A 40,930-nucleotide genomic window follows, 5' to 3' on the forward strand; every position below is an offset into this window, starting at 1 on the left:
TGGACATCGCCGACCGGGCCGCCCGGGCCGGCGGTGGCGGGTTGGAGCTGGACACCGGCCCGGACGGCGGGGCGGTCGTGGTGCTCCGGCTCGGGCCGCCGCGGTCTTAACCTGGCCTTGGCGCTCGGGTAGCGCGTCGCTATCCGTCGCCGGCCGATCCTCGACACAACCGAGGAAAGGTGGAGATGATGCGACGGACTTCCCTGGTTCTGGCGGCGGTCGGCGCGATCGCCGCGCTGGCGGTCACCGGCGCGACGCTCGGCGCGACCGGGGCCGACCGGTCCGCCCCGGACACCGCGGCCGTGGCGATGACGGCCGGCGACGACAACCCGAAGCCGGACGACGACGCGATGTCGGCCGGGGCGACGCCGGGCGGTACCGCGTCCGTGCCCGCCGACGACACGGTGAGCCGCCGGCGGGCCGGCGAGATCGCGCTCGCCCGCACCGGCGGCGGCCGGATCGTCGAGATCGAGGCCGAGGTGGAGCACGGCCGTCCGGTGTGGAGCGTCAAGGTCGTGGTGAACGGCGTCCGGTACGAGGTCGAGGTCGACCGGACCGACGGCACGGTGGTCGGGACGGAGCGGAAGCGGACCGACGATCGCGGCGGCGACCGCACCCGCGCCCGGACCGACGACCGGACCGACGATCACGGCGGCACCCGTACCGGCAGCGACGACCGGTACGACGACCACGGCGGCGACCGCGTCGGCGACGACGACCGGCACCACGACGACCACGGCGGCGACCGGTCGGGCAGCGACGACTGAACAGGAATGCCGTGGGGCCCGGGCGGCGCGCGGCCGGCCGGCACCGGGGGCCCGGCCCCGTTGACGCCGCCCGGGCCCCGACGTGCTCGGCGCAGGAGCCGCGCGGCGGGTCATGGCATGCTGGCCCGGACGCGACCCGGGGCCGCGCCGGCCGGTCGCCGCGCGGCGGCGAGCACCGCCGCGCCGGGTGAACCCCCAGCCGTCACTCCTTCTCGGTGAAGCCGAACTGGACGATCCCCTCGTCGTCGACCGTCGCGTCGACGGAGCTGTCGTTGAGCAACTGCGCGGCGTCGGCGTCGAGGAAAATCCGGGCCCCCTGGTTGTCGACCACCTGGTCGCCCTGCGTGGGCTGCTCCACCAGCTCGATGGAGAGCGAGCCGGCGTCGGTGTCGGCGGCGATCCGCAGGCCACCGGCCTCGGCGACGTCCTGCTGGGAGGCGAGGTCACGGATCACCAGCACGGCGTTGTCGGTCATGGTCAGCATGGGGAACTCCTCATGGCTGGTTCGGATTCGGAGCGGGTCCGCGCGGCCCTCATGGCCCGGTATGCCCCGAAACGGCGAATCGGTCGTCGCCGGACAGAACTGCGCAGCTCGAATGCGCCTCTCCGCCTACGGTCCCCCCTGGCCGGCCATCCGTCAAATAGAGCCAGGTCAGTGGCCGGCCTGGCCGCGTACCCGCACCACGCACGGGTGACCAGCGGTTTCCCGCGCCCGGAACCGGGTAACCGGAAGGGTTTCGGAAATTTCTTTCGCCGTGGAGTCTTCACCGGAGGAAAGCTCCATGACAGCATCGACGCATGCATCGTCGTCTCTTCCCTCGGGCGCTCGCCGTGCTGGCGCTGGTCGCCACCGCGGCCACCGCCGGCGCGCCCACCGCCACGGCCGACGCGCCCACTCCGGCGCAGCTTCGACTGAACGCGACCATCGACGCGATCCTGGCCGACTCCCGGCTGGACGGGGCGCAGGCGGGGGTGGTCGTGGTGGACACCACCACGGGCCGGACCCTCTACGACCGGAACGGGGAGCGGCGGCTGGTGCCGGCCTCCAACACCAAGCTGCTCACCTCGACGGCGGCGATGGAACTGCTCGGCCCCGGCCACCGCTTCACCACCGACGTGGCCAGTGACGGCGTACGCCGGGCCGGGCTGCTCTCCGGCAACCTCTACCTGCGGGGCGGGGGCGACCCGACCATGCTGGCGGCGGACTACGACCGGCTGGCCGCGCAGGTGGCCGCCGAGGGCGTCCGGGTGGTGGCGGGCAACCTGGTCGCCGACGACACCCGCTACGACCGGACCCGGCTGGGCCCGGACTGGACGTGGGACGACGAGTCCTACTACTACGCGGCCCAGGTGTCGGCGCTGACCGTAGCCCCGGACACCGACTACGACGCCGGCACGGTGATCGTGCACGCCGCCCCGGCGGGCGAGGCCGGCGCGCGGCCGGTGGTCACCATGACCCCGCCCAACGGCTGGCTGCGGATCGAGAACCGGGCCGAGACGGTCGCCAGCGGCGAGACGAGCATCTCCTTCGAACGCGAGCACGGCGGCAACACCATCGTGGTGACCGGGCAGATCGCCGTCGGCCAGGCCCCGGAGAGCGACTGGATGACGGTCTGGGAGCCGACCGGGTACGCCGCCGACATCTTCCGCTCGGCGCTGCAGCGCCACGGGGTGCGGGTCCTCGGCCGGACCGTACTCGGCCAGCCGACCCCGAGCGACGCGGCGGCCCTCACCCGACACGACTCGATGCCGCTGTCCGAGCTGATGGTGCCGTTCCTCAAGCTCTCCAACAACGGTCACGCGGAGGTGCTCACCAAGGAACTGGGCCGCGTGCTCTCCGGCTCGGGCACGTGGGACGCCGGGCTGGCCGCGATCAGCGAGTACATCGGGGACTCCGGCATCAACACCGGCACGCTGCGCCAGCGCGACGGCTCCGGACTGTCCCGGCGCAACCTGATCCCGCCGGCCCAGTTCGTCTCGCTGCTGTCCACCGTGCGTGCCGAACCCTGGTTCGACACCTGGTACGCGGCCCTGCCGGTGGCCGGCAACGCCGAGCGCTTCGTCGGCGGTACGCTGCGCAGCCGGATGCGGGGCACCCCCGCGGCGAACAACGTGCACGCCAAGACCGGCAGCCTGACCGGTGTGTCCGGCCTCTCCGGCTACGCCACCGACGCCGACGGGCACCTGCTGGCCTTCTCCGTCGTGCTCAACAACTACCTGACCTCGTCGGTGAAGGGGCTGGAGGACCAGATCGCGATCGCCCTGGCGTCGTACACGGAGAAGGGGGTGACCACCGCGCGGCTGGCGGTGCCGACGGTGCCGGAGGCGCCCCGGGTGCCCGAGGGCGTGGAGTGCTCCTGGGTGAAGCCCATCGTGTGCTGAGCGGGGTGCCCCTGCCCGGGTACCGGGCAGGGGCACCCCGGGCTCAGGCGCCCGGGCGATACGGGTGCGGGACGGCGCTCGGGTCACCCTGTTCGACCAGGGCGTCGATCTCGGCCGGCGGCAGTCCGTGCAGCGCGAGCATCCGGCGACCCCAGCGGTGCAGCCGGCACGGGTGCGGGCTGGCGTCGTTGCGGCAGATCACTCCCCCGGACCAGCGCCGTGGCGCGTGCACCACCACCGCCCGCACCGCGAACTGGGCGTCCTCACCGGTCACGTACGGCGGCAGCGGGATCTCCCGCAGCACCTCGCCGGACGGGTCGACGGGACGGACGACGGGAGCACCGCTGCTCATCGGTCAGCCCTCCACAGAGGATGGTCGGACGGAATATCGGGAACGTACGACGCCCCGCGCCGCCCGCGACGGACAAACTGTCCCCCGCGTCACCGGCCGCAGCGCAGGCACGGTCGGCGGGTCCGCCGGTGGTGACTCAGCGCGGCGGCCACCAGCCCCCATCCCCACATCCAGTAGCCGGACTCGGCCACCCAGAAGAAGGCGAGCGGATAGCGCCCGTCCCCCGGGTCGAAGGTGGCGGTGGCCGTCTCGACGGTGAGCTGGGCAAGGCCGATGCCGAAGTAGCCGACCAGCCCGACCCCGAAGACGGCCGCCGGCACCAACAGCAGCTTCCGGGGCACGAGCCGGCCGGCGAGCAGCGGCACCCACCCCGGCCAGACCGTCCCCCACGGGTACACCAGCGACAGCGGCAGCAGCACCCCGGCGAGCAGGAAACCCACCTCGAAGAGCGCCAGCGAGAAGCCCTGGGTCAGCGGCACGGCCTCGAAGCCCACCGCCACCTGGGCGGCCAGCCGGACCAGGCAGCCGGCCACGGCACTCCACGCCGCCACCCGGGCCCAGCGCGGCACCGGGCCACCCGACCGCCGGGTCCGGCCGCAACCGCCGCATTCGCCCCGGAAGCGGCGCACGTGGGCCAGTGCCGCCGAGTGCAGCAGCAGCGCGCCGGTGGCCGCGCCGAGCCGACTGAGGAAGCCGGCCGCCGTGAACGCCGCGCCGAGGCGGAAGATCAGGAAACCGACCACGTCGAGCAGCAGCAGCGCGCAGGCGAGCAGCTGCGCGGCGCCGACCGCCCAGGCCGCCCCGGGCAGGACCGGCCGCCAGGTGCGCGCCCGGGCCAGCCCGACGCCGATCACCCCCGCGGCGGCGCAGAGCGCCACCGACCACCAGCCGGTGACCACCACCAGGTCGGTGCCGAGCGGCCCGAACGACGGTGCCCCGGCCAGCAGCCAGCCGGCCCGCAGGGCGCCGTAGCCGACCGCCCAGGCCACGACGGTGTACGCGGGCCAGGCGACACGGCGCGGGGCCGGGCGGGAAACGGCCGGCGGCAGGGTCTGGGTCATAGCGTCAGCCTGCCGCCGCCGGATGCGCGGTCACTCCCGACCGGGAGTGGACCCGCCTCCCCCGCGCGGGGGACCGGCTCGCCGACGCGCTCGCGCATCCGCCCGGCGGTACGGCGCCGGTCATAGTCCGGGCCGACGCCTCAGCGCAGGGCCACCGCCTGGCGACGTCAACCACCGTGACGGCCTCCATGGTCACGCCGTCGTTCCCGCCACCCACGACGGCCAGCGCCCGCCAGGTGATGGCGAAGGCGGAGACGCTGGCCGCGTGCTCCAGCCGCACCCCGCCCGGGTCGGTGATCTCTCCGGTGCCGACCTGTTTGCGCTGCACGCTGCCGCTGCCGAGGCCGCCCCAGTGGACCCAGTCCCGGACCCCGAGCGCGGTCAGGTCCACCAGCGCCGGAACCGGCTGCTGATCGACGCTGAGCAGCGGCCCGCCCGGCAAGGCCGGATTGCCGGTGACCGGCACGACCGTCGGCGACGGCGCCGGAGCCGGCGGGGCGGCGGCAGCCGTCGGCAGCGCCGCCGGCGGGGCCGGGCCACCGGGGCGCGCACCCCGATCGGCGTACGCCAGCGCCACCACCAGCGCGGCCAGCGCCGCTGCGGCCACCACCACCCGGCGGCGACGCCGGCGGGCCCGGGCCGCCCCGACCCGGGTGACCGGCCCGTCGGGGGCGGCACCGACGGCGACCCGCAGCTTGGCGGCAGCCGGACCGACCAACCCGGCGAGCCGCTGGGCCATGCTCTCCGGGGCGGAGTGCCGCGCCGGGCCGGTGTCGACGGGCGACGCGGGCACCTGCTGCGGCCCGCCGGCGTCGGCACCCGGGTCGGCTCCTCCACCGGGCGTCGCCTCGTCCGTCGAGGCGGTCAGGTCGTCCGGTGGCGCGGCCACGGGCGACTGCGCAGGGAACGGGTGGTCGGCCGCCGGGCCGGCCGGCTCGGGGTCGACCGGCGTCGGCGGGACCGGGGCCTGCGGGTTGGCGGGCAGCCGACGCGGCACGGCGGGCGGTCCTGGCTCCCGGCCCGGCTCGCCCGGCACGGCGGGCAGCCATCCCCCGACCCGGATACCGGTCTGCGTGAGTTCCTCCTCAGCCACCGACCCTCCCTCGGCCACCGGCACCGCCGGTCGCCCCCGTGGGCCGCCGCAGGGAGGATGACACATCTCTCGATCACCGAGAAGCCGTCGCCACGAGGCATCTTTTCGACAGTGGGACGTGTCCTCAACGCCGCTCGCGCCGCTCCAGCCCCCGGTCGGGATGCCAGCTCTCGATCACGAGGTGGTCCGGGGGGTCGCCGACCCGGGTGAGCACCACCTCGGTCAACTCGATCCGGAACCGGTGCGAACCGTCCTCTCCCGGCGGCTCCTCGTGCGCCCGTCCGGCGATCTTCGCGTCCCCGCCCCAGGACGCCGGGTCGTCCTCCGGCGCGTCCTCGGTCGGGCAGTGCAGCGCCACCCGGGGATCTCGGCGCAGGTCGAGAGCCTTGCGCGCGCCGGCCATGCTGCCCAACCGGAGCTGGCCGTCGTCGCCGAAGTCGAACTCGGTACCACTGATGCGTGGGGAGCCGTCCCGCCGCAGGGTCGCCATCGTGCCGTGCTTGCGGACCGCGAAGCGGGCGCGCACGCGCGCGGCGAAGTCGGGTTCGGACGCCACCAGATCGGACCACCAAGCCATGGTCGTCAGCCTGGCAGGAAAACCTGACAGCGTACGGCGTCTTTCCCGCCGAGGGTCAGCGGATCTCGAAGCCCAGCGCCTGGGCCAGCACCACCGCCTGCTCCGCATCAACGATCGCGCCGGCCCGCTCGACCGCGGTCGGGTCCAGCGCGGTCAGATCGCTGCCGCGCAGGTCGGCCCGGACCAGCTTGGCGGCATGCAGCTGGGCGCCGGAGAGATCCACGCCGGTGACGGTGGCGCCGGTCAGGTCCGCGCCGGTCAGGTCGACCTCGCGCATCCGGGCGTCGGTGATCCGCACCCCGCGCAGGTCGGCGCCGGGCAGGGCGACGAACGACCAGTCGCCGCCGTCGATCCGCAGCGGGCGCAGGTCGCACTGGTCGAAGCTGCTGCCCACCAGCTTGCAGCCGGTGAACTCGGCCTCGAAGAGGTTGCACCGCTTGAACGTGCAGCGGGTGAACGCGGAGTCGGTGTGCCGGGAGGCGTTGAGGGCGACGTTGCCGAAGACGCACTCGGTGAAGCTCGCCCCCCGGCTCAGCGCCTCGGTGAGGTCGACGTGGAAGAACTCGCAGCGGACGAAGTGCCGGTCGACCAGTTCCTCGGCGTACCAGTCCTGGTGGCGGTAGGTGGCGTCCTCGACGGTCTCCAGCATGCCGCCGAGATTAGTGGGGTTCCCCGACACTTCCCGGTACGTGTACCGGGCGGTAGCGTCGGCGCCGTGAGCCTCGCAGTGAGCACCGACCCCGCAGACATCGGTTTCGACCCCGCCCGCCTGGCCCGGATCGACCAGCACTTCGCCAGGTACGTCGACGACGGCCGGCTCGCCGGCTGGCAGATCGTGGTGACCCGCCGGGGCGAGGTCGCCCACTCCTCGACCTACGGGCTGCGGGACCGGGAGGCCGGCACGCCGGTCGAGGCGGACACCCTGTGGCGCATCTACTCGATGACCAAGCCGATCACCTCGGTCGCCGCGATGATGCTCTGGGAGGAGGGCCGGCTCGAGCTGAACGACCCGATCAGCCGCTGGCTGCCGGAGTTCGCCGACGTCCGGGTCTACGACAAGGGCTCGGTGCTCAAGCCGTACACGGTGCCGGCGGTCGAGCCGATCCGGGTCTGGCACCTGCTCACCCACACCGCGGGCCTGACGTACGGCTTCGCCCAGACCACGGTGGTCGACGGCCTGTACCGGAAGGCGGGCTTCGACCTGGGCGTGCCGCCGGGCGCGGACCTGGCCGCGGCCTCGGCCGGGCTGGCGCAGCTGCCGCTGCTCTTCCAGCCGGGCACGAGTTGGAACTACGGCGTCTCCACCGACGTGCTGGGCCGGCTGGTCGAGGTGGTCTCCGGGCAGAGCCTGGACGTCTTCTTCACCGAGCGGATCCTGCGTCCGCTCGGCATGACCGACACCCGGTGGTGGGTCGACGAGCCGGACGCCAAGCGGCTGGCCGCCCTCTACACCCCGCACCCGGCCACCGGTGCGGCGGTCCGCGCCGACGGCGTCGGCCGGGCCGCGCTGGCCGAGCCGAGCTGGTTCTCCGGCGGCGGCGGGCTGGTCTCCACGGCGGCCGACTACCACCGGTTCACCCAGTTCCTGCTGCGCGGCGGCGAGCTGGACGGGGTACGCCTGCTGGGGCCCCGGACGGTGCGTTTCATGACCCGCAACCACCTGCCGGGCAACCGGGACCTGGCCTCGTTCTCCCCGGAGGGGTTCGCCGAGACGATCCTCGACGGCATCGGCTTCGGGCTGGGCTTCGCCGTGCTGCTGGACCCGGTGCCGTCCCGGGTGCCGAGCAGCGTGGGCGAGTACTACTGGGGCGGCCTGGCCAGCACCGCGTTCTGGGTGGATCCGGCGGAGGAGGTCACCGCCCTGCTGTTCACCCAGCTGATGCCGTCGAGCACGCACCCGCTGCGCCCGCAGCTGCGCCAGCTGGTCTATTCCGCACTGGTCGACTGACCAGGACGCGGGCGTGCCGTCGGCCGGCGGCGCGCCGGTAGTCGATGTGGGCAACCGGCACCGGCCCGTTTTCCGCCCGGGCACCGGCCCGAATCCCTAGCCTGGGGGCATGGCCAACATCGTCGTGTTCGGTGCGGGCGGCACCGCGGGGTCGCGGATCTCGGCCGAGGCGGTCGAGCGGGGGCACCGGGTCACCGCGGCGGTACGCCGCCCGGAGGCGACCAGCTACCTGCCGGCCGGGGTGCGTACGGTCACCGGCGACGCCACCTCCGCGCGCAGCGTCCGGGAGCTGGCCGAGGACGCCGACGTGTTCGTGGTGGCGATCGGCGGCGGCGAGCGGGAGCTGTGGCGCGACGCCGCCCGCACGCTGGTGAACACGTTGCGGGAGCTGCCCGACCCGCCCCGGGTGATCCATGTCGGTGGTGGGGCGACCCTGCTGACCCCGAAGGGCACTCCGTACCTGGACGAGCCGGACTTCCCCGAGGAGTACCGGGACTCGGCCGAGGGCCAGGCCGACGCGTTGGCGGTCTACCGTTCCTCGGCCGACGGGGTGACCTGGACGTACGTCTCCCCGCCGCCGCTGGAGTTCCACCCGGGTGAGCGCACCGGCCACTACCGGACCGGCACCGACCAGCCGGTGACCGACGCGCAGGGCCGGTCGGTGCTCACCTACGAGGACCTGGCGGTGGCGATCGTCGACGAGGTCGAGAACCCGCGCTTCCGCAACGCACGCTTCACCGCGGCGTACTGATCGATCAGTCGGCCAGCCGGGCGGGGAAGCCGCCGGTGGCGATCGGGCCCCAGCTCTCGACGGTGATCCGGATCAGGGACTTGCCCTGCTTCACCATGGCCGCGCGGTACTCGTCCCAGTCCGGGTGTTCGCCCGAGATGCTGCGGAAGTACTCCACCAGCGGTTCGAGCGCCTCGGGCAGGTCGAGCACCTCGGCGGTGCCGTCCACCTGCACCCAGGGCCCGTTCCAGTCGTCGGAGAGCACGCAGGCGGAGACCCGGGGGTCGCGCCGGATGTTGGCCACCTTGGCCCGCTCCGGGTAGGTGGAGATCACCAGCCGGCCCTCGGCATCGACTCCGCAGGAGACCGGCGAGGACTGCGGCCGGCCGTCGGAGCGGGTGGTGATCAGCAGGACCTTGTGCCGCGGGCGGAGGAACTCGATCAGGGCGTCCCGGTCGACCCGGGTGTTGGTCGCGATGGTGCGTGCCATGTCTCGGTTCTACCAGGCCGCCCGACCAGCGGTCGGTCAGCGGGGGCGGTTGGCGTCGCGGCGCGGGGTGACCTGTGCCGGCACCCGGGGTCGCGAGGTCGGCCGCCAGGCCCGGCCGTTCGCGTAGATCACCCGGAAGCCCAGGTACGACGCCAGGGGCGCCCAGTGCGCCGAGCCCATCCGCAGCTCGGCGGCGTTGTGCCGCTGGCCGTTGGCCAGCACGTCCAGCAGGACGGTCTCGAACGCCGCCGACTCGACCCAGTCGACCTCGCGGGTGAAGCCGCAGATCAGCGCCGCGCCGGTCACGTCGAGGAAGTCCCGCAGCGCGGCGTCGGAGGCACGCAGCACCGAGCAGCTGCCGAAGTAGAGCCGGCGCCCCTCGCAGCGGCCGGCCATCCGTTCGGCGACGTCCGCCAGTTCCACCGAGTCCCAGTCGGTGAGGCAGAGTCGGCTCGGTTCGCCGTGCATGGCGAAGAAGCCGACCCGGTGGTCCGCGTACTGCTTGAGCAGCCAGCGGTCGAGAAAGTAGAAGAGTTCGTCGCGGGTGGCGGCGTCCTTGTGGATGAAGCGGATCTTGCCCAGCCGTTCGAGCAGTTCGAGGGTGGGCAGGACGGAACCGCGCTCGTTGAGGTCCCGGTGCCACTGACCCTCGACGCAGAAGATGCCCCCACGCGCCAACGCCCACCTCCCCCGCACGGGAGCCGTACGCGGCCCCGGCGGAGACGTTACCGGGCCACCCGGGCCGAGCGACATCACCATCGGTGTCGTCGAAACGCCATTTCCGTCACGACTGTCCTTTCTCGCGAAGGAACGTCCGCCTGTGTCGGCCTGGGCGTTTCGCAGATTTGCCCCATCCACAGCCGGTGCCCAGGAACAAGCAATTATGAGGACAACTCCGGTTATCAGCCACGAATATCCCTCATCACTGTCAAGGTGGACGAGACAGGGACGCCTCGGTCGATCCCTTGCTCACACCTCATTCGATCTCTTATCGGGAGGACTTTCGTGCGCGTCAACACCCTCAAGCGGGCTGCCATCGCGTTCGCGCTGGCACTGCCCGGGGCCGCGATCGCCACGGTGGTCGCCGCGCCGGCGGCGCACGCCGACGGCTGTTACACCTGGAAGCGGACCCTGTCCCAGGGGCGCTCCGGCGACGACGTCCGGCAGTTGCAGATCCGGGTGGCCGGCTGGGCCGCCTACCGGGACATCGTCCGGGTCGACGGGATCTACGGCCCCGAGACGGCGGCGGCGGTCCGCAGGTTCCAGACCGCGTACGGGCTGCGGGCCGACGGCATCGCCGGACCGCAGACGTTCGCCAAGATCTACGACCTGCAGGACAACGACTGCACGCCGAAGCACTTCAGCTACACCGAACTCGACAACGGTTGCGGCAAGGGTGGCTGGAGCGGGGGGCCACTCTCGGCGAGCGCCACCCGGGAGACGGCCGTACGCACCATGTGGAAGCTGGAAGCGCTGCGGCGCAGCCTCGGCGACCAGCCCCTCTACGTGAACAGCGGCTTCCGCAGCATCGCCTGCAACAAGCAGGTCGGCGGCGCGTCGGACAGCCAGCACCTCTACGGCAACGCGGCCGACGTGCACTCCGGCACCTCGTCGCTGTGCCAGCTGGCCCGCACGGCCCGCTACCACGGCTTCAGCGGCATCTACGGGCCCGGCTACCCCGACCACAACGACCACGTCCACGTCGACTCGCGCCGGGAGAACAACAACGACCGGAGCAGCAACACGACCAGCTGGTCCGCGCCCAACTGCGGAATCGGCTGAGCGACGGCGGACGACGGCGGCCCGACGCGGGGGTGGGGTCCCCGCGCCGCTCACCAACTCGCACGGCAGGTCTCCCGCAAGCGGTGCGGGAGACCTGCCGCACCTCGCCCACTGGTACGGCCTTAGGCCGGCAGGAGTTCAGTCCCGCCAGGCGGTCAGCAGGTCCTCCGGGGTGAGCACGGTGACTCCGTCGACCGAGCGTCCGCTGCGGGAGACCGCGACAAGCGGGGTCGCCTCGTCCGCTCCGGGCAACTGGGCGCGGTGTCGCAGGAGTCGCCCGAGGTCGTGGGCATCGAACGGGCCGTTCTCCAGCCACTTGATCGAGCCGACGAAGGTGACGAGCTTCGCCACCGGTGCCCGATCAGCGCCGACGAGGTCGATCTCGGGGTCGTTGGTCCGGGTCCAGTACCCGCCCACCACTGCCGTCTCGGGCGGCAGGCGACCGGGGGGCAACCGCCGCAGTGCCTCGCGGACCACCGGTTCGATCGCTCGTCCTCGCCAGGACGTCCACGAGGAGGTGATCCGGGCAAGGGTCAGGTCGCCCCGCCCCCGCTCGATCTCCGGCAGGTACGGGCCGAGAAACGACAACCAGAAACGCAGGTACGGATCGGAAACCAGGTACCGGGTCTCGCGGGACGGTTGCATCGACAGCGGGAGGGCGACGTCGACGATCCGCTTCTCGGCGAGCAGCCGCAGTGCTCGGGTGAGCGAAGCCTGCGCCATGCCACCCGTGGCCCGGGCGATCGACGAGAAGGTACGCTCCCCGGACCCGATCGCGCGGAGCACGACGCCCGCCTGGGACTGGGGCGGAAATTCGGCGGCGAGCGCGCGTTCGCCGCTGACGAGCAGCGCGGAAGTGGGGTCGGTGACCGCCTCGGCGAGGTAGTCGCGCAGAGTGCCGCCCAGCGACCACTCGTCGAGGATCAACGGCAGGCCGCCGGAGACGAGATACGCGTCGAAGGCCTCCGCCGGAGACAGGTCGAGCATCTCCCGGACGTCGTTCGGGCTCAGTGGCGGCACGACCATCTCGGTGGCCCGCTGATGGAACGGCCGACCGTAGTCGTTCAGCGCCTCCATCATCGCCAGATCCGAGCCGATGCAGATCAGCAGGACCGGGCGACGGGACAGTTCGCGGTCGAAGACCTTCTGCAGCGTGCCCTCGAAGCCGGGATCGGTGGCGATCAGGTACGGCATCTCGTCCAGCACGACGACACTCGGCCGGTCGGTGGGAAGGGCCGCGGCGAGCAGCGTGAGTGCGGCATCCCAGGTGCCCGGTGACTGCGCCGCGAACAGACCGGCGCCGGGCAGCGTCGAGCCGGCCGCCGCCGAGACGAAGAGGGCCAGGTCAGCCGCGACCGTGGGCTGCGCCGAGGCGGTGAAGAACAGATGCGGCACGGCGGCGCGCTCCACGAACTCCTCCACCAGGCGGGACTTGCCGACCCGGCGGCGCCCGCGCATCAACAGCGCCCGTCCCGGCCGTCCGGCTCGCCCGCCCTTGGCGACGCGACCCAGCATCCCGTCCAGCAGGGCCAGTTCTCTCACCCGCCCGACGAAACCGTCCATGCACTCACCCCTGATACAACCAAAATTGAAACTATCAGAGATGAGCGTATTCGGAGCCCGGCGGCCTACAAGAAGCCCTGACCCCGGGTACGGCTACCGGCGGCGGCGAGGAGCAGGCCGGCGACGTACCGCGGGTTCACGCGCATGGGCAGGAACGGTAGCGGCTGCCCACGTCGCGGGCGACCTGGTCGGGACGGCGCCGGGCCCGCGCCGACGTGCGGCGCGGGCCCGAAGGGGTGACGGTCTACTTGACGGTGCCGGTGTTGTTCACCCGGAAGGTGTAGTCCGCGTCCAGGTAGGTGAGGTCACCGGTCGGCAGGTTGGAGATCAGGACGGCGAAGTCGTCCTGGTTGCCGTTGGCGCACTTGGTCTGGAGGCCGCTGGCGGTGAACTGGTCGCCGGTGGTCCGGTAGACCCAGTTGCCCACGCCGTCGGTGGTCTCACCCGGCGAGGTGACGCCCGGGGTGAGGTCGCAGTGGCTGACCACCTGGACCGTCCAGTTGTTGTTCTGCACGCCGCTGGTGGCGAACCAGTTGCCCGCCGCCGAGGTGAGGTTCGCGTCGGCGCCGTTGACCTTCACGTCGTCGACGAACCAGCCGGTGTCCATGTACGCGGCGTCGGTGGAGTACCGGAACCGCACGTCCGTCGTGCCGGCCGGCAGGTCGGCGGTGAGGTGCAGGTACTTCGGGTCGTCGACGAAGTACCGGCCGCCGGAGGTGCCGGTCAGGCCGTTGCCCTCCTCGTTGTTGCCGTGCGGGTCGTCGTTGGTGGTGACCACCTGGCCGGCGTCGTCGCGCACCGGCACCGTCACCCAGTTGCCGTTGACCAGGGCCTCGACGAAGCCGTAATCCCAGCCCTCCTCGATGAAGTACCAGCTCCAGAAGTCCAGCGAGGTGACCGCGCCGGAGGTGCCGACGTCGAGGATGTTGTCGTCCTGGCTCTCGTAGCCGGCGTACCAGTGGGTCGTGCCGGTGTGCGGCGCGATCACCGTCTCGTCGTCGCCGTCGAAGGCCAGCGCCACCGTCGGGCCGGGGTTGCGGAACCGCTCGACCGACATGCCGAACGGCACGGCGGTGGTGTCGGGGCGGTTCTTCAGCCGCGCCCACTTGGCCTCCGGCGTGGCGCCCCGGTAGCTGCCCCGGCCGCCCCAGAAGACGTCGTCGGCGATGTCGATGGTCCAGGAGGTGTCGGCGGGGTCGCCGAAGTCGAACGCCTTGATGTCGTAGATCGGCGACTTCTCGTCGTCCAGGTAGACCGCCACCGACCAGTCCCGGAACAGGTCGGCCGCGCTGCGCAGGTGCGCGCCGGTCGCCGCGTTGAACGAGTCGATGGCGTTCTGCACCCCGGCCATGCCGTCCGCCTGCTCCTCGAAGATCTTCTTGATGAGCAGGTCACCGGCCTTGCCGTCGTACTGCTTGTCCGGGGTGTAGGTGCCGTCGCCGTTGCCGCCGGCCTGCTCCCAGAGGTACTGGAAGTAGGTGAAGGAGGCGCCGTAGTTGGCCAGGGTGCTGCCCCACCGGGTCAGCGAGGTCTCCTCGTAGAAGACCTGCTGGTTGCTCAGGTGCGAGCCGCCGGCGTCCAGCCCGTTGAGGAAGATGGCGAAGTCGGCCAGGCCCTCGTCGACCCAGGACAGCTCGCCCGGGTCGCTGTAGTTGTGCAGCAGGTGCTGCAGCTCGTGGGCGACCGTGCCCTCGTACAGCTCCGGGCGGTCGTTGGCCGGGTTGTTGTCGCGCCACGGCGAGTCGTTCGGGCCGACCCGGTTGGCCCAGTCCAGGGCGTCGACCACGATGACGTTCATGCCGTTGGTCTGGATGAAGTCCGGCGCGAAGTAGCCGGCCGTGTACGACGTCTGCGCGCAGTCGTAGTACGCGTCGTCCTGGATGTTGTAGAGCAGCATGACCAGGGAGTCGCTGGCCGACTCGTCCGGGTCGGCCGCGTCCATCGGGCCGAAGTGCTCCTCGTCCACGGCGACGATCTGGTTGGCGAGCTTGTCCCCGACGTAGTTGATCTGCGCCTGGGTGAGGGTGAACTGCGCCGCCTTGGCCGTGGCGCAGGGGGTGAACCCGTCGCCCGGATTGTGGTCGAACTGCGGGTCGAGGCTGGCCACGCCGGCCGGCGCGGTGCCGTCGAGCGGGGTGCCCTTGGGGACGTAGATGTAGACCGGGGTGCCGTCCGGCGTGGTGTTGGCGTACACCCGGGTGAAGTCCTGGTTGTAGGTGCCGCCCGCCGCGCTGTCGTTGATCGGCAACGTGATGGTCGGCTCGCCGGGAAGGTTCTCGTGGTCGTTGGCCTGGGCCGGGGCCGAGACCGTGAAGGCGAGCGCCGTCGCGCCCGCCACCGCGGCCGCGATCCGGCTCGGTCGTCTCATTCGCACGCGGATTCCTCCTGCCGGTGTGGCGGTGATCAGCTCCGGCCACCGCCTTCGAACAACGCGTCGTCCAGGCGGGCTGCCATGCAGCAACTGACCCGGGGAATGTTGGCTTCAGGCAACCACTTCGGACGGTGGGTTGCGAAGCGGCGGCAAGGTCACAACTAGGGCCCGAACGGGCGTCACCTGCCGCCGTACGGACGATTGCCACCGACCTTGCGGGCGGGGGCGGGGGCGGAAAACAGACCCCGCGATCGCGTGATGTGCGGCCGGCCGACACCGCCGGACGATCAGCGGCATGACCACGATCCAGCGACAACGGCCCAGCAGGCGCGGCGACCGGCAAGAGCCTGTCGCAGCTCAGCCGCGAACGGTTCCCCCGCCGGGCGAACCGGCTCCCGTGGGTGCGGGCGTGCCGCTGGCCGCCCTGCGGCTCAAGCTCGGCGTGCTGCTCCTGCTCACCGCCGCCGGGCTGAGTGCCGCCGTCTCGCCGTGGGCGGTGGCCGCCGTCGGGCTCACCTGCCTCGGCATCCCCGTCGCGGTGGCCCTCCGGTACGGACCGGCCGCCGCCCGCGACCTGCTCTGGCTGCCGCCGTGCCTACCCGTCCCGTACGAACCGGACGATCGAAGGAGTTGACCAACCGCATGGCACAGGACACCGCACCACAACCGGTACGCGCAGGTGGCGGCGGGCCGGACACCGGTCCCCGCAACGTGATGCTCGACCGGCAGAACCCGAACCTGCTCGTCCCACCGCCGACGGACCACGGCAGCGTACCCAACCTGCGCTTCGCCTTCTCCAACGCGCACACCCGGATCGAGGAGGGCGGCTGGACCCGTGAGGTCACCCAACGGGAACTGCCGGTCGCCACCGAACTGGCCGGCGTCGACATGGCGCTCAATCCCGGGGCGTACCGCGAGTTGCACTGGCACAAGCAGGCCGAGTGGGCGTACGTGATCAGCGGCAGCTGTCGGATCGGCGCGGTCGACCACGAGGGCCGCAACTTCCTGGAGGACGTGCAGCAGGGCGACCTGTGGTTCTTCCCGAAGGGCGTGCCGCACCACATCCAGGCGCTCGCCGACGGGGTGGAGTTCCTCCTGGTCTTCGACGACGGGGCGTTCTCGGAGAACGACACCTTCCTGATGAGCGACTTCTTCGCGCACGTGCCGAAGAGTGTGGTGGCCAAGAATTTCGGCTGGTCGGTCGACCAGTTGGGCAGCCTGCCGGAGCGGGAGAAGTACATCTTCCAGGGCGAGGTGCCGCCACCGCTGACGGAGGACCGGGTGGTGAGCCCGACCGGCGACGTGCCGCGCACCTTCAAGCACCGGCTGCGGGCCCAGGCGCCGCAGCGTTTTCCCGGCGGCTCGGTCCGGATCGCGGACACCAGCAACTTCGCGGCGTCGACCGATATCTGCGCCGCCCTCGTGGAGATCGACCCGGGTGGCCTCCGCGAGCTGCACTGGCACCCCACGGACGACGAGTGGCAGTACTACCTCTCCGGGCAGGGCCGGATGGGGGTGTTCGCCGCCTCCGGGGTGGCCCGGACGTTCGACTTCCGGGCCGGCGACGTGGGGTACGTGCCGTTCGCCTACGGGCACTACATCGAGAACCTGGGCGACGAGCCGCTGGTGTTCCTGGAGATGTTCCGCAAACCCCGCTTCGCGGACATCTCGCTGGCGCAGTGGATGGCCAACACGCCAGCCCAGGTCATCGCGGACACCATCAACCTGCCCCGCGAGATGATCGAGGCGCTGCCGAAGGAGAAGCGTCCGGTGGTCCGCTGAGCCGCGCGGGGACGGTGGGGCCGGGTTCCGTCCCGGTGGGCCGGGGCCGGCCGTCCCACAGCCGCGCCAGTTGCAGGCGGCTGCGGATGCCGAGCTTGGCGTAGATGGCACGCAGGTGGGTGTCGACGGTGTGGAACGACAGGTACAACCGGCCGGCCACCTGCTGTTTGGTGGCCCCGGCCGCCAGCAGCTCGGCGATCCCCGCCTCCCGGGCGGTCAGCGCGTCCAGGCCGCAGCCGAGCGGCCTCGGGGCCGGGCGGCGGCGGGTCCGGTCCAGCCGGTGTGCCCACCGCTCGGCGCGCTCCTGGTCGCCCACCGCACCCATGCGTCCGTACAGGGCCGCTGCCTCCTGCCCGGCGGTGCGGGCCTCCGCCACCCGGACCCGGGGAGAGCGGGAGAGATCGAGCAGGGCGTCTGCCAGCGCCGGCCGGGCGCCGGTGGCCCGCAACGCCCGCACGGCTGCCCGCAGCGCTGCGGGGTCGCGGCGGACCAGGGCGTCCGCGTGACCGGCGGCGCCACGCCACAGCGGGACCGGGGTGCGCTCCGCCACCCGCGCGAGTTGCCCGGCGACCGCGTTCGCCCGCCGAACGTCCCCGAGCAGGAGCAGTGCCTGGACCAGGCGGGGACCGTGCTGGGCGACCAGCAGCACCGGCCGTGCCGAGCGGGTCACGTCCGCGGCGGCCGAGCGGATGAGCGCGCGGTGGCGCAGCGGGTCGGGGTCGGCGGCCGCCACCAGGCGCAGCGGCGCGTACGGCACGCTGTCCGGCCAGGGAGGGTCCCGGTACGTGCCCTCGATGAGCGCCCGGGCGGCCTCCGGGCGGCCGAGGCGGTACGCGACCTCGGCGCGGACCGCGAGCAGGGCGGACCGGACCTCGCCGGTGACCGGGCCGGCCGGTCGGTCCAGCGCGAGCCGGGCCTGCGCGTCGGCCTCCTGGAGCTCCCCGACGCCGAGCATCCGGAGGCAGGACAGCGCCGCCAGCACCGGCCCGGCCGCCGCGGGGAGATCGTCGTACGCCGCCTCCAGCGCGGTCGCGGCGTCCTCGTACGCGCCGAGCGCGAGCTGGACGGCGATCCGCTCGGCGCGCACCGCCGCGGCCTCCCCGCGTACCGCCGGCCGGCTCGGATCGACGGCGAGGAGATCCCGGGCGGTGTGGACGGCCCCGAGGGACATCGCCCGGGTGGCCCGGGCGACGGCGAGCCGTGCGCCGGCCAGGGGTGACGGGTGCCGGGCCTGCGCCCGACCCGCCTCGCGGAGCAGACCGTCGGCGTCCGGATGGCCGACCAGGCAGGCGATCGACGCCTCGACGGCGAGCAGCCAGCCGCGCTGATCCGGTCCCACCGGGTGCCCGGTGCGGGCCCGGCGGAGCTGGTCGAGGGCGACGGACGGGCGGTACGCCGCGTGTACGGCCCCGAGCCGGCCGAGCAGCAGGGCCCGCTCCGCGCCGCCGGCCCGGTCGGCGGCCAGCTCGGCGGAGAGCAGGTGCAGGGCCTCGGTGGAGCGTCCGGCGAGGACGAGCAGGTCGGCGGCCGCGAGCAGCCACCGGGACCGGTTCCCGGCATCGGCGCGGGCCAGTGCGGCGCACAGCAGGTCCGCTCCGGTCGACGGGTCGACCGGACCGGCGGTGGCGAGTTGGTCGACCAGCTCGGGGTCGGCTTCACCGGTCGCCCGTACGGCTTGCAGCAGGTGCGCGGCGGCGCGACCCGGGTCGGTGTCGGCGCACAACCGGGCAGCCTGCCGGTGCAGGTCACCGAGGAGGGACCGGGGCAGCCCGCGCAGCAACCGGTCGCGCAGCGCCGTCCCGACGGTCAGCCCGCTGCCGTCGTCGGTGACCAGGCCACGGGCGGTGAGGGTGGCCACCACGTCGGCGACCTCCGGGCCGGGCAGTCCGGTCATCCGCTCGACGTACCCGAGCCGGCACGGACCCGGCGCGACCGCGAGGGCCCTGGCCACCGACCGCTCGGCGGCGGTCGACGGTGGATCGTCGCGGTGCGGGTCGGGCGTATCCGGGGGTACAGGCACGGCCCGAATCAACCACGTACGGCCGGGCCGGGCGGGGCGTTCTGGTGAAACCCCCTCGTGATGGTGATACCGGGATGGTCCGGGGAGGTGCTGTGCGCTTCGGCCCCGCCCGCTACCGTTCCGGTCGGGGAGGTGCCGGTGTACGTCGTATCAGTGATCAACTACAAGGGCGGGGTGGGCAAGACCACCATGACCGCCAACCTCGGGGCCGAGCTGGCCAACCGGGGCATGAAGGTGCTGCTGATCGACCTCGATCCGCAGGCCAGCCTGACGTTCAGCTTCTACGAGCCGGACGACTGGCGGGACCGGTTGCGCGACGACCGCACGGTGAAGCGCTGGTACGACGGCCTGCGCGGGGACAACCAGACGGTGGCCCTCGGCGAGTTGGTGGTCACCCCCGGCCCGGCGAACGCGCAGCTCAAGGGGGCGGGCCGGCTGGACCTGATCGCGTCGCACCTCCAGCTCGTCGACATCGACCTGGCGCTGGCGCGGGGGGTGGCCGACGGCGACGAGTACGACGCCGAGCTGTTCCGGGTGCGCGGGTCGCTGGACCAGGGGCTGCACGACCCGGCGCTGGACCCGTACGACCTGGTGCTCATCGACTGTCCGCCGAACTTCAACGTGGTGACCCAGTCGGCGATCATCGCCAGCGACCACCTGCTCATCCCGGCGCGGGCCGACTACCTGTCCACCCTGGGCATCGACTACCTGCACGCGAACGTCCGGGAGTTGGTCGACCGGTACAACGCGGACTCCCGCCGGTTCGCGAAGATCCGCCGCCACCACAAGGTGGCCCCCGGCATCGCGGGCGTGGTGTTCACGATGATCCAGCTGATGGCGCAGCGGCCGATCGCCGCCCACCAGGGCTACATGGACCAGGTACGGGCGCTGGGCGTACCGGTGTTCCCGACCGCACTGCGGGAGAGCGTGACCCTGTTCGCCACCAACACCCCCCGGGGGGTGCCGGTGGTGCTGCGTGACCGGGTAACCGCGCCGCCGGTCCGCGAGGAACTGCGGCAGATCACCACCGAGTTCCTGGCCTCGCTCCAGCCGGAGTCGGCGCCGAAGTCCCCCGCACCCGTCACCGCCGCGGCCGGGGCGGACGCATGACCGACCCGACGCGCGCCGCGCTGTCCCGGGTGGCCGAGTTCCTGGCCGGACTCTCCGACGCCGACGTGGCCGCCCTGGCCAAGGGACGCGCCCGGCTGGCCGTCCTGCCGGCCGCCGGCGCCGCGCCACCGGACACCGAGGTGGACGGCGGTCCCGCGCCGGGCCGGACCGCCGCGCCCGACGGAGCCGACGTCGAGCGGGCGCACGCCGCGCTGGCCGCCATGGCGCGGCGCGACGAGGGTACGGCGTACCTGGCGTCCTGGACGTCCCGCGAGCTGCGGGCCCTCGCCGCCCGGGTGGGGCTGCGCGGGGTGACCGGGCTGCGGAAGACCGAGCTGGTCGACCGGATCGTCGACCGCACCATCGGCTTCCGGCTCGACTCCGCCGCCATCCGGCGGCGCTGAGGGTGCGCCGGTGAACGGGCCTGGCCGGGGCGGCGGCCCTAGGCTGGCGGTGAGCGACGCCGAGGCGAGGAGGATCGGGATGGCCCGTTATGCGGCCCTGCTGCGGGGCGTCAACGTCGGCAACACCCGGCTCGCCATGGCCGACCTGCGACGCATCGTCACCGACCTGGGGCACGAGGACGTCAAGACCTACCTGCAGAGCGGCAACGTGGTCTTCACCAGCCCACCGAGCAAGGACGACATCCTGGCCGAGGGCATCGAGCGCCGGCTCGCCGACGAGTTGGGCCTGCGGGTGCCGGTGCTGGTGCGCAGCGACGCGGAACTGGCGGCGGTGGCCGACGCCAGCCCGTACGCGGGCCAGCAGGACGACCCGACCCGGGTGCTGGTGGCCTTCCTGTCGGCCGCGCCGACCGCGGCGAAGGTCAAGGACCTGACCGTGCCGGCCGGCGAGCACATCGAGTACCAGGTGATCGGCCGGGAGGTGCATCTGCACTTCCCGGACGGCGGGTACGGGCGGACGAAGTTCACCAACGCGTACCTGGAGAAGAAATTGGGCGTGGTGGCGACCACCCGGAACTGGAAGTCGGTGCTGGCGCTGCGCGACCTGGCCGCCGGCTGACCCGTGACCCGCCACGTGGATGGGCAGTGTCAGCGTGGGGCGGGGACGACCGCCGGAGCTTGATCCAGCACCGCGGCCGGCAACTGTGGGCCGCCAGGCAGGGCCACTGGGTCCTTGGCGCGGGTGACCAGGTCGACCACGGTCCGGCTGAGCCGCTCGGAGGACTCCGACATGGACTGGTTGGCGGTGACGATCGCGCCGACCACCTCGGCCCGCTTCTGCTGGCCGTAGCGGACCGCCTCCTCGATGCCCCGGGCCTGCGCGTCGATGGACTCGGCCACCTCGAGGATGGTCTCCGGCCGGACGGTCGGGGTCTGGATGACGCGGGCGATCTGCGGCACCGCAGTCTTCGACGCTGCCGCGTACGCGGACAGCACGTCGTTGGCGCCGTCGGCGACTGCCTGCTGCATGTCGGCGGCCTGGTTGGCCTGCAAGAGCAGCGCCCACTGGGCGATGGTGAGCTTCATCGTGGGAATGGTGAGGTTCATCAGCAGGGCGAGCCGCTGACCGAGGCCGTAGTTGAGGGTGCGGATGTTGCGCACCTGCGGGGAGGTGGACCAGGCGACGAAGAGCCGCTGCTGGAACTCGCTGATCCGCACCTCGAGGGCCTGGGCGAACTCGGTGATCAGGGAGAGCCGTTCCCGCTGGTCGCGTTCGTCGGCGACGCCGGGGGTGACGGTGATCGACCGGGCGTCGTCCAGGGCCACGTCGCGGATCAGCTCCATCACGGCGATGGCCCCGACGAGCTGCCCGATGGCGGCCTCGTTGGCCTTGTAGAGCTCGTCGCAGAGCACCACGTTGCGGCGGAGCTGCAGCTGCTTGTCGCTGAGCTGCCCGGCAATCCGGTCGAGCTGCTGCTCAACGGTCTGGGCCTCCTCGAAGAGCATCTCCAGCAGGTCACGGCCCTTGCGGAACAGGCCCCGGATGGCGTCGGAGAACTTGGTGAAGGTCTCCCGCACCTTGGGGTCGCTGGGGTCGTACTTGCGGCGGAAGCTGCGCATGCGATCGTTGATCTCGTGCATGATGCCGGTCAGTTCCGGGATGTCGACCCGGCCGACCTCTCGGAAGATGCGGCTGACCTGCGCGTTGACCTGATCCAGTGCCTGGGTGCCGAAGTTCGCCAGGGCGTCGGTGTTGGCCAGCATGGTCGGGTAGAGCTGGCGGGCGGCCTGCTCGGCCTGGGTACGTTGCGCCGGGGTGAGCAGCGCGGCGCAGGAGAAGGTCTTCGGCTCGGCGGTGGCGAGCGCGGTGCTGATGGCCGCGTCGGCGGCCCCGGCGGGCGGGTCGGCCGGGCCGCCGACGATGCTGCCGAAGTCGATCTGGAGTCCCTCGGACATGGCGGGTCCCTTCACTTGCAGGTGGTGGCGTCCTTCATGCAGCTGAGCAGCGCGAGCGTCACGTCGGCGGCCGGCGCGGGGGCGGCCCGGACCTGGTCGGCGAGGCCGACGCCGGGGAAGTCGGCGATGTCGTTCGCGCCGACCTGCACCGCCGAGCGGAAGCCGTACCGCTTCCAGGCGATGGCCTGAATCTTCGGGTCCTTGAGGGCGTCGACGAACCGACCGGCGGCCTTGTCGAGGGCGAGGACCGGGTGGTCGCTGTAGATGGTGGGGTCCGGATAGAGCACCCGGACGTTCTTGAGCAGGCCGGCGCTGTTGTCGCCGCTCTGCACCACCTGCTGGATGATCTGGTTCTCGTAGCCGGCGTACAGCGGGGCCTTGAACTCGCCGCCCTGGGTGAGCCACTCCCGGAAGCCGGAGTCGGAGCTGCGCGACTGCAGGCCCTGCGCGTCGTGCAGCGCACGCATGGTGGGCAGCGCCCGGCGGGCCTGGGCGAGGCTCGGCGCGGAGAACCCGTCGGCGGTGGCGACGATGTTGAGCTGGAGTTGGGCCAGGGTGAACCCACTGTTGGACTTGGCCGGGTCGGTGCTGGCCACGGTGATCGGTCCGCGCAGGTCGGTGGCGCCGATCGCCTCCCAGGTCCCGTGCTTGACGACGTGGTCGAGCAGGAGGCCCTTCATGTCGACCACGAAGTACCGGTCGCCGCGGCGCTGCACGATGCCCTTGCGGAGCAGCGCGTCGGTGCCGCGCGGGCCGGCGTAGATCACCTCGGGTGACTGGAGCAGGTTCTCCGCCCGGTAGTCGGGGAACGCCCCGGCGTGCTGGGCCTCGAAGACGCTCTGCGCACTGGCGCTGGAGGGCCAGAGGCAGTCCAGCTTGCGGGCCTTGATCTCGTCGGTGCTCAGCTGCACCTGGTCGTACGAGCCCAGCGGCTGGAAGGTGACGTCCAGCCGGTAGTCGTCGCGCAGGATCCGCTGCACCTCGGCGTCGGCCATCAGCTCGGACTTCTCCGAGCCGCCCAGGCAGGTGACGGTGGTGGGCGGCGCGGCCGTGGCCGGGGTGTCGCCGGACCGCTTCCACAGCAGCGCCGCGACGACGCAGACGGCGATCACCGTGACCAGCCCGATCAGAAACCGGGTGCTGGGCAATCTCAACGTGACTCCTTATCGGCCCAGGTCGGGCAGGCTGGGTGGGGCGACGGTGTCGAGGTTGGCGGTGTACTGCGCGATGTCGCCCTGGTTGACCAGCCGGACGCTGTCCAGGGCGAAGTCGGCGAAACGCCGGAAGGCCAGCTCGCCGTTGCGGCGCAGGGCCTCAGGGTCGTGGTAGAGCATCGGCTGGCGCTGGATGTCCAGGTACTGGCGTACCGCGCCCTCGAGGCTGCGCAGGTGGCCACCCATCTGCGCGGCGGTGGAGTAGAGGCTGTCCGGCGAGCGTTCCCGGACGCGGTCGAACAGCTCCGGGACGTACCGGCCGGCGTCGACCAGGGCCTGCCGTGCCGCCGGGTGGTGGACGTCCTTGGCGAGCCGCTCGACGCTGCGCAGCACCCGCAGCGCCTCCTCGACCCGGTCGTGGGCGTCGTCGGCGTAGGTGTCGCGGTCGACCCGGGCGGCGGTGCGGTCGTCGAGCATCAGGTAGAGCCCGAGCGCGGTGGCGGCGGCGAGCAGCGGCGCCCAGAGCAGGCTGCCGGTGAGCGCGAAGACCAGCGCAAAGGCGGCGACTGCGGCGGCCAGGGCGACGGGTGCGGCCAGGCGGTGTCTCACTTGTACCCTGCTGCCTGCCGCAGCGCCGCCACCAGGTCGTCCTGCCGGACGAAGGTGCCGTGGGTGGCGGTGGCGACCTCCTTGAGCTGCCTCGGGTCGGCGTCGCGGCCGAAGGCGATCGCCACCACCGGCACGTTGGCGGCGCGCAGCGCCGCCAGGGCCTGGACGCGCCGCCCGGTCTCGGACTGCCCGTCGGTCATCAGCACCACGAGCCGCTTGCGGTCGTCGGCCTGCGGTGCGGCGAGGTCGTCGGCGGCACGCAGCAGGCAGGCGTACATGTCGGTGCCACCGTCGGGGTGGTAGCCGGTGACCTTGCGGGCCAGGTCGCGCAGCGCGGACGGGTCGTTGCCCTGGACGATCCACGGGCTGCCGCCGGTGATGTCGCCGTTGAAGATGCTGACCGTGGTGCGGTCCTGGGGGTGGGTCTGGAGGAAGTTCAGGGCCGCCTGGTCGGGGTCGAAGATCTGGCCGGCGGCGGCCTGGATGCCGGTCCAGCCGTCGTTGTCACCCATCGAGCCGCTGCCGTCGAGGCAGTAGTGGACGGCGACCGGACGGCGGTAGCGGGTCTGGTAGCGGTCGAGCGCGGCCTGGATGACCGGGGCGGCGGGGAACTGGATGGCCTGCTCGTTGATGGTGGCCTGGATACCCCAGGCCGGGTTGAAGACGGCCGGATCGGGCTTGTCCAGGCTGAGGCCGACCCCGGTGGCGGGGCGGCGGCCGAGCTTGAGCAGGGCGGCCTGCGCGCCGGCGTCCTTGAGCAGGTGGTTCTGGAGTTCGGAGAAGATCCGGTGGGCGTCGTCGTTGCCGGCCTGGGGCAGGAAGCCCAGCGGTGCGTCGCTGACCGCGAGCGCACCCTTCGGGTACGCGACCAGCAGCGGTTCGCGGCCGGCCTTGACCAGCTCGACGTTCTTCTCGATGACCAGGTCCTCGTAGGTGAACATGGCCCGGCACTGGTCGGGTTGGGCGAGGCAGTCGGTCATCAGGGTGCCGGTGGAGGGCGGCGTCTGGTCCATCGCCTTGACGAACCGGGAGACGCCCTGCTCAACAGCGGGTGAGTCAAGCTGCTGCTGGGTGAGCGGGGTGCCGGGGCCGTTGCCGGCGAAGTAGTTGAGGAAGCCGAAGAGCACGGTGGCGCCGGAGTTGGACTGGGTGGGGTTGGTGATCCACACCTTGGTCCGGCCGGACTCCACAGCGCGCAGGATGTCCGCGATCGGCACGTCGGAGCGGCCGCCGAAGCCGAGCTTGTCCATCTCGGAGCGCCAGGCGGCGAAGACCACCGGGGTGAGGAACATCGGCTGGACATCCCGCAGGGCGCTGGCCCGGTCACCGAGTTGCAGGAAGACACTGGAGGCGAACCAGTAGGCGTCGTAGTCGTGACTGCCGGAGGCGAGCAGCCGGGCCTGGTCGACGGAGCCCTTGAAGGTGACCTCGCACCGGTAGTGCCGGTCGGCACACCACGGCTTGACGATCGTGTCAACGACGCTCTGCTGCTCGCTGCCGGCGACCAGCCGCAGCGAGCCGCTGGTGGGTCCACCGCCGCGCCGCGTCTCCGGGTCGCCCGTCGTGCAGCCGGTGACCAGCACCAGCAATGCCGCGGCGAGCGCCACGATTCTCTTGGCCCGCACCTGCACCCCGTTCCTGTCCGCTGGAAGATCAGCATCGGAGCCGATCGGGCTCTTGGTAGCACCGGCGAACCAACGAGACGGCCAACGTTGGGTGAACTCCCGGTGTCGTGACCGGTTGTCGCAGATCACCTTCGGTCTGCGGTGAAGCCGTGCTCCGACGGGATAACGTGCCGGGCTGAGCGGCGACAGCGCCCCGGGAGACCGCCGCCGCTGTCGCGGTGGCGCTGTTCGCGCTCGGCGGGTACGGGGAGCTGCCCTGGTGAGGTTGACTTCGCGCGCACTCGAAGGTGGAGGCTGGTCGCATCGCCTGACGGGGAGGAATCAATGCGATACCGCACGATCGGCACCGACCCGGCCACCCGCCGCGAGGTCAGCGTGCTCAGCCTCGGCGCGATGCTCTTCGGCAGCGCCACCGACGAGGCCACCTCGTACGCCATCCTCGACCGGTACGTGGAGGCCGGCGGCACCTTCATCGACACCTCCGACAACTACGCGTTCTGGCAGGACGGGAGCCAGGGCGGGCAGAGCGAGGAGCTGCTCGGCCGCTGGCGGCGCAGCCGGGGCGTCGGCGACGAGGTGGTGATCGCCACCAAGCTCGGCGCTCGCCCGCTCGCCCCGGGGACCAGTTACGTGGACAACCCGGAGGGGCTGTCGGCGAAGGTGATCCGCGAGTCGGCCGAGCGCAGCCGGGAACGGCTCGGGGTGGAGAAGCTCGATCTGCTGTACGCGCACATCGAGGACCGGACGGTGCCGCTGCGGGAGACCGTGGAGGGCTTCGCCGAGTTGGTCGCCGAGGGCACGGTCGGGCTGCTGGGCGCGAGCAACCACCGCGCCTGGCGGGTGGAGCGGGCGCGGGCGATCGCCGCGGCGGCCGGGCTGCCCGGGTACGAGGTCCTCCAGTACCACCGCAGCTACCTGCCCCGGCGGGTGGACCTGCCGTCCGAGCTGGACCCGGACGGCGACGTCGGCTGGGTCGGCCCGGACCTGGCCAGCTACCTGCGGGCCGAGCCGCAGCTCACCCTGGTCGCCTACTCGCCGCTGCTCACCGGCGCGTACGTCCGGTCGGAGCGGCTGGGTCCGGAGTACGACCTGCCGAGCACCCCGGCCCGGCTGGCCGCGCTGCGGGCGGTGGCGGCGGAGACCGGCGCGACGGTCAACCAGGTGGTGCTGGCCTGGCTGCTGGGCGGGGACGTGCCGACGATCCCGCTGGTGGGTTTCTCCTCCGTGGCGCAGCTCGACGAGAGCCTCGCGGCGGTTGAGCTGGAGCTCAGCCCCGAGCAGCGGGCCCGGCTGGACGCGGCGCGCTGACTCCACCGTTCGGCCGGGTCGGTCCGGCCGTCCGTGCGGCCGTGCCACCTCCCCCGCGCGGCGCGACCGGCCGTCCGAGCGGGGTGGCGGTGGCCGTCCCGCCGGAGCGGCCGACGACGCGGCCCTGATTGACGGGATAGTCAGTCGACAAGATTGGCGCGAGTCGCCGTGGAAGTTCGGGGCCGGAGACGTCAAATACTGGTCCGGACCACGCAATTCGACGTCTCGCGGCCGGCCCCGGCGGTGGCCGGCGCGGTGCGAGGCACTCATCGCCGATAATTGTCGGGACGAGACCGCCAGACTTGCCGCACAGGCTGGTGCGTACGTCTTCACTACGTACCACAACCGGCACAAGAAGGCGGGCGCACTGAACCAGGTGCTCGCACAACTGCTGCCGCAACTCGCGATTGATGACCTCGTCATGGTCGTGGACGCTGATTCGGTCCTGGACCCTGATTTCCTGAATCATGCGGTGGCGAAGCTGAGTGCTGATCGAGGACTGGGTGCCGTAGGGGGCGTGTTCCGAGGCAGCAGCGGCGGCGGGTTCGTCGGCCACCTTCAACGCAACGAGTACATCCGCTACGCCCGGGATGTCGCGCGGTTGAACGGGAAGTGCTTGGTTGTACAGGGACAGCTGCCGCGGGGCGGGACGATGCTCACCCTCGTACACGAACGGCTCGACGAGTTGGCGGCGGCGCTGCCGCAGGTCGCCGACGGCGTCCGCACCGGCTGGGAGCTGGCGCTGGACAAGCTCGCGGAGGTGACCGCATGAAGCTCGTGGTGGTCGAGTGGATGAGCCTGGACGGGGTGGTGCAGGCGCCCGGCGCGCCCGACGAGGACCGCGACGGCGGCTTCACGCACAGTGGCTGGCACCTGCGCTGGTTCGACGACACCTCGCGACAGTGGGTGGTCGACCAACTGAACGGCGCCGCGGCGTTCCTTTTCGGGACGGAGGACCTATGACCGGTTCGCCGCGCACTGGCCGCACGTCACCGGGCCCGAGCGGGTGGTGGCGGATCCGTTGAACCACAAGCCCAAGTACGTGGTCTCGTCGACCCTGTCCGCGCCCGAGTGGTCGGGTTCGTCGGTGCTGCCGGACCTGGCGGCGGTGTCGGAGCTGACCAAAGCCGGCGGGGGTGAGCTGCACGTGATCGGCAGCGCCCAGCTCGCCGCCGTCCTGCTCGCCGAGGACCTGGTGGACGAGCTGCGGCTGATGGTCGACCCGGTACGCCTGGGCGGCGGCAAAGGGATCTGGCCGTCCGACGGCGCGTTGCGGTCGTTCGCGCTGAACAGCTGCACGCCGACCAGCACCGGGGCACTGCTGCTGCACTACGTCCGCGGTTAGGTGAGCTGCCCGCACCGGGCCATGACTAGGCGTTGACGCACCGGGTACCCGCGGTCCATGGGTAGCCACAAGCAGAACAAGCACGATCCGGGCGGCGAGTCGGCGCGCGCGGGGCGGCATTCGGGCAGCGGCGCTCGGGGCCGGCAGGGCTCCGAGGTCGAGCACTCGCCGCAGCGTCGGCACCTGCGCGCGGCGACCGGAACGTCGGGCAGCGAACGCGACCAGGGCCGGGCCCGGGTCGAGGGCGCGCAGCGGGTCCAGCGGCAGGGGAACCGTTGACGTGCCCACGTTCCTGCTCAAGTCGACATACACGGCCGAGGGGCTCCAGGGGCTGATCCGGGACGGCGGCACCAAACGCGCCGAGATCGTGCGTTCCTTGGTGGAGAACGCCGGCGGGCAGATGGCCTCGCTGCACTTCGCCTTCGCCGACGAGGACACCTACGTGCTGTGCGACCTGCCCGACCACCGGGCCGCCGCCGCGCTGGCGATCGCGATCGGCGCGGCGCGCGGCCTGCGGGTGCACGTCACGCCGCTGCTGAGCCCGGCGGAGGTGGACGAGGCGGCCCGGATGCCGACCGGATACACGCCGCCGGGCGACTGAGGTTGCGGCTCGCTGTCGAGTTGAATCGTTTGCGCCGTCGGTGGGCCGCCGCCTACCGTCCGACTGGTGACGGGCACCGACTGGTCGCATGTACGGCGGCAGGTCGCTTCGCTCGCCCGGCAGTTCGGCGTCTGCGGTGACCGGCGTCGCCGAGGGGTGCCGCCGCCGCTGAGCCCGGCAGAGTTGGCCGAGGTCGAAGCGCAGGTCGAGGTCGAACTGCCCGAGGAGTACCGGTCGTACCTGCTCCAGATCAGCCGAGGCGGTGTCCACCCGCTGCCTGAGCTGCGCCGGGTTGACGGGCGCTGGCGGTGGCTGCTGCCGTACTGCGGCGACGACGTCGCGAATGGGCTCGACCGGCCGTTCCCCCACACCGAGGCGTGGAACTGGCCGGACTCGTCGGAACCGGAGCCGCTGCCGGAGGACTACCCGACGCAGGAGGAGTACGAGGCCGCCGAGCGGGAGTGGTGGCGCGACAAGGTCGGCTTCGCCGACGAGTGGGCGATCACTCAGGGCACGCTGGTCGTACACGACCGGGGCTGCGGCTTCCAGACGCTGCTGGTGGTGAGCGGCGCGGCGCGGGGCACGATGTGGTTCGACGACCGGTGCGTCGACGGCCCGGTACGCCCGGTCCTGGACGACGCGGGCCGGCGGGTCGGATTCGCCCGCTGGTACCGGCGCTACCTTGCGGAACACTCGCTGTTCCCATCGTTCCGCCGCCGGCGCGAGCGCTGGTCGGCGTCGGGCTGACGTCGGCGCGCTCGTTCCACGCCGGGGCTCGCCGGATCGTTGAGGGACTCACGGCCGGCGGCCACCAACTGCGCCACGACGATGCTCCGCACCGGCAGGGCAGGAAATCCGCTACAAATCAGGTCCAGGTGTAGCGGATTTCCCTGGCATGGCGAGAACAGCCGGCAGGCGAAGTCAGCCGCCCTTCGCCATCGACACGGCGGACGGCAGCGTGAACGGGGCGTGCCGCTCGGCGGTCATCAGGGCCATCGCGGTGCCGGCGATGTGGTCGACCAGCAGTTCCCGGGCCCGCTGGCGGTCACCCGCCGCGCACGCGGCCACGATCTCCCGGTGCTCGGCCAGCTTGGCGGCGACGAACTCGCGGTCGGGCTCGTACTGGACGAAGGAGCGCTGGTAGCGCTCGGCGTGGTCGGCGAGCTGTTCGAGGTGCTCGGCCAGCCGTGGTCCGGCGCCGATCCGCAGACCGGCGTGGAAGCGGCGGTGGGCGTCGGGGTCGCCGGAGGCGGTCAACTCGGCGTCCTGCTCCAGCCGCTCGATGTCCGCGGCGCGGAGCATCGGCACGGTCAGCCAGATCGCCAGCCCCTCCCCCATGACCCGCAGCGAGTAGAGCTCGTCGAGGTCGGCGGGGCTCAGCGAGCTGACCCGCGTCGACCGGTACGGGCCGGTGTCGACGACCAGGCGTTCCCGTTCCAGCAGGCGCAGCGCCTCGCGCAGTGGCGTGCGGCTGACGGCGAGCCGGCGGCTCAGTTCCGGTTGGGAGATCTCCGCGCCGGGCTGCAGTTCGCCGTCCAGGATGAGGCGGCGCAGCGCGTCGTAGACCGAACGCGTCCCTGCGCCGTTACCGGCCTTGTCGTCGGCGGTCACCGCACCGCCCGGGCCATTCACCGAACCCAACCTCCCCGGCCGACGCAACCCAGCGTGACCGATTGTACGCACCTCCATATTTCATGAATACATCGAGGTGGTGGCGGTTTCGGGTCATACGCCGCGGTCCGGTGTGCTCCGCAGAGCCTCGGTCTCCGTTCGGTCCACGACGAAGCCGCCGTTCCCGTCGTCGACGACGGCGACGCCGTACGCGGTGCGGGCGGCGGCCACCGAGACGTAGCCGGCCCGCACGTCGGCGAGCACCTCCTCGACCGGGCGCTGCCGCGGCGGGCCGAAGCCACCGCCGCCGCCGAGCTCCACCACGTGGCTGTCCCCGTCGGCCAGCGCGAACCCGGTGACCTTGCCGTTGTCGAACCGGACGGTCTCGCCGTCGGCCCGTTCGACCCACACCCGGTTCGGCGCGGCGTCCCCGCCGCCGGCCAGGCCCCAGGGCGCGCAGGCGGTGCGCTCGATCCAGGTGTCCACGTGCGCCGGCGTACGCAGGCGCACCCGCAGCCGGGTGCCGAGGCCGCCCCGGTGCCGGCCGGGCCCGCCGGAGTCCTCGCGCAGGGCGTACTCGTCGACCGTCACCATGGGGTACTTGACCTCGAGCACCTCGACGGGGGCGTTGTGGGTGTCGCCGTCGTTGACGCAGATCGTGGCGTTCTGCCCGTCCGCCCGGGAGGTGGCGCCCCAGCCGCCGCCCTGTGGCCCGCCGACGAACTGGAAGAACCGGCCGGTGCGCTGGTCGACGCCGTAGGTGTGGGTCATGCCGAGTTCGGCGTGGTGGCCGGCGACGCAGGCGTCGGGCAGCACCTCGGCCATCGCCCGGAAGACGCAGTCGACCACGGTCATCGGGTACGTCATCCACCACCGCATGGCCGCCGGCTTGGTGGCGCTGACCACGGTGCCCGGCGGCAGGATCACCTCGAGCGGGCGCAGCGAGCCCTCGTTGATGGGGAATTCGACCGGCGAGGTGAGGCACTTGAACGCCACCTGGGCGGCGGACCGGCCGGCGGTGGCGCCGGAGTTGAAGTAGCCGGCTACCTGGGGGCTCATCCCGCTGAGGTCCACCGTGAAGGTGTCGCCGTCGACGAGCACCCGGACGCGTACCGGGATCCGTCGCCCCGGGGTGACCCCGTCGTCGTCCATGTACGCCTCGGCCGCGTACTCGCCGTCGGGGATGCGGGCGACGGCCCGGCGGGCCAGTTCCTCGCTGCGTCGGAACAGGTCGGCGATGCTCGCCCGCACCGCCGCGACGCCGTACCGGGCGAGCATGGCGCGCATCCGGGTCTCGCCGGTGCGGATGGCGGCGATCTGTGCCCGGAAGTCGCCCATGGCGAGGTCCGGGAAGCGGACGTTGGTGGCGATCAGCCGGGTCAGCTCGTCGTCCTGGACGCCCTCCTTGAAGATCTTCACGATCGGGACCTGGAGCCCCTCGGCGTAGATGTCGGTGGTGGTGCCGCCGAGCACGCCGCCCACGTCGATCCAGTGGGCCATCGAGGAGGCGAAGGCGACCAGCTCGCCGTCGTGGAAGATCGGCAGCGTGAAGATCATGTGGTTGAGGTGGCTGCCGACGATGTAGGCGTCGTTGGTGAGCAGGATGTCGCCGGGCTTCATGCCGTCCGGCCCGTACAAGGCCAGCTTCGCCTTGATGGCGTCGGACAGGCCGCCCATGAACATCGGCAGGCCGAGGCCGATCGAGATGGGGTCGCCGGCCGCGTCGAACAGCCCGACGGTGAAGTCCTGGGCCTCGTAGATGATGAGGTTGTAGGCGGTGCGCATCAGGTTCGTCTTCATCTCCTCGGTGATGGAGACGAAGCCGGCGCGGATGATCTCGGCGGTGATCGGGTCGACCATCTCAGGCTCCGATCTCGACCAGCAGGTTTCCGAACTCGTCCACCCGGGCCGTGTCGCCCGGTCGCAGCAGGGTGGTGGTGGTCGGTTCCTCGATCGCGGCCGGCCCGGCGATCCGGTTGCCGGCGAGCAGCCCGGCCCGGTCGAACACGGCGGTGGGCACCGCGCCGTCGGCCGGGTCGAAGACCACGTGCCGGGTGCCGGTGCGGGCTTGCGCGGGTGGGGCGAGGTCCCCGGCGGCGACCTTCGGGACGTCCGGCTTGGTGAGTTTGCCGACCGCCGACACCCGCAGGCTCACCACCTGGGCGGGCTCGCCGGGGGCGCTGTGGCTGTAGCGCTGTTCGTGTGCCGCGTCGAAGGCGTGCTTGAGCGGGTCCTCCCCGTCGGCGGTGACGAGCAGCGGCGGCGCGGGCAGCGTCACGGTGTGTTCCTGGCCGACGTAGCGCATGTCGGCGGCGCGCCGGAACTCCACCTGGTCGAACCCGATGGCACTGTCGTGGAGCTGTTGCGCGCACTCGACCTCCAGCGCCCGGTACGCCTCCTCGATCTCGTGGGGATCGGTGGCGCCGAGCGTGCGTACCCCGGTCTGCACCAGGTCGAGCCGGGCGTCCGCCATGAGCATGCCGAGCGCGGAGAAGACCGCGGGGACCGGCGGGATCACCACCCGGGTGATGCCCAGTTCGCGGGCGACCAGGGAGATGTGCAGCGGCCCGTTGCCGCCGTACGCGAACAGGGCGAAGTCGCGCGGGTCCAGGCCGCGCTCGGTGGTGACCGCGCGGACCGAGTTGGCCATGGCGGCCGCGCCGATGGCGATGATGCCGGCGGCGGCGGTGACGGGGTCGAGGCCGAGCCGGCCGGCGAGCGCCCGGACCACGCGGTGTGCGGCGTCCCCGTCGATCGGCAGGTCGCCGGAGAGCCGGCCGTCCGGCGACAGGTGGCCCAGGACCACGGCCGCGTCGGTGATGGTGGGTTCGGTGCCGCCGCGCCCGAAGCAGGCCGGGCCGGGTTCGGCGCCGGCGCTGCGCGGGCCGACGTGGATGCCGCCCGCCTCGTCGAGCCAGGCGACGCTGCCGCCGCCGGTGCCCACCTCGACGATGTCCAGGCACGGGATGCGGATGGGCAGCCCGGTGCGGTAGCCGCCCAGGAAGTAGTCGCTGGCGACCGGGAAGGTGAGATCCCGGATGACGGCGGACTTGGCGGTGGTGCCACCCATGTCGAAGGCGATCGCCTCGCGGTAGCCGAGGGCCTCGCAGAGCGCGATGGTGCCGACCACTCCCCCGGCCGGTCCGGACTCCAGCATCTGCACGCACTGGGCCGAGGCGGTGGCCACGTCGGAGACGCCACCGTTGGACTGCATGATCGCCACGGACGTACGCGCGCCGCCCTGGCGTAGCCGCTCGTCGAGGCGGCCGAGGTAGTCGCTGACGATCGGCCCGACGAAGGCGTTGGCGACGACCGTCGAGGTGCGTTCGAACTCGCGGTACTCACGGCTGATCTCGTGCGACAGGGTGACGTAGGCACCGGGCAGTTCCGCGCGGAGAATCTCGCCGAGGCGGCGTTCGTGTGCCGGGTTGCGGTAGGCGTGCAGGAAGGCCACGGCCACCGCCTCGACGCCCAGCCCGGCCAGTTTCCGGGCCATCACCTGCGCCTGCTGCTCGTCCAGCGGGCGCATCACCGTGCCGTCGGCCGCGATCCGCTCCGGCACCTCGAAGACCATCTCCCGGGGTACGAGCGGCCGGTGCCGGGTGAAGGAGAGGTTGAACGCGTCCGGGCGGTTGATCCGGCCGATCTCGTAGACGTCGCGGAACCCGGCCGTGGTGACCAGGGCGGTACGCGCGCCCCGGCGCTCGATGAGCGCGTTCACCACGATCGTGCTGCCGTGGATGAGGAAGGCGAGTTCGTCGAGCGGTACGTCGGCGGCGTCGAGCCCGTCGAACACCCCCTGGATCAGGTCGCGGGGCGTGCTGAGCGCCTTGCCCAGGAGCAGCTCACCGGTCTGTTCGTGGTACGCGACCACATCGGTGAAGGTCCCTCCGATGTCGACCGCCGCCCTGATCGGCATGTCTTCTCCTTAGCCAGTCCGCGCCGGCAAACCTGCATCCGATTGCGCCGCAACTGTATCCAGATCGCGCTTCGTAGTCTACAGTTCACGTTCAAGCATGTGGAGGCGTCGATCAATCTTCCCCCGTCGCCGGCGCAACCGTGGTCCGGTGGCGAGAAAGGACAGAGCATGCGACTGACGACGATCCGCCGGGACGGGGACACGTTCGCCGGCCGGGTGGAGGGCGGCGAGGTGGTCCTGCTGCCGTTCCGGGACGTCGGGGAACTCCTCGCCTCCGGCGCCGACTGGCGCGAGCGCGCCGCCGCGCCGACCGCGCCGTCGGTGCCCCTGGCCGGGGCCGACTTCGCCCCGCTCACCCCCCGGCCGGAGAAGATCATCTGTGTCGGCGTCAACTACGCCTCGCACATCGCCGAGGTCGGGCTGCCGACACCGGAGCACCTGACGATCTTCGCCAAGTACAGCCGCAGCCTGATCGGCGCGTACGACGACATCGTGCTGCCGCCGCAGTCCCACGCCGTCGACTGGGAGGTCGAACTCGGCGTGGTCATCGGCCGCCCGGTCCGGCACGCGAACCCCGAGGAGGCGCTGGCGGCCGTGGCCGGCTACACGATCGTCAACGACGTCACGATGCGCGACTGGCAGCTGCGTACCTCGCAGTTCCTGCAGGGCAAGACGTTCGAGGCGTCCACCCCGGTCGGTCCGTTCCTGGTCACGCCGGACGAGGTCGACCACGCCCGCGCCTTGGACATGACCTGCGCGGTGGACGACACCGTCATGCAGAAGGCCAGCACCGGCGAGCTGCTCTTCCCGGTCGGCGAGATCATCGCGTACCTCAGCTCGATCATCACCCTGGTGCCCGGAGACCTCATCGCCACCGGCACGCCGGCCGGGATCGGCGCGGCCCGCAAGCCGCCCGTCTTCCTCGCCGCCGGCCAGACCCTGCGGACCGGGATCGCCGGCCTCGGCGAGCAGGCCAACCGGTGCGTCGCCGCCTGAGCCGAGAGGAGGCCCCATGCACCTGATCGAGTACTTCGACCGCGGCGTACGGCTCAACCCGGACGGGGTCGCGTTCGTCCGCCCCGACGGCACCGGCGCGGTCACGTACGCCGAGGCGGAGGCCATCACCCACCGGGTGGCGGCGGCGCTGCGGCGGGTGGGCCTGCCACCGGGTGCGCCCGTCGCGGTGGCCAGCCCCAACTCGCCGATCGTCTTCCCCTGCGTGCTCGGCGTGCTGCGGGCCGGCTGCACCTGGGTGACGGTCAACGCCCGGTCCACGCCGCAGGAGATCGCCACGCTGCTGCGGACCGTCGACGCCCGCGCCCTGCTCTACGCGGCCGGGGCCGCCGTGGACCAGCTCCGCGAGTCCGTGCCGAGCATCGAGCACTACGTGGCGATGGACGAGCCGGCCGGCGACGACCCGGGGCTGGACGAGTGGCTGGCACCGGCGGGCACCCGGGTGCCCCTGCCCCCGCTCGACGAGGAGGCGATCGCCGCACTGATCGCCACCGGCGGCACCACCGGGCGCTCCAAGGTCGTCCGGGTGTCCCACCGCGCCTTCGCCACGATGGTCGCCGGGTTCCACGCCCACATGCCGGAGCGGAACCCGGTGCACCTGGTCGCCGCGCCGATGACCCACGCCGCCGGCGCCGTGGTGTTCCCGGTGCTGAGCGCGGGTGGCACCAACGTCGTCCACAGCACGGTGGTGCCCGGGGAGATCCTGGCGTCGATCGAACGCCACCGGGTCACCCGGCTGTTCCTGCCACCCACGGCGGTCTACGCCCTGCTCGCCGACCCCGACGTCCGCCGCCGGGACGTGTCGAGCCTGCGCTACTTCCTCTACGGCGCGGCGCCCATGTCCGTGGAAAAGCTGAAGGAGGCGCTGGACGTCTTCGGGCCGGTCATGGCCCAGTTCTACGGCCAGACCGAACTGCCGATGCTGTGCACCTTCCTCAGCCCGGAGGAGCACGCCGAGGCGCTGGCCGATCCGGCGTTGCAGCGGCGGCTCGCCAGCTGCGGACGGCAGAGCGTCGTCGCGAACGTCGCCGTGTTCGGCGACGACGGCCCCTGCCCGACGGGCGAGCCCGGCGAGATCGTGGTCCGCAGCTCGCTGCGGATGAGCGGATACCTGCACGAGCCCGAGCAGACCGCCGCGGTGCGGCTCGACGGCGGCTGGCAGGCCACCGGGGACGTCGGCTACCTGGACGACGACGGCTACGTCTACCTGGTCGACCGCAAGCGCGACCTGATCATCTCCGGTGGCTTCAACGTCTTCCCCAGCGAGGTCGAGCAGGTCATCTGGGCCCACCCGGCAGTCAAGGACTGCGCCGTGATCGGGCTGCCGGACGAGAAGTGGGGCGAGCGCGTCACCGCGGTCGTCGAGGTCAAGCCCGGCGCCGAGGTCGACGCCGCGGACCTCATCGCACTCTGCAAGCAGCGGGTCGGCAGCGTCAAAGCCCCGAAGGAGGTCCTGTTCCGTCAACTTCCCCGGTCCGCCGTCGGCAAGGTGCTCAAGCGCGAACTGCGCGAGGAGTACTGGGCCGGGCAGGCGCGACGGGTCTAGCGCATGCCAGCACGAGGAGCCCCCGATGCCACAGAGAGGTCAGCTTCGACAGACTGAGACGGCCACCGCGGAGCAGACGGCCGGGGACATCCCGGCCCGCATCGAGCGCATCCCGGTGGGCCGGTTCCACTACCGGCTCGCCGGCACGCTCGGCGTCGGCACCTTCTTCGACGGGTTCGACTCGACCAGCATCGCGGTCATCCTGACCGTGATCATCGCGTACTTCGACATCAGCACCGCGCAGGCCGGCATCCTGGTCGCCGCCGGCTACCTGGGCCAGTTCCTGGGCGCGCTGGTGATCGGCGCGCTGGCCGACCGGTTCGGCCGGCGGCCGGCGTTCGTCCTGTCCCTGGTCACCTTCGGCGTCTTCTCCGCCGTGTGCGCCCTCGCCTGGAGCGCCCCGAGTCTCGGCGTGCTCCGCGCGGTGCAGGGCCTCGGCCTCGGCGCCGAGGTGCCGGTGGCGGCGACGCTGGTCAACGAGTACCTGGGCGCCCGCAACCGGGGCCGGATCGCCGTCGCCTACCAGTCCACCTTCAACTGGGGGCTGCTCGCGGCACCGATCGTCGGGATCGTCGCGCTGCAGGGCTTCGGCGAGGACGCCGGCTGGCGGGTGCTGCTCGCGGTCGGCGCGCTGCCCGTCCTCGTCGCCGCGTACGCCTGGTTCCGGCTGCCCGAGTCCGCCCGCTGGCTGGCGCAGCGGGGCCGCCGCGCGGAGGCCGAGGCGTACGTGGCCCGGATGGAGCAGGAGGCGACCGCGCGCGGGGTGGACCTCGCGCCACCGCAGCCGTCACCGCCGGCCGCCAACAGCCGGCTGCGGCTCGGGGAACTGTTCGCCCCGACGTACCGGCGGCGCACCCTGATGCTGGCGGCGCTGTGGTTCCTGACCTACTTCGTCGGCTACGGGTACGCGGTGTGGATGCCGACGCTGTACGTGCGGATCGGCGGTCTGAAGACCACGCAGGCGCTGGGGTTGACCGTACTGCTCGGCGTGCTGCAACTGGCGATGGTCTACGTGACCGCGTTCCTGGCCGACCGGGTCGGCCGGAAACCGCTGCTGACCTGGAGCTTCGTCATCATGGCGGCCAGCGGGCTGGTGGGCTTCGTGGGCGTCGGCGTGCTGGCGGTGCACACCTGGCCGATGCTGCTGGCGACGGCGGCGCTGTTCGCGGTCGGCGGCACCGCCCCGACCAGCGCCCTCTACCTCTACACGGCGGAGCTGTATCCCACCCGGATGCGGGCCTGGGCGACCTCGACGTGCAGCAGCGTCAACCGGCTGGCCAGCATCCTCTCCCCGCTGCTGGTCGGCGCGCTGCTCGGCACCAGCCTCGGGGCCGGACCGGTGTTCCTGTCCTTCGCGCTCGCCAGCGCCGTCGCCCTCGTCGTGGTCGTGATGGCCGGCATCGAGACCCGCCGGCGACGACTGGAGGACATCTCCCGATAGCGGCGTCCAAGACGTCCGCCCGGTCGCCAGGGTGCCGCTGGTGACCGGGCGGGCCGACGCTCAGGGGGCAAGCCCGAGCAGGTGCGCGGCGATCGCCTCCAGGGTGGCCGGCAGCGCCGGGTACGCCCGGACCCGAGGGGTACGGGCAGCGTCGTTGGCGACGGTGAGCACGGCCTGCACCCGTACCCGGGCGGCGGTGGGATCGAGGCCGGGACGCGTCGCGCGCAGCAGGTGCACCCACTCGCCGATGTAGTCGTGCTGGGTCTGCCGGCTCTCCCGGCGCTCGGCCTCCGGCAGGTGTTCCACCTCGGTGATCAGCAGGTCGACCAGGTCGTGATGGGCCTGGGTGAAGCCGACGTAGCCGCGGACCAGCGTGCGCAGCCCGTCGGTGGCGTCGCCGGCCGTGCGGTACGCGGTGGCGACATCCGTGAGCAGCACGGCCGCGCCGCGCCGCAGGGCGGTGACCAGCAGGTCCAGCTTGCTGGGGAAGTGGTGATAGACGCTCGGCCCGGCGATGCCCACGGCGGCGGCGATGTCCTCGATGCCGACCTCGGTGTAGCCGTGCGCGGCGAACATCCGTACGGCCTGGATGAGCAGCGCCTCGCGGCGCGCGGCCGGCACCAGCCGGGCCGGGTCCGGTCGTGGTGCCGGCACCGGGGCGGGCTCCGGCAGCACCGTGTCCAGCACCGCGCCGCACAGCTCGGCCAGCAGCTCGTCGTACTCGGGTCGGGGCAGGTCGAGCCGGTGGAACGAGACGCTGGTCAGGGCGCTGATCATGGCCCAGGCGAGCAGCTCGGCGGCGGCCGGGTCGAGGTCCGGCCGGACGACGCGCACCTGCCGGGCGAGCAGCGCGCCGATCCCGTGCAGCTCGGCACGGAACACCCCCCGGTCCGCGGGCGTCAAGTGCCGGGCCTCCCGCTGCCACAGCAGGCCGAGCTGCCGGTGGTCCAGGGCGAGGGCGCCGAGCCGGTTCAGCGCGGCCGCCCGGTCGGTCAGGTCGAGGTCGGTCAGCAGTTCCCGTACCGGGGTGAGGCCGCCGGTGAGCACCTCGCTCAGCAGGTGCTGCTTGCCGGCGACGTGCCGGTACAGGGCGGACGGGCCCACGCCGACCGCCTCGGCGAGGTCGCCCATGGTGAGCTGGCCGTAGCCACGGCGGTGGAACAGATCGGCGGCGGCGGCGAGGATCAGCTCCCGCCGGTTGCGGGGCCGGGTGCCGCGCGGCGGGCGGGCCGGGGTCGGGGTGGCGGTGGGCGGGGTCACGCGGCTCCCAGTTGCAGCGACCGGCCGATGATCTCCTTCATGATCTCCGTGGTGCCGGCGTAGATCCGCGAGACGCGGGAGTCCAGCCAGGCGCGGGCGATGCAGTACTCGGTCATGTACCCGTACCCGCCGTGCAGCTGGACGCAGGTGTCCATCACCCGGCCCTGCAGCTCGGTGCTCCACCACTTGGCCTTGGCCGCGTCGACCGGGTCCAGGTCACCGGCGTTGAGGGCGAGCACGCACAGGTCGACGTACGCCTGGGTGATGTCGATCTCGGTGGACAGCTCGGCGAGGGTGAACCGGGTGTGTTGCAGGCTGCCGATCGGGTTGCCGAAGGCGTGGCGCTCGCGGACGTACTCGATGGTCCACTGCAGGGCCGCCGTGGCCTGGGCGATGGCCGCGACGGAGCAGGAGAGCCGTTCCTGGGCGAGGTTGCGGGTGAGCCCGGCGAAGCCCTCGCCCTCACCGCCGAGCAGGTTGGCCGCCGGGACGCGGGCGCCGGTGAAGAAGAGTTCGGCGGTGTCCTGGGCATGCAGGCCAACCTTCTTCAGCCGGCTGCCGCGGGTGAAGCCGGGGGTGTCCCGTTCGACCACGATCAGGCTGAGGCCCCGGTGCGGGTGCTCACCGGTGCGGACCGCGACGATCACCAGGTCGGCGTTGATCGCGTTGGAGATGAACGTCTTGGCGCCGTCGAGCAGGTAGTGGTCGCCGTCGCGGACCGCCCTGGTGCGGATGCCGGACAGGTCGGAGCCGGTGCCCGGCTCGGTCATCGCGATGGCGGTGATGAGGCGGCCGGCGGTGATGCCGGGCAGCCACCGCGCCTGCTGCGCGTCGTCGGCCAGGTCGAGGAAGTACGGCAGGCAGACGTCGGCCTGCAGGCTCGGGCCGAGGACGGCGGGCGCCACGGCCAGCCGCGCGCCTTCCTCCTGGAGGACGGCGTTGTAGCGGAAGTCGGTGATGCCGGTGCCGCCGAGCCGTTCCGGCACGCCGAAGCCGAGCGCGCCGAGCTCACCCAGCTTGGTGAACAGCTCGCGTGGGGTGATGCCGTCCTGCTCCCACTGCGCGTAGTTCGGGATGACCTCCTTCTCCAGGAAGGTCCGCACGCTGGC

Annotated in this window: 39 protein-coding genes and 1 pseudogene; 20 read left to right on the forward strand and 20 right to left on the reverse strand. The window is 72.3% G+C overall.

Going from position 1 to position 40,930, the window contains the following annotated elements; all coding sequences use genetic code 11:
* Window positions 1-188 precede the first annotated feature (188 nt).
* Window positions 189-767 carry a PepSY domain-containing protein gene (locus ONA70_RS12365; RefSeq protein ID WP_265006531.1) on the forward strand — a complete coding sequence of 193 codons (579 nt, stop codon included), beginning with the start codon at window positions 189-191 and terminating at the stop codon, window positions 765-767.
* A gap of 202 nt (window positions 768-969) precedes the next feature.
* Here the strand turns inward: ONA70_RS12365 and ONA70_RS12370 are convergent, their stop codons facing one another.
* Entirely contained in the window at window positions 970-1,251 is a 282-nt protein-coding gene (locus tag ONA70_RS12370; RefSeq protein WP_265006532.1) for an iron-sulfur cluster biosynthesis family protein, read from the reverse strand.
* Window positions 1,252-1,565: 314 nt separating this feature from the next.
* Here ONA70_RS12370 and dacB point away from each other — a divergent pair, with 314 nt between their 5' ends.
* A complete protein-coding gene (dacB, locus tag ONA70_RS12375) occupies window positions 1,566-3,149 on the forward strand; it encodes a D-alanyl-D-alanine carboxypeptidase/D-alanyl-D-alanine endopeptidase (RefSeq protein WP_265006533.1) in 1,584 nt (527 codons plus the stop codon).
* A 43-nt stretch (window positions 3,150-3,192) separates the two neighbouring features.
* Here dacB and ONA70_RS12380 read toward each other — a convergent pair whose 3' ends face one another.
* The 5 genes from ONA70_RS12380 to ONA70_RS12400 all read right to left on the reverse strand — a co-directional run bounded on the left by ONA70_RS12380 (window position 3,193) and on the right by ONA70_RS12400 (window position 6,881).
* The gene (locus ONA70_RS12380; protein ID WP_265006534.1) at window positions 3,193-3,501 is read right to left on the reverse strand and encodes a hypothetical protein; all 309 of its coding nucleotides are present in this window, start codon (window positions 3,499-3,501) and stop codon (window positions 3,193-3,195) included.
* Between the two features lie 89 nt (window positions 3,502-3,590).
* Complete coding sequence (locus ONA70_RS12385; RefSeq protein ID WP_265006535.1) at window positions 3,591-4,562, reverse strand: hypothetical protein; 972 nt, start codon at window positions 4,560-4,562, stop codon at window positions 3,591-3,593.
* Window positions 4,563-4,566: 4 nt separating this feature from the next.
* The gene (locus ONA70_RS12390) at window positions 4,567-5,655 is read right to left on the reverse strand and encodes a hypothetical protein (RefSeq protein ID WP_265006536.1); all 1,089 of its coding nucleotides are present in this window, start codon (window positions 5,653-5,655) and stop codon (window positions 4,567-4,569) included.
* Window positions 5,656-5,779: 124 nt separating this feature from the next.
* Window positions 5,780-6,232: a pyridoxamine 5'-phosphate oxidase family protein gene (locus ONA70_RS12395; protein ID WP_265006537.1), complete on the reverse strand. Its 453-nt coding sequence runs from the start codon at window positions 6,230-6,232 to the stop codon at window positions 5,780-5,782.
* 55 nt (window positions 6,233-6,287) lie between these two features.
* Window positions 6,288-6,881 carry a pentapeptide repeat-containing protein gene (locus ONA70_RS12400; RefSeq protein ID WP_265006538.1) on the reverse strand — a complete coding sequence of 198 codons (594 nt, stop codon included), beginning with the start codon at window positions 6,879-6,881 and terminating at the stop codon, window positions 6,288-6,290.
* Between the two features lie 66 nt (window positions 6,882-6,947).
* Between ONA70_RS12400 and ONA70_RS12405 the strand changes: the two genes are divergently transcribed.
* On the forward strand, window positions 6,948-8,180 hold the full coding sequence (locus ONA70_RS12405) for a serine hydrolase domain-containing protein (RefSeq protein ID WP_265006539.1): 1,233 nt from the start codon (window positions 6,948-6,950) through the stop codon (window positions 8,178-8,180).
* 109 nt (window positions 8,181-8,289) lie between these two features.
* A complete protein-coding gene (locus ONA70_RS12410) occupies window positions 8,290-8,931 on the forward strand; it encodes an NAD(P)-dependent oxidoreductase (protein ID WP_265006540.1) in 642 nt (213 codons plus the stop codon).
* 4 nt (window positions 8,932-8,935) lie between these two features.
* Here the strand turns inward: ONA70_RS12410 and ONA70_RS12415 are convergent, their stop codons facing one another.
* The gene (locus ONA70_RS12415) at window positions 8,936-9,400 is read right to left on the reverse strand and encodes a PPOX class F420-dependent oxidoreductase (RefSeq protein WP_265006541.1); all 465 of its coding nucleotides are present in this window, start codon (window positions 9,398-9,400) and stop codon (window positions 8,936-8,938) included.
* Window positions 9,401-9,436: 36 nt separating this feature from the next.
* Window positions 9,437-10,078 (reverse strand): DUF6642 family protein, encoded by a 642-nt coding sequence (locus ONA70_RS12420; protein ID WP_265006542.1) that lies wholly within the window; start codon window positions 10,076-10,078, stop codon window positions 9,437-9,439.
* 327 nt (window positions 10,079-10,405) lie between these two features.
* On the opposite strand from ONA70_RS12420, the gene ONA70_RS12425 reads away from it, so the two are divergent.
* Complete coding sequence (locus ONA70_RS12425; RefSeq protein WP_265006543.1) at window positions 10,406-11,182, forward strand: D-Ala-D-Ala carboxypeptidase family metallohydrolase; 777 nt, start codon at window positions 10,406-10,408, stop codon at window positions 11,180-11,182.
* Between the two features lie 138 nt (window positions 11,183-11,320).
* Here the strand turns inward: ONA70_RS12425 and ONA70_RS12430 are convergent, their stop codons facing one another.
* Together ONA70_RS12430 and ONA70_RS12435 are read right to left on the reverse strand one after the other, a co-directional pair.
* Window positions 11,321-12,745 carry an ATP-binding protein gene (locus ONA70_RS12430; RefSeq protein WP_265006544.1) on the reverse strand — a complete coding sequence of 475 codons (1,425 nt, stop codon included), beginning with the start codon at window positions 12,743-12,745 and terminating at the stop codon, window positions 11,321-11,323.
* Between the two features lie 244 nt (window positions 12,746-12,989).
* Window positions 12,990-15,113, reverse strand: coding sequence for a hypothetical protein (locus ONA70_RS12435; RefSeq protein WP_406601185.1), 2,124 nt, complete (start codon window positions 15,111-15,113; stop codon window positions 12,990-12,992).
* A 412-nt stretch (window positions 15,114-15,525) separates the two neighbouring features.
* On the opposite strand from ONA70_RS12435, the gene ONA70_RS12440 reads away from it, so the two are divergent.
* Both ONA70_RS12440 and ONA70_RS12445 read left to right on the forward strand, forming a co-directional pair.
* A complete protein-coding gene (locus ONA70_RS12440; protein ID WP_265006546.1) occupies window positions 15,526-15,750 on the forward strand; it encodes a hypothetical protein in 225 nt (74 codons plus the stop codon).
* A gap of 8 nt (window positions 15,751-15,758) precedes the next feature.
* Complete coding sequence (locus ONA70_RS12445) at window positions 15,759-16,898, forward strand: oxalate decarboxylase family bicupin (RefSeq protein WP_265006547.1); 1,140 nt, start codon at window positions 15,759-15,761, stop codon at window positions 16,896-16,898.
* On the opposite strand, the gene ONA70_RS12450 is transcribed toward ONA70_RS12445, so the two are convergent.
* Complete coding sequence (locus ONA70_RS12450; protein WP_265006548.1) at window positions 16,837-18,918, reverse strand: helix-turn-helix domain-containing protein; 2,082 nt, start codon at window positions 18,916-18,918, stop codon at window positions 16,837-16,839. The two genes, ONA70_RS12445 and ONA70_RS12450, sit on opposite strands and share 62 nt — an antisense overlap.
* Window positions 18,919-19,056: 138 nt before the next feature.
* Here ONA70_RS12450 and ONA70_RS12455 point away from each other — a divergent pair, with 138 nt between their 5' ends.
* From ONA70_RS12455 to ONA70_RS12465, 3 genes are all read left to right on the forward strand, one after another.
* Window positions 19,057-20,028, forward strand: a complete 972-nt coding sequence (locus ONA70_RS12455; protein ID WP_265006549.1) for a ParA family protein — start codon at window positions 19,057-19,059, stop codon at window positions 20,026-20,028.
* A complete protein-coding gene (locus ONA70_RS12460; RefSeq protein WP_265006550.1) occupies window positions 20,025-20,432 on the forward strand; it encodes a hypothetical protein in 408 nt (135 codons plus the stop codon). Before ONA70_RS12455 ends, ONA70_RS12460 begins: the two co-directional genes overlap by 4 nt.
* 79 nt (window positions 20,433-20,511) lie before the next feature.
* On the forward strand, window positions 20,512-21,051 hold the full coding sequence (locus ONA70_RS12465) for a DUF1697 domain-containing protein (RefSeq protein ID WP_265006551.1): 540 nt from the start codon (window positions 20,512-20,514) through the stop codon (window positions 21,049-21,051).
* 29 nt (window positions 21,052-21,080) lie between these two features.
* Here ONA70_RS12465 and ONA70_RS12470 read toward each other — a convergent pair whose 3' ends face one another.
* The 4 genes from ONA70_RS12470 to ONA70_RS12485 are packed head-to-tail and all read right to left on the reverse strand — an operon-like array spanning window position 21,081 to window position 25,776.
* Window positions 21,081-22,388 carry a toxic anion resistance protein gene (locus ONA70_RS12470; RefSeq protein ID WP_265006552.1) on the reverse strand — a complete coding sequence of 436 codons (1,308 nt, stop codon included), beginning with the start codon at window positions 22,386-22,388 and terminating at the stop codon, window positions 21,081-21,083.
* Between the two features lie 11 nt (window positions 22,389-22,399).
* Window positions 22,400-23,542, reverse strand: coding sequence for a substrate-binding domain-containing protein (locus tag ONA70_RS12475; protein WP_265006553.1), 1,143 nt, complete (start codon window positions 23,540-23,542; stop codon window positions 22,400-22,402).
* Window positions 23,543-23,551: 9 nt separating this feature from the next.
* Window positions 23,552-24,151, reverse strand: a complete 600-nt coding sequence (locus ONA70_RS12480) for a hypothetical protein (RefSeq protein WP_265006554.1) — start codon at window positions 24,149-24,151, stop codon at window positions 23,552-23,554.
* The gene (locus ONA70_RS12485) at window positions 24,148-25,776 is read right to left on the reverse strand and encodes a vWA domain-containing protein (protein WP_265006555.1); all 1,629 of its coding nucleotides are present in this window, start codon (window positions 25,774-25,776) and stop codon (window positions 24,148-24,150) included. The genes ONA70_RS12480 and ONA70_RS12485 overlap by 4 nt, the downstream gene beginning before the upstream one ends.
* A 324-nt stretch (window positions 25,777-26,100) precedes the next feature.
* Here ONA70_RS12485 and ONA70_RS12490 point away from each other — a divergent pair, with 324 nt between their 5' ends.
* From ONA70_RS12490 to ONA70_RS12520, 7 genes and pseudogenes are all read left to right on the forward strand, one after another.
* Complete coding sequence (locus ONA70_RS12490; protein ID WP_265006556.1) at window positions 26,101-27,084, forward strand: aldo/keto reductase; 984 nt, start codon at window positions 26,101-26,103, stop codon at window positions 27,082-27,084.
* On the forward strand, window positions 27,032-27,856 hold the full coding sequence (locus ONA70_RS12495) for a glycosyltransferase (protein WP_265006557.1): 825 nt from the start codon (window positions 27,032-27,034) through the stop codon (window positions 27,854-27,856). Before ONA70_RS12490 ends, ONA70_RS12495 begins: the two co-directional genes overlap by 53 nt.
* On the forward strand, window positions 27,853-28,047 hold the full coding sequence (locus tag ONA70_RS12500) for a hypothetical protein (protein ID WP_265006558.1): 195 nt from the start codon (window positions 27,853-27,855) through the stop codon (window positions 28,045-28,047). The genes ONA70_RS12495 and ONA70_RS12500 overlap by 4 nt, the downstream gene beginning before the upstream one ends.
* A gap of 16 nt (window positions 28,048-28,063) precedes the next feature.
* Window positions 28,064-28,429 (forward strand): annotated as a pseudogene (locus ONA70_RS12505) (dihydrofolate reductase family protein); the annotation flags it as partial.
* A gap of 57 nt (window positions 28,430-28,486) precedes the next feature.
* Window positions 28,487-28,708 carry a hypothetical protein gene (locus ONA70_RS12510; protein ID WP_265006559.1) on the forward strand — a complete coding sequence of 74 codons (222 nt, stop codon included), beginning with the start codon at window positions 28,487-28,489 and terminating at the stop codon, window positions 28,706-28,708.
* 1 nt (window position 28,709) lies between these two features.
* A complete protein-coding gene (locus ONA70_RS12515; protein WP_265006560.1) occupies window positions 28,710-29,030 on the forward strand; it encodes a GYD domain-containing protein in 321 nt (106 codons plus the stop codon).
* Window positions 29,031-29,096: 66 nt separating this feature from the next.
* Entirely contained in the window at window positions 29,097-29,777 is a 681-nt protein-coding gene (locus ONA70_RS12520; protein WP_265006561.1) for an SMI1/KNR4 family protein, read from the forward strand.
* Between the two features lie 174 nt (window positions 29,778-29,951).
* Here ONA70_RS12520 and ONA70_RS12525 read toward each other — a convergent pair whose 3' ends face one another.
* The 3 genes from ONA70_RS12525 to ONA70_RS12535 all read right to left on the reverse strand — a co-directional run bounded on the left by ONA70_RS12525 (window position 29,952) and on the right by ONA70_RS12535 (window position 34,560).
* The gene (locus tag ONA70_RS12525; protein WP_265006562.1) at window positions 29,952-30,662 is read right to left on the reverse strand and encodes a GntR family transcriptional regulator; all 711 of its coding nucleotides are present in this window, start codon (window positions 30,660-30,662) and stop codon (window positions 29,952-29,954) included.
* Between the two features lie 93 nt (window positions 30,663-30,755).
* A complete protein-coding gene (locus tag ONA70_RS12530) occupies window positions 30,756-32,501 on the reverse strand; it encodes a hydantoinase B/oxoprolinase family protein (protein WP_265006563.1) in 1,746 nt (581 codons plus the stop codon).
* A 1-nt stretch (window position 32,502) separates the two neighbouring features.
* Window positions 32,503-34,560: a hydantoinase/oxoprolinase family protein gene (locus tag ONA70_RS12535; RefSeq protein ID WP_265006564.1), complete on the reverse strand. Its 2,058-nt coding sequence runs from the start codon at window positions 34,558-34,560 to the stop codon at window positions 32,503-32,505.
* Between the two features lie 168 nt (window positions 34,561-34,728).
* Here ONA70_RS12535 and ONA70_RS12540 point away from each other — a divergent pair, with 168 nt between their 5' ends.
* Genes ONA70_RS12540 through ONA70_RS12550 form a run of 3 tightly spaced genes read left to right on the forward strand, consistent with a single transcriptional unit; the run spans window position 34,729 to window position 38,561 of the window.
* Window positions 34,729-35,556, forward strand: a complete 828-nt coding sequence (locus ONA70_RS12540; RefSeq protein WP_265006565.1) for a fumarylacetoacetate hydrolase family protein — start codon at window positions 34,729-34,731, stop codon at window positions 35,554-35,556.
* Window positions 35,557-35,572: 16 nt separating this feature from the next.
* Window positions 35,573-37,120 (forward strand): AMP-binding protein, encoded by a 1,548-nt coding sequence (locus tag ONA70_RS12545; protein WP_265006566.1) that lies wholly within the window; start codon window positions 35,573-35,575, stop codon window positions 37,118-37,120.
* Window positions 37,121-37,145: 25 nt separating this feature from the next.
* Window positions 37,146-38,561 carry an MFS transporter gene (locus tag ONA70_RS12550; protein ID WP_265006567.1) on the forward strand — a complete coding sequence of 472 codons (1,416 nt, stop codon included), beginning with the start codon at window positions 37,146-37,148 and terminating at the stop codon, window positions 38,559-38,561.
* 60 nt (window positions 38,562-38,621) lie between these two features.
* Here the strand turns inward: ONA70_RS12550 and ONA70_RS12555 are convergent, their stop codons facing one another.
* Together ONA70_RS12555 and ONA70_RS12560 are read right to left on the reverse strand one after the other, a co-directional pair.
* Window positions 38,622-39,821 (reverse strand): TetR/AcrR family transcriptional regulator, encoded by a 1,200-nt coding sequence (locus ONA70_RS12555; protein ID WP_265006568.1) that lies wholly within the window; start codon window positions 39,819-39,821, stop codon window positions 38,622-38,624.
* Window positions 39,818-40,924 (reverse strand): acyl-CoA dehydrogenase family protein, encoded by a 1,107-nt coding sequence (locus ONA70_RS12560; RefSeq protein WP_265006569.1) that lies wholly within the window; start codon window positions 40,922-40,924, stop codon window positions 39,818-39,820. The genes ONA70_RS12555 and ONA70_RS12560 overlap by 4 nt, the downstream gene beginning before the upstream one ends.
* Between the last annotated feature and the right edge of the window lie 6 nt (window positions 40,925-40,930).

It is taken from the genome of Micromonospora yasonensis (assembly GCF_026013475.1).
GTDB lineage: Bacteria > Actinomycetota > Actinomycetes > Mycobacteriales > Micromonosporaceae > Micromonospora > Micromonospora yasonensis.

Bases quoted from the DNA above. Each gene is read 5' to 3' on its own strand.
- ONA70_RS12365 (WP_265006531.1), top strand. From the start codon at position 189: ATGCGACGGACTTCCCTGGTTCTGGCGGCGGTCGGCGCGATCGCCGCG.
- ONA70_RS12370 (WP_265006532.1), bottom strand. From the start codon at position 1,251: ATGCTGACCATGACCGACAACGCCGTGCTGGTGATCCGTGACCTCGCC.
- dacB (WP_265006533.1), top strand. From the start codon at position 1,566: ATGCATCGTCGTCTCTTCCCTCGGGCGCTCGCCGTGCTGGCGCTGGTC.
- ONA70_RS12380 (WP_265006534.1), bottom strand. From the start codon at position 3,501: ATGAGCAGCGGTGCTCCCGTCGTCCGTCCCGTCGACCCGTCCGGCGAG.
- ONA70_RS12385 (WP_265006535.1), bottom strand. From the start codon at position 4,562: ATGACCCAGACCCTGCCGCCGGCCGTTTCCCGCCCGGCCCCGCGCCGT.
- ONA70_RS12395 (WP_265006537.1), bottom strand. From the start codon at position 6,232: ATGGCTTGGTGGTCCGATCTGGTGGCGTCCGAACCCGACTTCGCCGCG.
- ONA70_RS12400 (WP_265006538.1), bottom strand. From the start codon at position 6,881: ATGCTGGAGACCGTCGAGGACGCCACCTACCGCCACCAGGACTGGTAC.
- ONA70_RS12410 (WP_265006540.1), top strand. From the start codon at position 8,290: ATGGCCAACATCGTCGTGTTCGGTGCGGGCGGCACCGCGGGGTCGCGG.
- ONA70_RS12415 (WP_265006541.1), bottom strand. From the start codon at position 9,400: ATGGCACGCACCATCGCGACCAACACCCGGGTCGACCGGGACGCCCTG.
- ONA70_RS12430 (WP_265006544.1), bottom strand. From the start codon at position 12,745: ATGGACGGTTTCGTCGGGCGGGTGAGAGAACTGGCCCTGCTGGACGGG.
- ONA70_RS12435 (WP_406601185.1), bottom strand. From the start codon at position 15,113: ATGAGACGACCGAGCCGGATCGCGGCCGCGGTGGCGGGCGCGACGGCG.
- ONA70_RS12445 (WP_265006547.1), top strand. From the start codon at position 15,759: ATGGCACAGGACACCGCACCACAACCGGTACGCGCAGGTGGCGGCGGG.
- ONA70_RS12460 (WP_265006550.1), top strand. From the start codon at position 20,025: ATGACCGACCCGACGCGCGCCGCGCTGTCCCGGGTGGCCGAGTTCCTG.
- ONA70_RS12465 (WP_265006551.1), top strand. From the start codon at position 20,512: ATGGCCCGTTATGCGGCCCTGCTGCGGGGCGTCAACGTCGGCAACACC.
- ONA70_RS12470 (WP_265006552.1), bottom strand. From the start codon at position 22,388: ATGTCCGAGGGACTCCAGATCGACTTCGGCAGCATCGTCGGCGGCCCG.
- ONA70_RS12490 (WP_265006556.1), top strand. From the start codon at position 26,101: ATGCGATACCGCACGATCGGCACCGACCCGGCCACCCGCCGCGAGGTC.
- ONA70_RS12500 (WP_265006558.1), top strand. From the start codon at position 27,853: ATGAAGCTCGTGGTGGTCGAGTGGATGAGCCTGGACGGGGTGGTGCAG.
- ONA70_RS12510 (WP_265006559.1), top strand. From the start codon at position 28,487: ATGGGTAGCCACAAGCAGAACAAGCACGATCCGGGCGGCGAGTCGGCG.
- ONA70_RS12530 (WP_265006563.1), bottom strand. From the start codon at position 32,501: ATGGTCGACCCGATCACCGCCGAGATCATCCGCGCCGGCTTCGTCTCC.
- ONA70_RS12535 (WP_265006564.1), bottom strand. From the start codon at position 34,560: ATGCCGATCAGGGCGGCGGTCGACATCGGAGGGACCTTCACCGATGTG.
- ONA70_RS12540 (WP_265006565.1), top strand. From the start codon at position 34,729: ATGCGACTGACGACGATCCGCCGGGACGGGGACACGTTCGCCGGCCGG.
- ONA70_RS12545 (WP_265006566.1), top strand. From the start codon at position 35,573: ATGCACCTGATCGAGTACTTCGACCGCGGCGTACGGCTCAACCCGGAC.
- ONA70_RS12550 (WP_265006567.1), top strand. From the start codon at position 37,146: ATGCCACAGAGAGGTCAGCTTCGACAGACTGAGACGGCCACCGCGGAG.